Origin of the sequence: Actinomycetospora lutea, assembly GCF_028737205.1 — a bacterium.
Taxonomy (GTDB): Bacteria; Actinomycetota; Actinomycetes; order Mycobacteriales; family Pseudonocardiaceae; genus Actinomycetospora; species Actinomycetospora lutea.
In genome coordinates this window covers 115,344-170,509 of sequence record NZ_JAQZAL010000013.1, presented here as the reverse complement: position 1 = coordinate 170,509, position 55,166 = coordinate 115,344, and the positions used below count along the sequence as shown (strand labels likewise).

At 75.0% G+C, this 55,166-nt stretch carries 55 protein-coding genes (2 of these 55 cut by a window edge); 29 read left to right on the top strand and 26 right to left on the bottom strand.

What is annotated here, in order from left to right:
* Positions 1–2,072, top strand: the 3' portion of a protein-coding gene (locus PHK61_RS16250; RefSeq protein ID WP_274282036.1) for a helix-turn-helix transcriptional regulator. Its footprint begins 760 nt before the window's first position; the window shows 2,072 of its 2,832 coding nt (coding positions 761–2,832); its start codon lies beyond the left edge, outside the window; it ends in the stop codon at positions 2,070–2,072.
* On the opposite strand, the gene PHK61_RS16245 is transcribed toward PHK61_RS16250, so the two are convergent.
* The 3 genes from PHK61_RS16245 to PHK61_RS16235 form a co-directional block, all read right to left on the bottom strand.
* On the bottom strand, positions 2,035–2,238 hold the full coding sequence (locus tag PHK61_RS16245) for a hypothetical protein (protein WP_274282035.1): 204 nt from the start codon (positions 2,236–2,238) through the stop codon (positions 2,035–2,037). The two genes, PHK61_RS16250 and PHK61_RS16245, sit on opposite strands and share 38 nt — an antisense overlap.
* Before the next feature lie 147 nt (positions 2,239–2,385).
* On the bottom strand, positions 2,386–3,402 hold the full coding sequence (locus PHK61_RS16240; RefSeq protein WP_274282034.1) for a phosphotransferase family protein: 1,017 nt from the start codon (positions 3,400–3,402) through the stop codon (positions 2,386–2,388).
* Positions 3,399–4,397 (bottom strand): zinc-dependent alcohol dehydrogenase family protein, encoded by a 999-nt coding sequence (locus PHK61_RS16235; RefSeq protein ID WP_274282033.1) that lies wholly within the window; start codon positions 4,395–4,397, stop codon positions 3,399–3,401. Before PHK61_RS16235 ends, PHK61_RS16240 begins: the two co-directional genes overlap by 4 nt.
* A gap of 117 nt (positions 4,398–4,514) precedes the next feature.
* Between PHK61_RS16235 and PHK61_RS16230 the strand changes: the two genes are divergently transcribed.
* The 3 genes from PHK61_RS16230 to PHK61_RS16220 all read left to right on the top strand — a co-directional run bounded on the left by PHK61_RS16230 (position 4,515) and on the right by PHK61_RS16220 (position 7,159).
* Entirely contained in the window at positions 4,515–5,198 is a 684-nt protein-coding gene (locus tag PHK61_RS16230; protein ID WP_274282032.1) for a TetR/AcrR family transcriptional regulator, read from the top strand.
* Entirely contained in the window at positions 5,195–6,430 is a 1,236-nt protein-coding gene (locus tag PHK61_RS16225; protein WP_274282031.1) for a cytochrome P450, read from the top strand. The genes PHK61_RS16230 and PHK61_RS16225 overlap by 4 nt, the downstream gene beginning before the upstream one ends.
* A 66-nt stretch (positions 6,431–6,496) precedes the next feature.
* On the top strand, positions 6,497–7,159 hold the full coding sequence (locus PHK61_RS16220; RefSeq protein ID WP_274282030.1) for a thermonuclease family protein: 663 nt from the start codon (positions 6,497–6,499) through the stop codon (positions 7,157–7,159).
* A 96-nt stretch (positions 7,160–7,255) separates the two neighbouring features.
* On the opposite strand, the gene PHK61_RS16215 is transcribed toward PHK61_RS16220, so the two are convergent.
* The gene (locus tag PHK61_RS16215) at positions 7,256–8,647 is read right to left on the bottom strand and encodes an FAD-binding oxidoreductase (protein WP_274282029.1); all 1,392 of its coding nucleotides are present in this window, start codon (positions 8,645–8,647) and stop codon (positions 7,256–7,258) included.
* Positions 8,648–8,754: 107 nt separating this feature from the next.
* Between PHK61_RS16215 and PHK61_RS16210 the strand changes: the two genes are divergently transcribed.
* From PHK61_RS16210 to PHK61_RS16200, 3 genes are read left to right on the top strand one after another with little or no spacing between them, the layout of a single operon-like run.
* Positions 8,755–9,327: a superoxide dismutase family protein gene (locus PHK61_RS16210; RefSeq protein ID WP_274282028.1), complete on the top strand. Its 573-nt coding sequence runs from the start codon at positions 8,755–8,757 to the stop codon at positions 9,325–9,327.
* A 25-nt stretch (positions 9,328–9,352) separates the two neighbouring features.
* On the top strand, positions 9,353–9,712 hold the full coding sequence (locus tag PHK61_RS16205) for a hypothetical protein (protein ID WP_274282027.1): 360 nt from the start codon (positions 9,353–9,355) through the stop codon (positions 9,710–9,712).
* Between the two features lie 22 nt (positions 9,713–9,734).
* Complete coding sequence (locus tag PHK61_RS16200) at positions 9,735–10,748, top strand: alcohol dehydrogenase catalytic domain-containing protein (protein ID WP_274282026.1); 1,014 nt, start codon at positions 9,735–9,737, stop codon at positions 10,746–10,748.
* Between the two features lie 63 nt (positions 10,749–10,811).
* On the opposite strand, the gene PHK61_RS16195 is transcribed toward PHK61_RS16200, so the two are convergent.
* The gene (locus tag PHK61_RS16195; protein WP_274282025.1) at positions 10,812–11,501 is read right to left on the bottom strand and encodes a hypothetical protein; all 690 of its coding nucleotides are present in this window, start codon (positions 11,499–11,501) and stop codon (positions 10,812–10,814) included.
* Positions 11,502–11,730: 229 nt separating this feature from the next.
* On the opposite strand from PHK61_RS16195, the gene PHK61_RS16190 reads away from it, so the two are divergent.
* Positions 11,731–12,732, top strand: coding sequence for an SDR family NAD(P)-dependent oxidoreductase (locus PHK61_RS16190; protein ID WP_274282024.1), 1,002 nt, complete (start codon positions 11,731–11,733; stop codon positions 12,730–12,732).
* Positions 12,733–12,769: 37 nt separating this feature from the next.
* Here the strand turns inward: PHK61_RS16190 and PHK61_RS16185 are convergent, their stop codons facing one another.
* Positions 12,770–13,105, bottom strand: a complete 336-nt coding sequence (locus PHK61_RS16185; RefSeq protein ID WP_274282023.1) for a YrhK family protein — start codon at positions 13,103–13,105, stop codon at positions 12,770–12,772.
* A gap of 179 nt (positions 13,106–13,284) precedes the next feature.
* Between PHK61_RS16185 and fdh the strand changes: the two genes are divergently transcribed.
* Complete coding sequence (fdh, locus tag PHK61_RS16180) at positions 13,285–16,542, top strand: formate dehydrogenase (RefSeq protein ID WP_274282049.1); 3,258 nt, start codon at positions 13,285–13,287, stop codon at positions 16,540–16,542.
* On the opposite strand, the gene PHK61_RS16175 is transcribed toward fdh, so the two are convergent.
* Positions 16,539–17,183 carry an OmpA family protein gene (locus PHK61_RS16175; protein ID WP_274282022.1) on the bottom strand — a complete coding sequence of 215 codons (645 nt, stop codon included), beginning with the start codon at positions 17,181–17,183 and terminating at the stop codon, positions 16,539–16,541. The genes fdh and PHK61_RS16175 overlap by 4 nt on opposite strands.
* 178 nt (positions 17,184–17,361) lie before the next feature.
* Here PHK61_RS16175 and PHK61_RS16170 point away from each other — a divergent pair, with 178 nt between their 5' ends.
* On the top strand, positions 17,362–18,378 hold the full coding sequence (locus PHK61_RS16170) for an ornithine cyclodeaminase (RefSeq protein WP_274282021.1): 1,017 nt from the start codon (positions 17,362–17,364) through the stop codon (positions 18,376–18,378).
* 50 nt (positions 18,379–18,428) lie between these two features.
* Here the strand turns inward: PHK61_RS16170 and PHK61_RS16165 are convergent, their stop codons facing one another.
* Complete coding sequence (locus tag PHK61_RS16165) at positions 18,429–18,863, bottom strand: GlcG/HbpS family heme-binding protein (protein ID WP_274282020.1); 435 nt, start codon at positions 18,861–18,863, stop codon at positions 18,429–18,431.
* 190 nt (positions 18,864–19,053) lie between these two features.
* Between PHK61_RS16165 and PHK61_RS16160 the strand changes: the two genes are divergently transcribed.
* The 3 genes from PHK61_RS16160 to PHK61_RS16150 are packed head-to-tail and all read left to right on the top strand — an operon-like array spanning position 19,054 to position 22,117.
* The gene (locus tag PHK61_RS16160) at positions 19,054–20,742 is read left to right on the top strand and encodes a PP2C family protein-serine/threonine phosphatase (RefSeq protein WP_274282019.1); all 1,689 of its coding nucleotides are present in this window, start codon (positions 19,054–19,056) and stop codon (positions 20,740–20,742) included.
* Positions 20,739–21,800 (top strand): cobalamin B12-binding domain-containing protein, encoded by a 1,062-nt coding sequence (locus PHK61_RS16155; RefSeq protein WP_274282018.1) that lies wholly within the window; start codon positions 20,739–20,741, stop codon positions 21,798–21,800. Before PHK61_RS16160 ends, PHK61_RS16155 begins: the two co-directional genes overlap by 4 nt.
* Before the next feature lie 11 nt (positions 21,801–21,811).
* Entirely contained in the window at positions 21,812–22,117 is a 306-nt protein-coding gene (locus PHK61_RS16150) for an STAS domain-containing protein (RefSeq protein WP_274282017.1), read from the top strand.
* Between the two features lie 41 nt (positions 22,118–22,158).
* Here PHK61_RS16150 and PHK61_RS16145 read toward each other — a convergent pair whose 3' ends face one another.
* The 3 genes from PHK61_RS16145 to PHK61_RS16135 are packed head-to-tail and all read right to left on the bottom strand — an operon-like array spanning position 22,159 to position 25,569.
* A complete protein-coding gene (locus tag PHK61_RS16145; protein WP_274282016.1) occupies positions 22,159–23,211 on the bottom strand; it encodes an alpha/beta fold hydrolase in 1,053 nt (350 codons plus the stop codon).
* Positions 23,211–24,839, bottom strand: coding sequence for an acyl-CoA dehydrogenase family protein (locus tag PHK61_RS16140; protein WP_274282015.1), 1,629 nt, complete (start codon positions 24,837–24,839; stop codon positions 23,211–23,213). Before PHK61_RS16140 ends, PHK61_RS16145 begins: the two co-directional genes overlap by 1 nt.
* Positions 24,823–25,569 (bottom strand): Crp/Fnr family transcriptional regulator, encoded by a 747-nt coding sequence (locus tag PHK61_RS16135; RefSeq protein ID WP_274282014.1) that lies wholly within the window; start codon positions 25,567–25,569, stop codon positions 24,823–24,825. The genes PHK61_RS16140 and PHK61_RS16135 overlap by 17 nt, the downstream gene beginning before the upstream one ends.
* 126 nt (positions 25,570–25,695) lie before the next feature.
* Between PHK61_RS16135 and PHK61_RS16130 the strand changes: the two genes are divergently transcribed.
* From PHK61_RS16130 to PHK61_RS16115, 4 genes are read left to right on the top strand one after another with little or no spacing between them, the layout of a single operon-like run.
* Positions 25,696–26,658, top strand: coding sequence for a cyclase family protein (locus PHK61_RS16130; RefSeq protein ID WP_274282013.1), 963 nt, complete (start codon positions 25,696–25,698; stop codon positions 26,656–26,658).
* Positions 26,658–28,334 carry a class I adenylate-forming enzyme family protein gene (locus PHK61_RS16125; RefSeq protein ID WP_274282012.1) on the top strand — a complete coding sequence of 559 codons (1,677 nt, stop codon included), beginning with the start codon at positions 26,658–26,660 and terminating at the stop codon, positions 28,332–28,334. The genes PHK61_RS16130 and PHK61_RS16125 overlap by 1 nt, the downstream gene beginning before the upstream one ends.
* Before the next feature lie 23 nt (positions 28,335–28,357).
* The gene (locus tag PHK61_RS16120) at positions 28,358–28,873 is read left to right on the top strand and encodes a DUF305 domain-containing protein (RefSeq protein ID WP_274282011.1); all 516 of its coding nucleotides are present in this window, start codon (positions 28,358–28,360) and stop codon (positions 28,871–28,873) included.
* 12 nt (positions 28,874–28,885) lie between these two features.
* On the top strand, positions 28,886–29,407 hold the full coding sequence (locus tag PHK61_RS16115; protein WP_274282010.1) for an HAD family hydrolase: 522 nt from the start codon (positions 28,886–28,888) through the stop codon (positions 29,405–29,407).
* A gap of 4 nt (positions 29,408–29,411) precedes the next feature.
* Here the strand turns inward: PHK61_RS16115 and PHK61_RS16110 are convergent, their stop codons facing one another.
* Positions 29,412–30,302: an isocitrate lyase/PEP mutase family protein gene (locus PHK61_RS16110; protein WP_274282009.1), complete on the bottom strand. Its 891-nt coding sequence runs from the start codon at positions 30,300–30,302 to the stop codon at positions 29,412–29,414.
* A gap of 99 nt (positions 30,303–30,401) precedes the next feature.
* Between PHK61_RS16110 and PHK61_RS16105 the strand changes: the two genes are divergently transcribed.
* The 4 genes from PHK61_RS16105 to PHK61_RS16090 all read left to right on the top strand — a co-directional run bounded on the left by PHK61_RS16105 (position 30,402) and on the right by PHK61_RS16090 (position 33,382).
* Positions 30,402–31,064, top strand: a complete 663-nt coding sequence (locus PHK61_RS16105; RefSeq protein ID WP_274282008.1) for a GntR family transcriptional regulator — start codon at positions 30,402–30,404, stop codon at positions 31,062–31,064.
* A complete protein-coding gene (locus tag PHK61_RS16100; protein ID WP_274282007.1) occupies positions 31,061–31,672 on the top strand; it encodes an isochorismatase family protein in 612 nt (203 codons plus the stop codon). The genes PHK61_RS16105 and PHK61_RS16100 overlap by 4 nt, the downstream gene beginning before the upstream one ends.
* On the top strand, positions 31,673–32,755 hold the full coding sequence (locus PHK61_RS16095; protein WP_274282006.1) for an LLM class flavin-dependent oxidoreductase: 1,083 nt from the start codon (positions 31,673–31,675) through the stop codon (positions 32,753–32,755). It begins immediately after the preceding gene.
* Positions 32,756–33,028: 273 nt separating this feature from the next.
* On the top strand, positions 33,029–33,382 hold the full coding sequence (locus PHK61_RS16090; protein ID WP_274282005.1) for a hypothetical protein: 354 nt from the start codon (positions 33,029–33,031) through the stop codon (positions 33,380–33,382).
* 3 nt (positions 33,383–33,385) lie between these two features.
* Here PHK61_RS16090 and PHK61_RS32060 read toward each other — a convergent pair whose 3' ends face one another.
* On the bottom strand, positions 33,386–33,943 hold the full coding sequence (locus PHK61_RS32060; RefSeq protein ID WP_420791398.1) for an oxygenase MpaB family protein: 558 nt from the start codon (positions 33,941–33,943) through the stop codon (positions 33,386–33,388).
* 333 nt (positions 33,944–34,276) lie between these two features.
* On the opposite strand from PHK61_RS32060, the gene PHK61_RS16080 reads away from it, so the two are divergent.
* A complete protein-coding gene (locus PHK61_RS16080) occupies positions 34,277–34,858 on the top strand; it encodes a TetR/AcrR family transcriptional regulator (RefSeq protein ID WP_274282003.1) in 582 nt (193 codons plus the stop codon).
* Here PHK61_RS16080 and PHK61_RS16075 read toward each other — a convergent pair.
* Both PHK61_RS16075 and PHK61_RS16070 read right to left on the bottom strand, forming a co-directional pair.
* Positions 34,797–35,273: a protein-tyrosine phosphatase family protein gene (locus PHK61_RS16075; RefSeq protein ID WP_274282002.1), complete on the bottom strand. Its 477-nt coding sequence runs from the start codon at positions 35,271–35,273 to the stop codon at positions 34,797–34,799. The two genes, PHK61_RS16080 and PHK61_RS16075, sit on opposite strands and share 62 nt — an antisense overlap.
* A gap of 68 nt (positions 35,274–35,341) precedes the next feature.
* Positions 35,342–36,235, bottom strand: coding sequence for a LysR family transcriptional regulator (locus tag PHK61_RS16070; RefSeq protein ID WP_274282001.1), 894 nt, complete (start codon positions 36,233–36,235; stop codon positions 35,342–35,344).
* A gap of 57 nt (positions 36,236–36,292) precedes the next feature.
* On the opposite strand from PHK61_RS16070, the gene PHK61_RS16065 reads away from it, so the two are divergent.
* The 5 genes from PHK61_RS16065 (at position 36,293) to PHK61_RS16045 (ending at position 41,035) form a co-directional block, all read left to right on the top strand.
* Positions 36,293–36,703 (top strand): Rieske (2Fe-2S) protein, encoded by a 411-nt coding sequence (locus PHK61_RS16065; RefSeq protein ID WP_274282000.1) that lies wholly within the window; start codon positions 36,293–36,295, stop codon positions 36,701–36,703.
* Entirely contained in the window at positions 36,690–37,022 is a 333-nt protein-coding gene (locus PHK61_RS16060; protein WP_274281999.1) for a hypothetical protein, read from the top strand. Before PHK61_RS16065 ends, PHK61_RS16060 begins: the two co-directional genes overlap by 14 nt.
* 10 nt (positions 37,023–37,032) lie before the next feature.
* Complete coding sequence (locus tag PHK61_RS16055; RefSeq protein ID WP_274281998.1) at positions 37,033–38,241, top strand: amidohydrolase family protein; 1,209 nt, start codon at positions 37,033–37,035, stop codon at positions 38,239–38,241.
* 245 nt (positions 38,242–38,486) lie between these two features.
* Positions 38,487–39,341: a siderophore-interacting protein gene (locus PHK61_RS16050; protein ID WP_274282048.1), complete on the top strand. Its 855-nt coding sequence runs from the start codon at positions 38,487–38,489 to the stop codon at positions 39,339–39,341.
* 77 nt (positions 39,342–39,418) lie between these two features.
* Positions 39,419–41,035, top strand: coding sequence for a serine/threonine-protein kinase (locus tag PHK61_RS16045; RefSeq protein ID WP_274281997.1), 1,617 nt, complete (start codon positions 39,419–39,421; stop codon positions 41,033–41,035).
* Here the strand turns inward: PHK61_RS16045 and PHK61_RS16040 are convergent.
* The 3 genes from PHK61_RS16040 to PHK61_RS16030 all read right to left on the bottom strand — a co-directional run bounded on the left by PHK61_RS16040 (position 41,032) and on the right by PHK61_RS16030 (position 43,973).
* Positions 41,032–42,951 (bottom strand): aldolase/citrate lyase family protein, encoded by a 1,920-nt coding sequence (locus PHK61_RS16040; protein ID WP_274281996.1) that lies wholly within the window; start codon positions 42,949–42,951, stop codon positions 41,032–41,034. The genes PHK61_RS16045 and PHK61_RS16040 overlap by 4 nt on opposite strands.
* A 68-nt stretch (positions 42,952–43,019) precedes the next feature.
* Positions 43,020–43,469 carry a response regulator transcription factor gene (locus tag PHK61_RS16035; protein ID WP_274281995.1) on the bottom strand — a complete coding sequence of 150 codons (450 nt, stop codon included), beginning with the start codon at positions 43,467–43,469 and terminating at the stop codon, positions 43,020–43,022.
* Positions 43,470–43,973: a hypothetical protein gene (locus tag PHK61_RS16030; RefSeq protein WP_274281994.1), complete on the bottom strand. Its 504-nt coding sequence runs from the start codon at positions 43,971–43,973 to the stop codon at positions 43,470–43,472.
* Between the two features lie 42 nt (positions 43,974–44,015).
* Between PHK61_RS16030 and PHK61_RS16025 the strand changes: the two genes are divergently transcribed.
* Positions 44,016–45,356, top strand: coding sequence for an FAD-binding oxidoreductase (locus PHK61_RS16025; protein ID WP_274281993.1), 1,341 nt, complete (start codon positions 44,016–44,018; stop codon positions 45,354–45,356).
* Between the two features lie 45 nt (positions 45,357–45,401).
* Here the strand turns inward: PHK61_RS16025 and PHK61_RS16020 are convergent, their stop codons facing one another.
* From PHK61_RS16020 to PHK61_RS15990, 7 genes are all read right to left on the bottom strand, one after another.
* Positions 45,402–47,009 (bottom strand): IucA/IucC family protein, encoded by a 1,608-nt coding sequence (locus PHK61_RS16020; RefSeq protein WP_274281992.1) that lies wholly within the window; start codon positions 47,007–47,009, stop codon positions 45,402–45,404.
* Positions 47,006–48,628, bottom strand: a complete 1,623-nt coding sequence (locus PHK61_RS16015; RefSeq protein WP_274281991.1) for an IucA/IucC family protein — start codon at positions 48,626–48,628, stop codon at positions 47,006–47,008. The genes PHK61_RS16020 and PHK61_RS16015 overlap by 4 nt, the downstream gene beginning before the upstream one ends.
* Positions 48,592–49,617 (bottom strand): 2,3-diaminopropionate biosynthesis protein SbnA, encoded by a 1,026-nt coding sequence (gene sbnA, locus PHK61_RS16010; RefSeq protein ID WP_274281990.1) that lies wholly within the window; start codon positions 49,615–49,617, stop codon positions 48,592–48,594. The genes PHK61_RS16015 and sbnA overlap by 37 nt, the downstream gene beginning before the upstream one ends.
* Before the next feature lie 123 nt (positions 49,618–49,740).
* The gene (locus PHK61_RS16005) at positions 49,741–50,169 is read right to left on the bottom strand and encodes a TIGR03618 family F420-dependent PPOX class oxidoreductase (protein ID WP_274281989.1); all 429 of its coding nucleotides are present in this window, start codon (positions 50,167–50,169) and stop codon (positions 49,741–49,743) included.
* A 69-nt stretch (positions 50,170–50,238) separates the two neighbouring features.
* A complete protein-coding gene (locus PHK61_RS16000) occupies positions 50,239–51,459 on the bottom strand; it encodes an MFS transporter (RefSeq protein ID WP_274281988.1) in 1,221 nt (406 codons plus the stop codon).
* A gap of 29 nt (positions 51,460–51,488) precedes the next feature.
* Positions 51,489–52,667, bottom strand: coding sequence for an alkane 1-monooxygenase (locus tag PHK61_RS15995; RefSeq protein WP_274281987.1), 1,179 nt, complete (start codon positions 52,665–52,667; stop codon positions 51,489–51,491).
* A gap of 79 nt (positions 52,668–52,746) precedes the next feature.
* Complete coding sequence (locus PHK61_RS15990) at positions 52,747–53,340, bottom strand: TetR/AcrR family transcriptional regulator (protein WP_274281986.1); 594 nt, start codon at positions 53,338–53,340, stop codon at positions 52,747–52,749.
* A 648-nt stretch (positions 53,341–53,988) separates the two neighbouring features.
* Between PHK61_RS15990 and PHK61_RS15985 the strand changes: the two genes are divergently transcribed.
* Positions 53,989–54,339, top strand: coding sequence for a hypothetical protein (locus tag PHK61_RS15985; protein WP_274281985.1), 351 nt, complete (start codon positions 53,989–53,991; stop codon positions 54,337–54,339).
* Positions 54,340–54,591: 252 nt separating this feature from the next.
* Here PHK61_RS15985 and PHK61_RS15980 read toward each other — a convergent pair whose 3' ends face one another.
* A protein-coding gene (locus PHK61_RS15980; protein WP_274281984.1) for a cytochrome P450 crosses the window boundary here: on the bottom strand, positions 54,592–55,166 show its 3' end. It continues 700 nt past the right edge of the window; only the last 575 of its 1,275 coding nucleotides appear in the window; the start codon falls outside the window, past its right edge; it ends in the stop codon at positions 54,592–54,594.

Sequence of the window (55,166 nt, the reverse complement as noted above, 5' to 3'; positions counted from 1 at the left end):
CGCGGGAGGTGGAGCGCTCGGTCCGGACACGCCTGGCGACGCTCGGACCCGAGGCGGCGTCCCTGGCCCGCGCCGCGGCGGTGCTCGGCGACGGCGTCCACCCGCGCCGCGCCGCCGAGCTCGCCGGCCTGTCGCCCGTGCACGCGGGCACGGTCGGCGACGCGCTGGTGACGGCACGCGTCCTCGCCCCGCGCCGCGGGTCCACGGACCTGACGTTCCTGCACCCGCTCGTGCGCTCGGCGGTGGAGGCGGGCGTCGGGCCGTCCGAGTGGGCCGAGGCGCACCGGCGGGCGGTCGAGGTCCTCGTCGCGGCGGGGGTCGACGGTGACGGCCTCGTGCGGCACCTCCTCGCGGCCCGCCCGACCGGCGATCCCGTGGTCGTCGACGCCCTCCGGGCCGCCGCGCGGCGAGCGGCCGCCCGGGGCGTGCCCGAGAGCGCGGTCACCCTGCTGCGGCGCGCCCTCGACGAGCCGCCGGCGCCCGACGTCCGGCCGGCGATCCTCCTCGAGCTCGGCACGGCGGAGATGCGCGCGGGCGACCCGGCGGCCCTGGCCCACCTCGTGACGGCCGCCGACGAGGCCGGCGACGTCGACGCCCGCGCGATCGCGACCCTCCCGCTCGCCCGGGCACTCCTGCACGCGGGGCAGAGCGTGGAGGCCGTGCGCCGCATGGTGGCCGTCCTCGAGGAGCTCGAGGCCGGCGATCCGAGGGGCGAGGGGGAGCGGGCCCTCGAGCTGGAGGCCGAGCTCCTCACGGTCGCGACCCAGAACCCCGCCACCCGACCGGTGGTGGAGGCGCGCCTCGCGCGACGGTCGCGCGATCCGGAGCCCACCACGCGCGGCGGGTGCGTGCTCCTCGCCGCGCTCGCGGTGGAGGAGGTCATCGTCGAGGGCTCGCGCGCCCGGGCCCTGGCGCTCGCCGAGTCGGCGCTGTCCACCGGGATCCTGCTGCAGGAGCCGGTGATGGCGCGCCTGCCGGCGGTCGGCATCACGCTCACCTTCGCCGGACGCCCCGCGCAGGCCGTCGCCATGTGGGACGAGGCGCTCGAGCGGCTGCGCGGGCTCGGCGACGTCCGCAACACCGCGCTGGCCACGGCGTTCCGGGGCCAGGCCGCCACGTTCACCGGGGACCTGGCCGCGGCACTGGCCGACACCCGCCTCGCGGTCGAGCTGACCGAGGGCGATCCCTCCCAGGCGCTGACCCGCGGCTTCGCCGTCGCCTGGCTGGCCGACGTGCTGTCCGACCACGACGAGGCCGATGCCGCCGAGGACCTCCTGACCGCGCACGCGCCCCTGTTCGCCATGCCGTCAGCGGGCTCCTACCTGATGCTCGCCCGGGGGCGGCTGCGTCTCGCGCAGGGCCGGTTCGAGGAGGCCGAGCAGGACCTGCGGGAGAGCGGGCGGCGCGTGGGGGCCACGGGATCGCGGGGCGGTGCGGTGTTCCGGTGGCGCCCGCCGCTGGCGCTCGCGCTGGCGGGGCAGGGCGAGACCCGTGAGGCCCGCGACGTCGCCGAGCAGGCGCTCGCGGCCGCCGAGAGGTGGGGGGCACCGCTGCCGTGGGCGGAGGCCCTGTCGGTCGCCGGTCGGGTGGCGCCGGGCGCCGACGGCCTCCCGCGGCTGCGTCGTGCCGTCGAGGTCGCCGAGCCCGTCCCGGTGGAACGCGCGCGGGCGCTGCTGGCGCTGGGCGAGGCGCTGCGGCGTCGCGACGGCGGGGCGGGTGCGCGCGAGGTGCTGCGCGAGGCGCTGGACGTGGCCCTGGAGCGGAGCGTGCGGTCCGTGGCCCGCCGGGCGCACGACGAGCTCGTCGCCGCGGGTGCTCGGCCCCGGCGGCTCCGGAGCTCGGGTGCCGACGCGCTCACGCCGACCGAGCGGCGCGTGGCGACCGCGGCGGCCGGCGGCGCGACGAACCGGGCGGTGGCACAGGCCCTGTTCGTGTCCGAGAAGACGGTCGAGACGCACCTGGGGAGCGTCTACCGCAAGCTCGGCATCACCGCGCGCTCGCAGCTGGGCGACGCGCTGCGGGGCGCACCGGAGATCAGGCCGCCGTCGCCAGCTGCGGGTACCAGGCGCTGATCTCGAGGTCGAGATCCGCGAGGTCGGGGTGGGCGAACAGGGCGGCGTCGTCCGGGCTCAGGCGCTGCGGGCGTCGCCCGCCGGTCGGGCAGCCGTCCTCGTGGCGCAGGGGGTGGAGCTTCCACACGCGCACGGACTCGCAGTAGTGGCACTCGCCAGTGATCATCCGGACCTCGGGCACCTCGGCGCTGGGGGAGCGGTCCCCGCACGCCGACGCTGAGCACGGGGCCGCTCCCAGTGTGGTGCCCGGACGTGCCCCCGCGATCCCGTTCCGTGACCGCCCCCACCCTGTGACGTGGCCCCCGGGTCGGGGTCAGCGCTCCAGGTCCGCCAGGGCGGTCTCGGCCTGGATGTTGATCGCCTCGGGGCCCGTGACCTCGTCCGGGTCGGCGTCGGCGCCCATGTCGCCCGCGCGGTAGCGGGTCCACACGCCGGCGTGGATGCACGCGGCGCGCCAGCGGGCGAACGCCAGGTAGTAGGCGATGTCGACGTCGCCGAGGTCGCGGGCCTTCGTGTAGCGCGCGATGAGCTCCTCGCGGGTCGGGTAGCCGCCCGCCGGTGTGGGGCTCGACAGCGCCTCGGGCACGGTGTCGCCGGGCTCGCTCCACGACACGAGCAGGTGCCCGAGGTCGCAGAGCGGGTCGCCGATCGTGGCGAGCTCCCAGTCGAACACCGCGACGGCCTGCCCGTCGCCGTCGTAGGAGATGTTCCCGGGGCGGAAGTCGCCGTGCACGATCCCGACCTCGCCCTCGGGGATGCGCCGGGCGAGCGCGTCGTGGGTGGCGTCGATGGCCGAGAGGTCCTCCATCGCCGACGAGTGCGCCTGCCGGTGCCAGCGCTTGAGCTGGCGGGCGACGAAGTTGCCGGGACGGGCGAGGTCGTCGAGCCCGACCGCGGACGGCTCGACGCGGTGCAGCGCGGCGAGCACGTCGATGGTCGAGGTGCCGACGTTCTTGCGCGCCGCCTCGGGCACCGCCTCCCCGGAGGCGGTGTCGTTGAGGACCTTGCCGGGCGCGAAGTCCATGACGTAGAGGTCGGCGTCCCACACGTCGTGGTCGTCGCAGAACGCCCGCGGCGTCGGGACCGGCACCTCGGTGGGGTTGAGCGCCGAGAGGAACCGCCACTCGCGGCCCATGTCGTGCGCGGTCTCGAGCACACCGCCCAGCGGCGGGCGGCGCAGCGCCCACGCGTGCCCGCCCTCGTCGGTGACGCGGAACGTGAGGTTGGAGCGCCCGCCCGCGATGCGGGTGAAGTCCAGGGCGCCCTCGACCTCGTCGACGTTGGCCCGGAACCAGGCGGTGACGGCCTCGGGGATCTCCTCGCCGCTCACCGAGCACCCCCCGGGAGCAGGACGATCTTGCCGACCTGGGTGCCGGACTCGAGGTGACGGTGGGCGTCGACCACCTGGTCGAGCCCCTCGAACACCCGGTCCACCTGCGGGGTGAAGGCGCCGTCCCGCAGGCCCGCGCCCACGAAGGCGCCCGCGCGGCGCAGCCGCTGTGCGTCGTGTGTCATCGCGAACAACGTATAGGCCCGCATCCACAGATCGGGCAACGTCTCGGCCGGGAACGGTGTCGGCTGCCCCGAGAGCAGCCCGTGGATCGTCAGGATCCCGCCCTTCGCGGTGGCCCGGGCCAGGTCGGCGACGCCGGGCCCGGCGACGGCGTCGAAGACGTGCTCGCAGCCGCGCCCGTCGGTGATCTCCAGGACGCGCTCGACGAGGTCCTCCTCGCCGGTCGCGACCACGTGCGCGGCGCCCGCCCGCTCCAGCGCGGCGGCCTTGCTGCTCGACCGGCTGGTGGCGATCGGGATCGCGCCGACGCGCCGGGCCACCGCGAGCGAGGCCAGGCCGACGCTCGAGGTCGCCGCGGTGACCAGCACGTGGTCGCCCGCGCGCAGCCCGCCGGTCTCGACGAGCCCGCCGTAGGCGACGAGGAACGGCATCCACACCGCGGCGCCGTCCACCCAGCTCGTCCCCTCCGGCAGCGGCACGATCGCCCGCGCCGGGACGACGGCACGGTCGGCGTAGACGCCGTGGTCGTTCATCGAGAACGCCGGGACGACGCTGACGCGGTCGCCGACCGTCCACGACGTGACGCCCTCGCCGAGCGCGGCCACGGTGCCCGAGCACTCGTAGCCCAGCCGCGCGGGGAGCCGGGTCTCCTCGATGTAGGTGCCGCGCCGGAACATCGACTCCGCGCGGTTGAGCCCGATGGCGGCGACGTCCACGGCCACCTCGCCCGGCCCGGGCACCGGATCGGGTTCCTCGCAGATCCGCAGCACGTCGGGCTCGCCGAGCTCGGAGAACCGCACCGTCCTCGTCATGGGCGAGAGCTTGCCCTCCGGACGATCACGACGCAGCCCTTGACGGCGGTCGGTGCGGGGTCCACCGTGACTCGTGACCAGATAAGGATTCTGGTCACGGGTCAGGGGAGGTCGTCGGTGGGTCGGGTCGCGCAGATGCTGGACGCGGCGGGGGACCTCCTGCTCGCCCACGGGTACCGGCGCGTCACCGTCGACGACGTCGCGCGCCGCGCCGGCGTCGGCAAGGGCACCGTGTACCTGCACTTCACGAGCAAGCTCGAGCTCTTCGCCGGGGTGCTCGTGCGCGACTCGCTCGGGATCACCGAGGACCTGCTCGCCGCGCTGCGGGCCGACCCCGCGCAGGCCGCCCTCGACGCGACGCTGCGCAGCTCGTTCCTCGCGGTGCAGCGCCGTCCGCTGACCCGGGCGCTGTTCGCCGGCGACGTCGAGCTGCTCGGCGCGATCGCCACCGACACCAAGACCGGGCTCGAGATCGTCACCGACAAGACCGAGTTCGCCCGCGAGCACTTCGCGCTGCTCCACCGGCACGGCCTGCTCGCCGACGACCCGGCGACGACGCCCGACCTGCCGTACCGGCTCAGCGCCGCCTGCATCGGCTTCTTCCTCGACCACCTCGTCCCGGCCGGCGCCGGGATGGACGTGACGGCCCGGGCCGACGCCCTCGCCGCCGTCGTCCGGGCGGGCTTCACGCCGCCCGGCGAGCCCGACCCGGCCGCCCTCGCGGCGGCGGCCACCGGGCTCGCCGCGCTCTACGAGCGCACCCTCCACCACCTCACCGCGGCCCTCCCGGAGGAGCCATGACCACCGCTCTCGACCGCGACCTCCCGCCCGACGTCGCCGACCTGCCCGCCGTCCTCGACTGGCTCGCCCGCCTGCGCGCCGACGCCCCCGTCTGGCGTGATCGCTACGGCATGCACCACGTGACGCGCGCCGCCGACGTCGAGGTCGTGCTGCGCGACACCGCCACGTTCAGCTCGGACTTCTCGGCGGTGATGCCGGAGGCCCAGCAGATGAGCAAGGGCATGCTCACGCGCCTCGACCCGCCGGAGCACGGGGCGCTGCGCCACCTCGTCAGCAGGTCGTTCACCCCGAAGCGCGTCGCCGGGCTCGAGCCGCGCATCCGGGAGCTGACCCGCGAGATGCTGCCGGACGCCCCGGGAGACGTCGAGGGGAGCACGCCGATAGGGCAGCGGAGCTCGACCCACCGATCCGTGTCGTTCGACCTCGTGGACGCACTCGCGTTCCCGCTGCCCGTCACCGTCATCGCCGAGATGCTCGGGCTGCCCGCCGCCGACCGCGGCCGGTTCCGGCAGTGGGCCGACGGGCTGTTCTCGATGCAGGTCGAGGACCCCAAGGAGGCGGTCAACGACCCCGCGATCCGCGACGCGATGGGGGAGATCACCGGCTACCTCGGCGACTGGTGCCGCGCGCGGCGGGCCGCACCGACCGACGACCTCATCTCCGCGCTGGTCACCACCGAGGTCGACGGCCGGGTGCTCGACGACGAGGAGGCCGCCAACTTCTCGATGCTGCTGCTCTTCGCCGGGCACATCACGACGACGCTGCTGCTGGGCAACGCCGTGCGGGTGCTCGACGAGCACCCCGGCGCGTGGGACGCGCTGCGCGCCGACCCGTCGGCGATCCCGGCGACGGTCGAGGAGGTGCTGCGGCTGCGCCCGCCGTTCCCGATGACCGCGCGCGCCACGACGCGCGACGTCGAGATCGCCGGCGTCACCGTCCCGGCGCGCTCGATCGTCATGCCGTGGCTGCTCTCGGCCACCCACGACCCCGCGGCGCACCCGGACCCCGAGCGGTTCGACCCCACGCGCCGCGGGATCGGCGGCGGCGCCCAGACGGCCTTCGGCCACGGCATCCACTTCTGCCTCGGCGCCCCGCTGGCCCGTCTCGAGGCGCGCGTGGCGCTGGAGGAGATGACCGCTCGCTACGCTGGGCTGACCGTGGGCGAGGGGGAGCAACGGCCGTACACGGGTCGTGTGCTCGGCACCCGCCGTCTCCCGGTCGTCGCGACCTGATCGGGTGACCGCCGGTCCTGGTGACCGAGCGTCGACTACACATCACGATCAGTCACGATGTGGGGCGTGTCCCGCGTCGCGATCGCCCGCCTCGTCCTCGGTGTCGCCGTCGCCGTCTGCGCGACGGGTGCCGTGCTGACGCTCGCGAGCGGACCCGTGCCCGCCGGCGCCCCGGCGGCAGCACCCGTGCCCGACCCGGCCGCCGCCCTCGCGGGTCTCGACGCGCGCCCCGAGGGTGAGCGGGTGGTCGTGGAGCGGGTGGTCGACGCGGTCACCCTCGACGTCCGCCTGCCCGACGGCGGCCCGATCGTGCGCGTGCGCGCGCTGGGCGTGCAGCCTCCCGGCGCGTGCTACGGCGAGCAGGCGACGTCCTTCGCCTCGCGGGTGCTCGACCGCCGCGCCGTGCGCCTCGTCGGCGGGTCCGGCCCGGCGACCGACCGCTTCGACCGCCGCCTCGCCACGGTCACCCTCGACGGCGGCGGCGACTACGGCGTCCTCGCGGCCGAGGCGGGCATCGCCCGCGCCTATGCCGCCGACGCCGACCCGGCCGCCATGCCGCCGATCCGCGCCGCCCAGGACCGCGCCCGCCTCGCCGAGCGCGGCGTCTGGGGCGCGCCGTGCCGCGGCGCCACGACCCCGGACACCTCGGACACCTCGGGCACCCCGGCGACGGAGTCGGCGAGCTCCGCGCGCACCACGACCGCCGCCAGCACGACCGGCGGCTCCTAGCGAGGTCCGGGGTGTGCGCAGCGAGGGTCACCCTCGCTGCCTGCCACGCAGCCAGGGAGTCCCTCGCTGCGCACGACGGTGCCCCGAGCAGGCGCCTCAGACCACCTTGCCGGGGTTCAGGATCCCGTGCGGGTCGAGCGCCGCCTTGACCGCGCGCTGCATCGCCAGCACCTCGGGCGCTTGCTCGCGCTCCAGGCCGTGGCGCTTGAGCAGGCCGACGCCGTGCTCGCCGGTGACGGTGCCGCCGAGCGCGAGGGCGTCGCTGAGGATCTCCTCGAACGCCTCCTGTGCGCGGCGCCGGGCCGGCTCGTCGCCGATCGGCGTGATCAGCAGCGGGTGCAGGTTGCCGTCGCCGGCGTGGGCGATGTTGGCGATCGTGACCTCGTGCCGCCGGCCGATCTCCTGGATGCGGCCCAGCATCGCGGGCACCGCCGCGCGCGGGACGCACACGTCCTCGGTGAGCACCGGCCCGAGCCGTTCCAGCGCCGGGTAGGCCAAGCGGCGGGCGGCGAACAGCGCCTCGGCCTCCTCGGCGTCGGCGGCCTGCGCGGCGAACGTCGCCCCCGCCGCCTCGAAGTGGCGCAGCATCTCCGCCGCCTCCGCGTCGCCCGCGGCCCCGGGCGCGTCCGACCGCCCCAGCAGCACCACGTCGGCCTCGGCGGCCAGCCCCATGTTCTTCCACGCGTCGACGGCCTCGAGGCACGTGCGGTCGACCAGCTCGAGCGCCGACGGCGTCAGCCCGGCGGCGGTGATCGCGGCGACCGCGCGCCCGGCGTCGACGACGGAGTCGAAGTAGCCGGCCACCGTGTGCTCGGGCGCGCGGGCGGGCCGCAGCTTCACGGTGACCTCGGCGATCACCCCGAGCGTGCCCTCGGAACCGACCATCAGCCCCGCCAGGTCGAGCCCGGCGACGCCCTTGGCGGTGCGCCGCCCGAGCCGCACCAGCTCACCGAGCCCGTTGACCACCTGCATCCCGAGCACGTAGTCGCGGGTGACGCCGTACTTGACGCAGCACACCCCGCCGGCGTTGGTGGCGACGTTGCCGCCGATCGTCGACCAGGGCGAGCTCGCCGGGTCCGGCGGGTACCAGAGGCCCTGCTCGGCACAGACCGCGCGCAGGTCGTCGTTGACCACGCCGGGCTGCACCACCGCGAGCCGCTCGGCGCCGTCGATCTCGAGCACCTCGGTCATGTGCTCGGTGGACAGGACGACGCAGCCCGGGATCGCGTTCGCCCCGCCGGAGAGCCCGGTGCCCGCCCCGCGCGGCACGACCGGCGTCCGGTGCTCGAGGCACGCGCGCACCACCGCCTGGATCTCCGCCGCCGTGCGCGGGCGCACCACGGCCAGCGGCAGCGCGTGCGGGGCCCACTCGGCGTCGTCGTGGGCGTAGCTCGCCAGCACGTCCGGGTCGTCGATCACCCGCCCGGCGGGCAGGGTCGTGACCAGCTCGCTCACGACGGCGGTGGACGGTGCGGCGGCGGTGCTCATCGGTGCGCATCCCCCTCGTCTCGGCGGGTCCACGGTAACCCGGACGGGACGACACGCCGCGTCGTCGATCGACGACCGAACGTCTCCGGACTGCCAGGATCGCCGCCGTGCCGCGCCCGTTCGTCCGCCTCGCGCTCCTCGTCGGCGGGGCCGCCCTCGTCGCCTCCTGCTCCGGTCCGCCCGCGGCCGCCGCGAGCCCGCTGGTCACCCAGGGCGTGCTCGCCCCGTCCGGACCGGCCGTGACCTACGACCCGGTCGCCGCCCCCGAGGGCGCCCGCGTCGCGGTCGAGGTGACCGCCCACCGCGGCGCCACCACGGCGACGTTCCGCGTCGAGGGGATGGTCCCGGGCCGCGGCTACGCCGTGCACGCGCACGTCCGGCCGTGCGGCCCCTCCGGCGCCGACGCCGGCCCGCACTACCAGGACCGCATCGACCCGGCCGCCACGCCGGCGAAGCCGTCGTCCGACCCCGCATACGCCAACCCGCGCAACGAGATCTGGCTCGACCTGCGCACCGACGCGGCGGGCGACGGGACGGCGACGACCACCGTGCCGTTCGTGTTCACCGACCGGGCGCCCGGCTCGGTGGTGGTGCACGAGAAGGAGATGACCGCGACGGCGCACGGCCAGGCCGGCACCGCGGGGGGACGTCTCGCCTGTCTCACCTCGGTGTGGCGCTGACGCGCGCGGGATAGCGTCACCGGCGATGAGCGCTGCGGCGAAAGGTCCCACCCTCACCGTCTGCCGCGACTGCTGCTGCGGCACCACGCGCAAGCATCCCGGCGTCGACCACGCCGCCCAGCTCGCGCGGTTCCGGGCGGCGGCGCCGGTGCGCGTCAGCGACTGCCTCGACGCGTGCGCCTACTCGAACGTCGTGGTCGTCTCGCCCTCGCGGGCCGGGCGCGCCGCCGGGGCGCGGCCGGTGTGGCTGTTCGGGGTGCTCGACGCCGACACCGAGGGCGAGCTGACCGCCTGGATCGCGGCAGGCGGCCCGGGATCGCCGACCCGCCGGGGATGCTCGACCTGCGCATCTTCACGCCGGCGCGGAGGATCCGGTCGGCAGTGACGTAGGACGGAGGGAGAGCGCCGTGAGCACCGAGCAACGGGTGGCCGTGCTCCACGAGCCCGAGCGCATGACCGTCGAGACGCGGCCGGTGCCGGCGCCCGGGCCGGGCGACGTGCAGGTCGCGGTGCGGGCGGTCAGCGTGTGCGGCTCGGACGTGCACTACTACGACCACGGGCGCATCGGCGGCTTCGTCATGCACGGCCCGCTGGTGCTCGGGCACGAGACGTCCGGGGTGGTCAGCGCGGTCGGCGAGGGTGTCGAGGCGCCGGCGGCGGGCACGCGCGTCGCGGTCGAGCCGCAGCGCAACTGCGGACGCTGCGACCAGTGCGCACAGGGCCGCTACCACCTGTGCCCGTGGATCTCGTTCTTCGCGACGCCGCCGGTGGACGGGTCGTTCGCGCAGTACGTGACGGTGCCCGCGGGCCGCGCGCACCCGGTGCCCGACGCGCTCTCCGAGGACGCGGCGGCGATGATCGAGCCGCTGGCGGTGGCCGTGCACGCGGCGGGCAAGGCCGACATCGGGCCGGGCACGCGGGTGTTCGTCAGCGGCGGCGGGCCGGTCGGGCTGCTGTGCCTGCAGGTCGCGCGGGCCCGGGGCGCGGCGCGCGTGGTCCTGTCCGACCCGGTGGCCCGGCGCCGTGAGGTGGCGCTGCGCTTCGGGGCGGACGCGGTGATCGACCCGGGCGCCGCCGACGTCGACGTCGAGCCGGTGGACGTCGTGCTGGAGTGCACGGGCGTCCAGCCCGCGGTCGACCTCGCGATCGCGGCGACCGCGCCGGCCGCGACCGTCGTCCTCGTCGGCACCGGGGCGACGCTGACGCTGCCGCTCGACGTCGTCCAGGCCCGCGAGCTCGTGATCAAGGGGACGTTCCGCTACGCCCACGTCTATCCGGCCGCGATCGCCCTGGCGGCCTCCGGAGCGGTGCGGCTCGACGAGATGGTGACCTCGCACCACGATCTCGACGGGGCGGTCGACGCCCTGCTGGCGGCGCGCCGCGACCCGGACGCCATCAAGGCCGTGGTGCGCCCGGGCTGAGACACACGTCGGCCGGCACCGCTGCCACCGCGGTGCCGGCCGGGACGTGCGAGCGTGCGGGCCTCAGGCCGCCGCGGAGGCGATCGAGGAGACCGCGGAGCCGGCGCGGCGGGCGATGCCCCGGAGCTGGTCGCCCGGACGCTGCTGCTCGGCCGCCTGGGCGGAGAGCACGACGATCGCGCCGGTCAGCGCCGGGATCGCGTACTGCAGCGCGTGGAGCTGGCGGTTGGCGCGGGCCGCGTCGACCGGCAGCTGCTCGGCGACGTCGCTCGCCGCCTGACCGATGCGCTTGTCGGCCTCGCGCACGGTCTCGCCGGTCGCGGTGGCGCCGCCCTGCTTGGTGGTGGCGTCCGACATCAGCGTCGTGGTCGACGAGGAGACGCCGCTCTGCTGGTGGATCACGGCGTCCTCGACCTTCTTGCCGACGAGGCGGGTGTAGGCCGACGCGGCGAGGGCGGCGACGGTCAGCGCGAGCTTGGCGTTGACGGTGCCGGTGTGGCCCTTCTGGGCCAGTGCCCGCTTGCGGTTCTCGGCGAGCAGCCCGGCACCGCCGACGACGTGAGCGCCGATCGCGAGCGTGTTCACCGGGCTCCACTTGGCCCAGCCGATGCTCGAGACACGGTCGGCCGTGCGCCGGTCACCGGCCTCCTCGGCCGCGGCGTTGAGGCCCGCGAGGCCGAACAGCGAACCGCCGAACCAGGCGGCGAGGCCGACGTCGTGCAGGGCGTGCAGAACGGTGTTGCGCGTGCTCAAGGTGACTCCCTGATGGATCGGGGGCGCGTCGGGACGTCGCGGACCGGCCGCGGTGTCGTGACGGGGGGGCGGCCGGTGGACGGCCGGGGGTGAAGGGGCTGAGCGCTCAACCCGACCCGGCAGGCATAACCGGTGGCGCCCCGGCGAAACCGTCGGCGATCGCACCGATGGCCGTCCCGGTGCCCGGGTAGCCGCCGACGGACCGCACCCGATCCGCGAGGGAGGCGACGTGCCGGACGACGGGACGCGCAGGAACGGCCACGGCGCAGGACGCGACCGTCCGGTGGCGCTGGTGCTCGGCGCGAGCCGCGGGCTGGGGTTCCTGCTGGCGCAGGAACTGGGTCGCCGGGGCCACGACCTCGCCGTCGTGGCGCGCTCGGCCGACGGGCTCGAGGCGGCGCGCGGTGATCTGGAGGCGACCGGCGCGACGGTGCTCACCCTGCCCGCCGACCTCACGTCTCGCCCCGGCGCCGAGGCGGTGGTCGAGGCCGCCGACCGGCACTTCGGGCGCCTCGACGTGGTGGTCGCCAACGCCGGCATCATCCAGGTCGCACCGCTGTCGGCCCTCGACGCGCAGGACCTCGCCGACGCCCACGACGCGATCTTCTGGAGCGCCGTGCACCCCGTGCTCGCGGCGCTGCCGATCCTGCGCCGGGGTGGCGGCGGGCGCGTCGTGGTGATCACCTCGATCGGCGGCAAGGTCCCGACGCCGCGCCTGCTGCCCTACACGGCGGCGAAGTTCGCGACGGTCGGGTTCGCCGAGTCGCTGCGCACCGAGGCCGGTCGCGACGGGATCACCGTGACCACCGTGGTGCCCGGGCTCATGCGCACCGGGTCGACGCGCAACGCGCTCGTCGGCGGCGACCGCGAGGCCGAGCTGCGCTGGTTCACCGCGCTCGCGTCGCTGCCGCTGCTGTCGATGGACGCCGGCGCCGCGGCGCGCCGCATCATCGCGGCAGGGCTCGCCGGCCGCCCGGAGGTCGTGCTGACGCCGGCGGCGAAGGTCGGCCTGCGCGTGCACGGGCTCGCGCCGGGGCTCACGCAGCGGGCGCTGACCCTGCTCGACCGGCTGCTCCCGGCGCCGGGCGGCGACCCGCCGCAGCCGGGTCACACGCTGCCCGAGCAGCCGTGGTGGCAGCGCCTGCTCACCACGCTCGACCGCCGTGCCGCCGTCCGGCACCACGAGCTCGACGACGAGACGCCGCGCCGCTCCGCCGACCGGCGTCCGTGAGCGAAGTCTGGGGCTATCGCCCCGAACGTCGCTCACATCAGAAGTCCCGGGCCACCTCGTGCGGCATGCCCCTGGTGATGCTGCGCAGCTGCACCCGCCGGAAGAAGCGGATCAGCGGCCGGAAGCCGAGCTGGACGCTGCCGATGACGAACAGCGTCACCCCGACGTTGAACAGCTCGTGCCAGTAGAAGGCGATGCTGCCGATGGTGAAGAACAGGAAGATCCCGATGTCGTTGATGATGCTGAGCAGCTCGTAGCGCTGGCGCAGCACGATCTCCTGGTTGCCGAGCGAGATGGTGATGGACTGACCCTCGTGGCCGGCGTCGGGGTCCTGGCCCTGGTCCTCGGTCTCGCTGCTCGTGTCCTGGCTCATCGACCCTCCACGGTGTCGGGATGTGTTCTCGATGGGGAGGGAAGTGGGGATTCCGGGCGTGTCACAAACCCCGGTTTGCGCGAGCGCCGAGCCGGTGACTCCGTTCTCCGACGCCGGTTCACCTCGGGAGCCGGGCGCCCACCACCACCCGGATCCCGACGGAGGCGCCCCCCGTGAGCCTGCCCCGTCGTGCCGCGGACCTCGTCCGCTCCTGGCCGTTGTTCCGCCAGCTCACCGGCCCCGACCCGTTGGGTCGCGGGGCGGCGGTCGAGTCGAACGGCCCGCGCGACCACGCCCGGACCGCCGACGCCGACACGGTGACCCGGTCGGTCTGTCCGTTCTGCGCCGTCGGCTGCGGACAGAAGATCTACAGCCGCGAGGGTCGGGTGACCCACATCGAGGGCGATCCCGATTCGCCGATCAGCCGCGGCCGGCTCTGCCCGCGCGGGTCGTCGAGCCTGTCGCTGGTGACCTCCCCGTCCCGGCTCACCAGGGTGCGCTACCGGCGTCCGGGCGGCACCGACTGGGAGGACCTCGAGCTCGGCACGGCGATGGACATGATCGCCGACCGCATCATCGAGTCCCGCGCGCGGACCTGGGAGGACACCGACGGCGAGGGGCGGGTGCTGCGCCGCACGCTCGGCTTCGCGCACCTCGGCGGGGCGACGCTGGACAACGAGGAGAACTACCTCCTCAAGAAGCTCTACACCGCGCTCGGCGCCGTCCAGGTGGAGAACCAGGCGCGCATTTGACACAGCTCCACCGTCCCCGGTCTGGGGACCAGCTTCGGGCGCGGCGGCGCCACCAACACCCAGCAGGACATCGCGCAGGCCGACTGCGTCGTCCTCGAGGGGTCGAACATGGCCGAGGCGCACCCGGTCGGCTTCCAGTGGGTGATGGAGGCGAAGGCCCGCGGCGCCCGGATCATCCACGTCGACCCGCGGTTCACCCGCACCAGCGCCGTCGCCGACGCGCACGTCCCGATCCGCCCGGGCACCGACATCGCGTTCCTCGGCGGGTTGATCAACTACGTGCTGGAGAACGAGCGCGACTTCCGGGAGTACGTCGTCGCCTACACGAACGCGCCGATGCTGGTCCGCGAGGACTTCGTCGACGCGGGTGACGACGACGGCCTGTTCTCCGGCTGGGACCCCGAGACGTGCAGCTACGACACCACGACGTGGCAGTACGAGGGCGCCGACGTCGCCGCCGCGTCCGGCGACCGGGACGCCTGGGACTCCGACACCCACCAGCCCGAGATGCGCCGCGAGTCGCACCGCCTCACGCACCTGCTCGGCCAGTCCGAGAGCGCGGGATCGGGCGGGGCCACCGTCACCGGCGAGCCGGTCCGCGACGACACCCTGCAGCACCCGCGCTGCGTCTACCAGGTGCTGCGGCGGCACTTCGCCCGCTACACCCCGGAGACGGTGTCGCGGGTCTGCGGGATGTCGCCCGACCAGTTCCGCACGGTCGCCGAGGCGATCTGCGCGAACTCCGGGCGCGAGCGCACCACGATGTGGATCTACTCGGTCGGCTGGACCCAGCACACGGTCGGCGTGCAGTACATCCGTTGCGCCTCGATCCTGCAGGGGCTGCTCGGCAACATCGGCCGGCCCGGCGGCGGCATCATGGCGCTGCGCGGGCACGCGACCATCCAGGGCTCGACCGACATCCCCACGCTCTACGACCTGCTGCCGGGCTACATCCCGATGCCGCACGCCCACAAGAAGATGACACTGGCCGACTTCGTCGAGGCCGACGCCGCGTCCAAGGGCTTCTGGGGCAACATGCCCGCCTACATGGTCAGCCTGCTCAAGGCGTGGTTCGGGGACGCGGCGACGGCGGAGAACGACTACTGCTTCGACCTCGTGCCCCGCATCACCGGCGACCACAGCACGTTCACCACGGTGCTGAACATGATCGACCAGAAGTGCGAGGGCTACCTCGTCCTCGGGGAGAACCCCGCGGTCGGCACGACCAACTCGAAGCAGCAGCGCCTCGGGCTCGCCGCGCTGAAGTGGCTCGTCGTGCGCGACCTGCAGGAGATCGAGACCGCGACGTTCTGGCGCGACGGCCCGGAGATCGAGACCGGGGAGATGCGCACCGAGGACATCGGCACCGAGGTCTTCCTGCTGCCCGCGGCCACGCACGTCGAGAAGGCCGGGTCGTTCACCAACACCCAGCGGCTGCTGCAGTGGCGCCACCAGGCGGTCGAGCCGCCGGGCGACGCCCGCAGCGACCTGTGGTTCGCCCACGAGCTGGGCTTGCGGATCCGGGCGAAGCTGGCCGGGTCCGGGCTGTCCCGGGACGCGGCGATCCAGGCGCTGACCTGGGACTACCCGACCGAGGGCGTCCACGGCGACCCGGACGCCCACGCGATCCTCAAGGAGATCAGCGGCGTCGACGCCGACGGGACGCCGGTGTCGGGCTACACGGCGCTGCGTGACGACGGGTCGACGGCCTGCGGCTGCTGGATCTACTCCGGGGTCTACGCCGACGGGGTCAACCAGGCGGCGCGCCGCGTGCCCGCGGGCGGGGAGAGCCCGGCGGCGCTGGAGTGGGGCTGGGCGTGGCCGATGAACCGCCGCGTGCTCTACAACCGCGCCTCGGCCGACCCCGAGGGCAGGCCGTGGAGCGAGCGCAAGGCCTACGTCTGGTGGGACCCCGACGAGCAGCGCTGGACCGGCCACGACGTGCCGGACTTCGAGGCCGACAAGCCACCGTCGTACCGGCCTCCGGACGGTGCGGTCGCGCAGGACGCGATCGCCGGCGACGAGCCGTTCATCATGCAGGCCGACGGGCGGGTGTGGCTCTACGCGCCGACTGGGCTCGCCGACGGGCCGATGCCGGTGCACTACGAGCCCGAAGAGGCGCCGACCCGCAACGCGCTGCACCCGCTGACCCGGGCCAACCCGGCGCGGGAGCGCTTCGTCCGCGACGACAACCCCTACAACCCGTCGGACCACCAGCCCGGCTCCGAGGTGTTCCCGTACGCGTTCACGACGTTCCGCATCGCCGAGCACCACACCGCGGGCGGGATGAGCCGCTGGACGCCCTACCTCGCGGAGCTGGCGCCGGAGATGTTCGTCGAGGTCTCCCCGGCGCTGGCCGCCGAGCGGGGTCTCGAGCACACCGGGTGGGCGACGATCGTGACCGCACGGTCGGCGATCGAGGCGCGGGTCGTGGTCACCGAGCGGATGAAGCCGCTGCGGATCGCCGGCGAGACCGTGCACCAGGTGGGCCTGCCGTGGCACTGGGGGCCGAACGGGCTGGTCACCGGCGACGCCGCGAACGAGCTCATCGGCATCTCGCTGGACCCGAACGTCCACATCATGGACACCAAGACCGGGACCTGCGACGTCGTCGCCGGGCGCCGGCCGCGGGGCCCGGAGCTGCCGACGTTCGTGGAGGGCTACCGGAAGCGGGCGGGCATCTAGCCCACCCGGATCTCCACCCGCCGGCTCGCGTCGAGCGACGCGAGCGGGCGGGCGGCTCCGACGCCGACGGCGGTGAGGCTGCCGGCGGGCACCCCGGCCGCCTCCAGCCGGCGCACGACCTCCTCGGCGCGCTGCTGCGAGAGCGCCTGCGCGTCGCCGGTGTCGTCGCCCGCGGGGGCGGTGTGGCCCTCGACGGTGACCGGCGGACCCGGCGACGCCCGCAGGACGGCGGCGAGGCGTGACACCGACGCGCCCGCCTCCGGGGCGGGCGTGGCGCTGTCGGCGGGGAAGCGCAGCGGGGCCGTGGCAAGGAGCTCGTCGACCGTGCCCTGCAGGACGGCGGTGTCGGGGCCGCTCCGGCCGGCGGGGCGCGGGGTGGCGTCGGGCGTGTCCGGGGCCGCGGGGGCGACCGACGCGGCGGGGGCGGGCGGGGTCGACGAGCCGCCCTGCGTCAGCGCGACGGTCACGGCCGCGCCACCCAGCAGCAGCACGGCGAGCGCGACGAGCACGAACGGTGTCCGGCGCCGGCGTCCGCCGGGCGCGGCGTGGGTGCCGCCGCCGGAGGGACCCCGGCCGCCCCACCAGTGCGCCCCGCCGGGCACGCCGGTGATGCGGCCGCGATGGTGCCCACCCCCCGTCACCCGCCACCTCCTCCTGGTCGTGACGCACTGTGCCCGTTCGGCACGGCGACGCGCCCGGGAACCGGAAGAAAGCGCCCGGACGGCCGCGTGCACGCTGCGTCGACCGGCCCATGTGAGCGAACTCCGGGCCCAGAACACCGATGTCTCGCTCGCCTCGGGGGTGGAAGGATTGCGTGCCGTGACGACCCCGAGTGCCGAGCCGGCCCTACGCGTGCTGCGCCGCGACGACGTGCTGGCCGCGTCCGCCGCCGTCGACCCCGTCGCGAGCGTGCAGGCCACGCTGCTCGCCCACGCCCGCGGCGCGACGACCCTGCCCGACGAGGCCTACCTGCCCTGGCACACGCCGTCGTCGGGAGTGTTCGCGCGCAGCCTCGCGCTGCCCGGGGCGGTGTGGGGCGACCGGCCGGCGGTCGGCCTCAAGGTGATCAACTCGAGCCTCGACAACCCCTCGCGGGGCATGCCGCGCGCCCAGGGCTGGACGTTCCTGTTCGACCCCGACACCGCGCGCCCGGTCGCCATGCTCGAGGCCGCCTGGATCTCGGCCACCCGGACCGCGGCGTACACCGTGCTGTCGGCGCGCCTGCTCGCCGCGCCGGGGCTCGACCGGATCGCGGTGCTCGGGTGCGGGGCGCTCGCCGAGTCGCACCTGGACCTGCTGGGCGCCGAGTACCCGGACGCCTCGGTGGTCGTCCACGACCTGGATCCCGCCCGTGCCCGCGCATTCGCCGCCCTGCGCCGCGCCGACGTGGCCGACGACCCGCGCGCCGCCGTCGAGGGCGCCGGCCTGGTCGTCTGCACCACGACGACGACCACCGGCTACATCGCCCTCGACTGGCTCGCCCCGGGCGCGCTGGTCGCGCACGTGTCCCTGGACGACGTGCTGCCCGAGGTCGTGGCGGGCGCGGACCTGGTCGTCATCGACGACTGGGACCTCATCGCCGCCGACGACCGGCGCCTGCTGGGACGGATGCTGCGCGAGGGCACGCTCGCCGCGCCGGGGGAGAGCAAGGACGGGGCGCGCACGGTCGACGCGACGCTGGCCGACGTCGTCGCCGGCACGCACCCGGGGCGCGCCCGGGACACCGACGTCGTCCTGTCCAACCCGTTCGGCATGGGCGTGCTCGACGTGGCCCTCGCCGCCGACGTCCACGACGCCGCCCTCGCCCGCGACCTCGGCACCATCATCCAGCCCTGACCCCTCGTGAGCGAACTTCGGTGCTATCGCCCCGAAGTTCGCTCACGTCCCTACTCCGCGCCCGTGCGCGGGGTGAGGCCCGCGGCGCGGATGCCGGCGACGACGACCTCCTCGTCGGCCAGCGATGCGTCACCGCTGGCACCGACCGCGCCCAGCAGCGTCCCCGCGTCGTCGTGGACGAAGACCCCGCCGGGCACCGAGAACACCTTCCCGCCGGCCAGCGAGGCGACCGAGGTGAAGAACTCCGCGGAGTCGGCGGCCCGCGCCGCGATGGCCCGGCTGTCCATGCCGAGCGCGAGCACGCCGTACGCCTTGGCCGTCGCGACATCCGGGCGCAGGAACCCCGACCCGTCCTCGCGGCCCAGCGCCACGAGCGCGCCGCCGGGGTCGAGCACCGCCACGGTCAGCGGCTTGTACCCCTGCGCGCGGGCGTGCGCGAGGGCGGCGGACACGATGCTCTGGGCCTGCTCGAGGGTGATGCTCATGGCGGGCCGGTACCCGCCCGGGGCGCTCGTGTCACCCGGGCCCGTCCGGGGGACGGCGACGGCGACACCGCCACGCCCACCGCTCGTCCGCGACCACCGACGGCTCATCGTGCGGGGCGCGGCGCGTCGGCCTGGTGATGTCGTCGGTCGACTAGGGTGACGCCGACCGTCACGAAGGGAGGGGACGGCCATGGAGGGACGCCGCGGCGCCCCGACCCGTGACGCGACCCGTGTCCCCGGGCCCCCGTCGCCGGCCGCCCCGGTCACCCCCGCGCCGCCCGACGGCCCCGCGCTGCTCGAGGGCTTCGAGGAGGGCGTGGTCGTCTGCGACCGCGCCGGCGTCGTCCGGGCCGCCAACCCCGCCGCCCGCACCCTGCTGCCCGGCCTGCGCGTCGGCGAGGTCGTCGACGTCGCCCACTGCGAGGTCCTCGCCCGCGCGGTGCGCGACGGCGTCCCGGAGGGGTTCGAGGCGGTCGTCGAGCACCCCGGCGGCGAGCGCCACGTCCGGGGTCGCCGCGGTCCCGGTCTCGGCACGTCCCCGCCGCCGCCGGAGCCCCAGGACGGCGACAGCACCTGGTACCTGCGCGACGTCACCGGCGAGCACGCGCGCACCGACACCCTGCTCGCCGCCCAGGAGCGCGCCGCCTTCCTCGCCGAGGCCGGGCGCGCGCTGCACGGCGTGCTGCACCTCGACCGCACCGCCCGCCGCGTCGTCGCCCTCGCCGTGCCCCGCCTCGCCGCGGGCGCGACGCTCGTCCTGCGCCACGACGACACCGTCACCTGGGCCCGCGCCGAGCTGGGCGGCGGACGCCCGCGGCTGGGTCGCGTGGGCGCCGCCGACCTCGCCCGCGTCCCCGCGCTGACCGCGGCCCTCACCGGTGACGAGTCTCTCGGCCCGTGGCTCGCCGACGAGCTGGCCACCCTCACCGGCCTCGGCGCCCGCCCCGGCCCCGTCCGGGCCTGCCCGGTGCCGATCACCGGCGTGGTCGAGGCCGTCGTCGTGCTCGCCGACCCGCGCAGCGCCGACGCCCCGGCCCGGGACGACCCGCTGGCCGCCGCCGAGGAGGACCTGCTCACCTCCTACGTCGCCCGCGCCGGCACCGCGCTGGCCGCGGCCGCCCTGCACGAGGAGCAGGCCCACCTCGGCGCCGTCCTCCAGGAGAGCCTCGCCGCGCCGCGCCTCCCGGCCACCCCGGGCATCGCCTGGGGCGCCGCCTACCGCCCGGCCCGCGAGACGATGCGCGTCGGCGGCGACTTCTACGAGGTGGCGCAGGGCGCGGAGCGCTCCGCGTTCCTCCTCGGCGACGTCTGCGGCAAGGGCATCGAGGCCGCCGTGCTCTCCGGACGCGTGCGCCAGTCGTGGCACGCCCTGCGCCTGCTCGAGGACCGGCCCGGCCGGCTGCTGCCGCTGCTCAACACCGCGCTGCTCGACGCCGTCGCCACCCGCGACGAGAGCCCGCGCTTCGCGACGATGGTGCTCGGCGACGCCCGCCCGGTCGGCGACGGCACCGTCGAACTGCGCCTGGCCACGGGCGGGCACCCACCGCCGCTGGTCCTGCGCACCACCGGCGAGGTCGAGACCGTCGCCGTGTCGGGGATGCTCGTCGGCGGGATCCGCGAGGCCCGCTTCGGCGAGGCCGAGGTGCTGCTGCGCCCCGGCGACGTCTGCCTGCTCTACAGCGACGGCGTGGTCGAGGCCCGCGGTCCCGGCGACTTCTTCGGCGAGGAGCGGCTCGCGGCGGCCCTCCCGCGCTGCGCGGGCGCGCCGGCCGCCGTGCTCTGCGAGCAGCTCGAGCAGACCGTCGTCTCCTGGCTCGACGGGCACGACCACGACGACGTCGCGATGCTGGCCATCCAGGCACCGAGGAGTGAGGCGTGACGACCGCGTCCCCGCCCACCGACGCCATCTCCCTGCGCGCCTCCTATCTCGACCGGCTCGCCGACGCCGACGAGCGGGGGGCGGTCGCCGTTGCGCTCGACGCCCTCGACGCCGGCGTCGACCCGGAGACCGTGCTGCTCGACGTCGTCGCCGGTGCCCAGCGCGAGGTCGGCGACCGCTGGGCGGCGGGGGAGTGGACGGTCGTGCAGGAGCACGTCGCCACCCACATCAGCGAGCGCGTCGTCGCCGCCGTCGCCGTCCACGCGCCGGCCCCGGCGCCCACCGGCGTCGGCACGGTCGCGGTCGCGTGCCTCGACGGCGAGTGGCACGGGCTGCCCGCGCGCCTGCTCGCCGAGGTCCTCGCCCGCCACGGCTGGGCGGTCGAGTTCCTCGGCGCCTCGGTGCCCGCCGCGCAGCTCGCCACCCACGTGCACCGCGTCGGCCCCGACCTCGTCGCGATCTCCAGCTCGCTGCCCTCGCGGCTGCCTGCGGCCCGGCGCATGGTCGAGGCGTGCCGGGCGACGGGCACCCCGGTGCTCGCCGGCGGGCCCGCCTTCGGCACCGACGGCCGCTGGGCCCGCGCGGTCGGCGCCGACGGCTGGGCCCCCGACGCCCGCGCGGCGGCGGCCGTGCTCGCCGCCTCCCCGGACGGGCCGTGGTTCGCCGACGGGCACGACCCCGCCGGGACCCGGGGGACGCCGGGGGACCGGTCCGGGCGCGAGGAGCAGGCGGTGCTGCACGCCCGCCGCGGCGAGCTCGTGGCGCTCGCGGCCGCGGCCGTCCGCCCCGACGCCGGGGAGGTGTCCGAGGAGCTCGCCGACGACCTCGGCCACCTCGTCGACTTCCTCGCGGCCGCGGTGTTCGTCGACGACCCGACGCTGTTCGACGGCTTCGTGCACTGGGTCGGCACCGTGACCATCCCCGCCGGGCTGCGGACCACCGAGGTCGCGCCCGCCCTCGACGCGCTGTCCGCGGCCTTGGCAGACTCGCCGCGCACGGCCCGGTTCCTCCGCGGTGCCCACGGCGCCCACGGAGGCCTGCCCGCCGCGGTGGGATGAGAGGTGGCGTCATGACCGAGCTGATCATCCGTACCGAGCGCACCGACGGGCACGCCGTCGTGACGGTCGGTGGGGACCTCGACTACGACAGCCACGGCCGTCTCGACGACGCCGTCGGGGCCGCCCTCGACGACCCGCCGGCCGGTCTCGTCGTCGACCTCGCCGCCGTCACCTACTGCGACTCGTGCGGTCTGCGCGTGCTGCTCGGCGCCCACCGCCGCGCCACGGAGGCCGGCGCGACGTTCCTGCTCCGGGGCGCACAGGGCCAGCCCGCCCGCGCGCTGAAGCTGACGGGGCTCGACGAGGTCTTCGGTTAGGTGCCCGCCGGGGTCGCCGTCACGTCTTCCTCACATGCGGGTCAGCGCACCGACTCCAGGAACGCGAAGAAGGTCGCCGACCAGCGGTCCGCCGCGTCGACGTGGGGCCCGTGGCCGGACCCGGTGAACATCTCCATCTCGGCGCGCCCGCCCGCCGCGCGGTAGGCCTCGAGGACGTCGCGGATCTGGGCGACCATCGGCTGCGGCGGGAACACGTCCGGGCCCGGCCAGCCCGGCACGGTCCCGGCCGCGCCGAGCGTGCCGAGCTCCAGGGCCGACCCGTCGGCGACGACGACGTCGGCGCTGCCGTGGGTCCACAGCACCGGGGGCTTCGGGTCGAGCGTGGGCAGCCACGACCAGTCGCAGTACTTCGGCGACAGCGCGTTGAGCAGCCCGCGCGTGCCCGGCGCCGCGCCCGGCCAGTTCTCCGAGGGCGCGGCGTCGCCCGGGTAACCGTCGTCGGAGATGTTGGTCAGCAGGATCTCGTCGACGAGGATGTCCTCGCGCTCGGGCGGCTCGCGGTGGCCCGCCGCCCAGTAGGTCGCGTTCATGACGTTGCGCGGCGAGAGCGGGCTGTCGGCGCCGCGGTCGCGGTCGCGCAGGCGCTGCACGAACTCGGGGTTGGCCACCCCCGCGCCCGAGCCCGCGACGTCGGGCCAGCACGGCGAGCCGTCGCGGAACACGCCGCCGAAGCCGTACGGCGACACCGGGTCGAGGAACGTCAGCGAGGCCACCGTGCGCGCGCGGGCCGCCAGCGCGATCGCGGCGCCCGCCGTGGACCAGCCCACGAGGTGGGCGGGCCGGTCGACGCCCAGCGCGTCGAGGAAGCCGACGAGGTCGTCGGCCCAGTCGCCGAGGCCCCGGGTGGCGTCGATCGGGGCCTGCTCCGAGCGCCCGAAGCCGCGCATGTCGGGGGCGAGGATGCGCCAGCGCTCGGGCGCCCCGGGCATGAGGTGCTCGAAGAACCGGCCGGTGGAGAGGTTGCCGTGCACGAACACCACGGGCTCGCCGTCGGACGGGCCGGACTCGAGGTAGTGGGTGCGGATGCGCCCGTCGACCTCGCCGGCGCGCACGCCGGGCATCAGGGAATCCATCAGGCGCTCCGCTCGGTCGAGGGCAGCCGCGAGATCACCGCGTCCGTGTCGACGCCGCGCGGGAGCGTGCCGAAGGCGTGGCCGCCCTCGCCGGCGACGCGGGAGGAGACGTAGGCGTCGGCGACGGCGCTCGGGGCGTGGCGGACCAGCAGCGCCCCGGTCAACAGCACCGCCATGCGCTCGGCGAGGCGCCGGGCGCCGCGCTCGTCGGGCGCCGCCAGCTCGGCCTCGACGTCCTTGAACCCGCCGTCGACGCGATCGTCGACGCCGAGCACCTCGGCGCGGTAGGCCTCCAGCGTGGCGGGCTCGCGGGCGAGCAGGCGCAGCAGGTCGAGGGCGTTGACGTTGCCCGAGCCCTCCCAGATCGAGTTCAGCGGCGCCTCGCGGAACAGCCGCGGCATCCCCGACTCCTCGACGTAGCCGTTGCCGCCGAGACACTCGAGCGCCTCGCCGACCACCGCGGTCTGGCGCTTGCAGATCCAGTACTTGCCCAGCGTCACCCCGATCCGCCGGAACGCCGCCTCGTGCGCGTCCCCGGCGCTGCGGTCCTGCGCCCCGGCGAGCCGCATCGCCAGGGCGATCGCGCCCTCCGACTCGCAGGCGAGGTCGGCGAGCACCTCGCGCATCAGCGGCTGGTCGATCAGGGTGCGGCCGAAGGCGGAGCGGTGCCGGGCGTGGTGCGCCGCCCGCGACACCGCGGCGCGCATCCCGGCCGTCGACCCCAGGGCGGTGTCGAGCCGGGTGCAGGCGACCATCTCGATGATCGTGCGGACTCCGCGGCCCTCGTCGCCGACCCGCCAGGCCACGGTCTCGTCGAACTCGGGCTCGCTCGACGCGTTGGAGCGGTTGCCCAGCTTGTCCTTGAGCCGCTGGATGCGGAACGTGTTGCGGGTGCCGTCGGGCAGCACGCGCGGCACGAGGAAGCACGTCAGGCCGCCGGGGGCCTGGGCGAGCACCAGGAACACGTCGCACATCGGCGCGCTGGTGAACCACTTGTGGCCGGTGAGCCGGTAGACGGTGTCGTCGGACCCGTCGGGACGCGCGACGGTGGTGTTCGCGCGGACGTCGGAGCCGCCCTGCTTCTCGGTCATCCCCATGCCCGCGAGCAGGCCGCGCTTCGTCTCCGGGGTGCGCAGGCCGGGGTCGTGGACGCGGCTCGTGAGCCCGGGGCCGAACCGTTCGAGCAGCTCGGGCGCGGCGCGCAGCGCGGGCAGGACGGCGTAGGTCATCGAGATCGGGCAGCCGTGGCCCGCCTCGAGCTGCGACCACGTCAGGAACCCCGCGGCGCGGGCCACGTGGGCGCCGGGCCGGTCGTCGGCCCAGGGGGCGCCCGCGAAGCCGCGGCCCACGGCCTCGGTCAGCAGCGCGTGGTAGCCCGGGTCGTAGTCGACCTCGTCGATCCGGTGCCCGACGCGGTCGTGGGTGCGCAGCCGGGGCTCGTTGCGGTGCGCGGCGTCCGCCCACTCCTGCGCGCCGGCCGACCCGGCGAGCCGGCCGACGGCGTGCAGCTCGTCGCGGTACCACCCGGCGCCCTCGCGCTCGAGCGCCTCGAGCAGCGGGGGATCGGCGGCCACGTCGTGGCCGACGAGGTCGGGGACCTGGTTGGTGACCTCATGCGTCGCGGGCACCCGCGGATCCGACCACGCCGCGCGCCCGTGATCCAGGCCCGGGCGCCGCGCCGCCCCGCGCCATCGCGACGAGGCCGCTGTGATCGCGGATCTGGTAGACGCCGCGGCCGACCGTCGCGATGATGCCGCGCTGCACGAGCGTCGCGAGCGCCTGGTTGACCGACTGCCGCGCGGGCCCCAGCCGGCTCGCGAGCTCCGCCTGCCGCAGGGTGACGACGACGAGGTCGGAACCGTGCTGCCGGCCGGCCAGCAGGAACTTCGCGACGCGGCGCACCACGGGCAGCGACCCGAGGTCGGTCATCTGCTCGGTGAAGGACTGCAGGCGCTCGGCGATGTGGCGGGCGATCGCGATGCCGAGGTCGCGGTCCGCGTCGAGCATGGAGGGCAGGAGCGTCGCCGGGACGCGCAGGACCCGGGTGTCGTCGAGCAGCCCGCGCATCGTGGCGAAGTACGGGATGTCGGCGACCACGTTCTCCATGCACAGGCTCTCGTGGCGGCGGTCGGTGACGAAGTAGAGCATCGACTCGGGCCCGGTCGGGTCGCCGCGCCACGCCCCGACCCGCCCGCGCAGCAGCACGAAGAACGCGTCGGCGGCCCCGCCCGAGCGGTAGAGCACGGCGTCGCGGGCGAGCGTCACGACCGTGCACTCCTGGGTCGCCCGCGCCACCATCCCGGGCGGCAGCCGGCGGAACCACTCGATCTCCACGAGATCCTGGACCGTCGGCCGCATGGTCGAACCGTAGCGTCAGTTCCGATCAGGGGTCAGGGCGTGCGGCGGAACTGCGGGCGCGCCCTTGTCGCCCGCGGGGCGAGGGGGCACCGTGGGCGACCTCACGGTGATCTCGAGGAGGAGCTCATGGGCGACGTCCCGTCGATGCGGGAACTGCTGGGCGACAACCCCCCGCAGAACTGGGGGAAGTGGGGGGACGACGACGAGGTCGGCGCCCTGAACTACCTCGACGCCGCCCAGGTCCTGCGGGGGGTGGGGAGCGTGAAGAGCGGGCAGGTGCTCACGCTCCAGTGCCCGATGGGCCACCCGCACGGCGATCCCGTCTTCCCGGGGCGCGAGGGCATCAAGCGCGAGATGGTCTGGGACCACGACGTCTTCGAGTCCGGCCAGGGGCCGAGCTTCCCCGGCGGGATCCGCGCCACCGACGACAAGGCCGAGATCTTCCTGCAGGGCTCCTCGCAGTACGACGCGCTCGGCCACGCCTGGTACGACGACACGCTCTGGAACGGGCGTCACGCCGACACCACCACCGGCGGCGGCATGAGCTGGGCATCGATCCTGCCGATCGCCGACCGCGGCGTCGTCGGGCGCGGCGTGCTGATCGACATGGCCCGCCACCGCGGCAAGGACTGGCTGGACAAGGGCGAGACCTTCACCCACCGCGACCTCGAGGACGCCGCCGCGAAGCAGGGCGTGACCATCGAGGACCGCGACATCCTGCTGGTCCGCACCGGCTTCCTGAAGTACTTCTACGCGACACCTGCGGAGGAGTTCTACGAGGGCTTCATCGAGCCCGGCCTGACCTACTCCCGCGAACTCGTCGAGTGGTTCCAGAACAAGGAGATCCCCAACCTCGTCACCGACACGATCGCCAACGAGGTCACCGCCGACCCGGAGAGCGGCGTGCTCCTGCCCCTGCACGCCTCGCTGCTGCGCAACCTCGGCGTCAGCCTCGCCGAGATCATCTGGCTGGACGACCTCGCCGACGCGTGCGCCGCCGACGGGCGCTGGGACTTCCTCTACACCGCCGCGCCGCTGAAGATCCACGAGGCGACCGGGTCGCCCGTGAACCCCGTGGTGATCCGCTGATGGGCACCGCTGAGAAGTCCGTCTACGACGAGCGTCCCTGGCTGCCGCGGTACCGCTCGGAGTACCCGCACGACGTCGAGCCCGAGTTCCCGAGCGCGCTGGCGATGTTCGAGGACTCGCTGCGCCGCGCGCCCGAGACCGAGATCGTCCGGTACTTCGACGGCACGCTCACCCTCGCCGAGCTCGACCGGCTCTCGGACCGGTTCGCCGTCGCGCTGGCCGACCGCGGCTTCGAGAAGGGCCAGCGGCTCGCGACCTACCTGCAGAACATCCCGCAGGTGCTCATCGCGACGATCGGCACGTGGAAGGCCGGCGGCATCGTCGTCTCGATCAACCCGATGAGCCGGGTGCGCGAGCTGACGACGCTGCTGGGCGACTGCGAGGCCACCGCGCTGCTCGCCGAGGAGGACCTGTTCGGCCAGGTCGCCGCGGAGGTCGTGCCGACGATCCCGTCGCTGCGGATCGCGTGGACGACCTCGCCGCTGGAGTTCCAGACCCGCCACGACCCGCGGCTCTTCGGCGGCATGGAGCGGGTGCGCCACGAGGGCACCGAGGACATGAGCGAGGTCCTGGCCGCGGTCGGCGACCGCGAGCCCGAGCCCGTCGAGCTCGAGCTCGACGACCCGGCCTTCCTGGGCTACACCTCGGGCACCACGGGGCCGCCGAAGGGCGCGATGAACACCCACCGCAACGTGGTGTTCAACGCCCGCGTCTACCGCGAGTGGTGCGGGCTGACCTCCGAGGACTCGGTGCTCGGCGTCGCCCCGCTGTTCCACATCACCGGCGTCGTGGCGCACACCGCGGTCTGCCTGCTCGTGCCGATGCCGCTCGTGCTGGCGTACCGCTTCGAGCCGAACGTCATGCTCGACGCGATCCGCGAGCACCGCCCGACGTTCACCGCGGGCTCGATCACCGTCTTCATCGCGCTGATGAACACCGAGGGCGCGGTGAAGGAGGACCTGTCGTCGCTGGAGAAGATCTACTCCGGTGGGGCGCCGATCCCGCCGTCGACCGTCAAGGCGTTCTCGGCGCACTTCGGGCACTACATCCACAACATCTACGGCCTCACCGAGACCACCTCGCCCTCGCACGGCACGCCGCGGGGCTCGGAGGCGCCGGTCGACGAGGCCTCCGGCGCGCTCTCGGTGGGCGTGCCGGTGTTCTCCACCGTTGTGCGGATCATGCGCGACGACGGCACCGACGCCGACGTGGGCGAGGTCGGCGAGATCGTCACCCGCGGGCCGCAGGTGGTGCCGGGGTACTGGAACAAGCCCGAGGAGACGCAGAACGCGCTGCGCGCCCCGGACGGGTCGGTCGAGCTCAAGACCGGCGACGTCGGCTACATGGACGCGCAGGGCTGGTTCTACGTCGTCGACCGCAAGAAGGACCAGATCAACGCCGGCGGCTACAAGGTCTGGCCCCGCGAGGTCGAGGACGTGCTCTACGAGCACCCGGCGGTCCGCGAGGCGGCGGTCGTCGGCGTGCCCGACGAGTACCGCGGCGAGACGGTGAAGGCGTTCGTGTCGGTACGACCCGGGCAGAGCGTCGAGCCCGACGAGCTCATCCAGTTCTGCAAGGAACGGATGTCGGCGTACAAGTATCCGCGCCAGGTCGAGCTCATGGACGAGATTCCGAAGACCGTCACGGGCAAGCTGCTGCGGCGCGCGCTGCGGTAGGTCACTGCGCGAGGATCGGCGGGATGCCCCGTGCTCTCGCCGTCCTCGCGCTGTGCCTCGCGGTCCTCGCGGGGTGCGCCGACGCACCGGTCGCCGGTCCGGGCGCGGACCCCGACGCGGCGTTCCTGTCCGCGATGATCCCGCACCACGAGCAGGCCCTCGCGCTCACGGCGATGGTCGGCGGGCGGGGCGCCTCGCCGGGCCTGGAGGCGATCGCGCTGCGCATCGACCGCGCGCAGGTCGAGGAGGTCGGTCAGATGCAGGGGCTGGCGCGCGCCCGCGGGCTCGCGGTGACGGCGCACCACGGGGCGCACGCCATGTCCGGCATGGCCGAGCCCGCCACGCTCGCGACGCTGCCGACCCTGTGCGGTCCGGCCTTCGAGCGGCTCTGGCTGGAGACGATGATCCGCCACCACGAGGGCGCCGTGGCGATGGCGCGCGGCTACACCGGCACCGACGACACCCTAGGTCGCTTCGCGCAGGTGACCGTCGCGGCGCAGTCGGCCGAGATCGACGCGATGGAGCGGCTGCTCCACTAGCATCGCCGGGTCATGACGCTGCCGTCGCGGCCCGCGGTGCCGCTGCTGTTCGTCGAGGTCGAGGGCGTGCTGCGCAAGACGCCCGAGGACCTCGGGCGCCCGTGGCGCGGTCCGTTCGACATCGAGGTCTTCCCGGACGCCGTCGAGCGCCTGCGCCTGTGGAAGGGCGCGGGCGGCCGGATCATCGGCTTCAGCCAGCAGGGCGGTGTCGCGCTGGGGGAGACCGACGAGCAGACCGCGGTCCGCACGCTGTGGACCGTCCGCGAGCGGGCCGCCAACCTGCTCGACCACGTCGTGCTCTGCCCGCACCACCCCGACGCGGAGATGCCCGACCACTCCCGCTGCTGGTGTCGCCTGCCCAAGCCGGGGATGCTCATCGCCGGCCAGCACGAGGTGTCCCTGCGCCAGCAGGAGCGGTACCCGCTCTGGATGGCCCTGCTCGTCGCCCGCTCGCCCGAGGCGCACCAGGCGGCCGAGGACCTGGACCTCGACCACCTCGACGGCGACCGCTGGCGGCGCGACGGAGGGTCGTGAGCGCTCAGGTCGTGAAGCGCTGCTCCAGGTCGCGGATCTCGTCGAGCCCCTCGCGGGCGGCGAAGGCGTCCAGCCCGCCGATCTCGTCGAGCACGGCGGCCGGGGTGCCGTCGGCGCGCAGGCGGGCGAGCACCGCGCGCATCGCGGTGTCCGCGGCGAGCAGGGTGGAGACCGGGAAGAGCACGAGCGAGAACCCGAGCTCGGCGAGCCGCTCCTGGGACAGCGGGGGCGTGCGCCCGCCCTCGGCCCAGTTGAACAGCAGGCGGTGCCCCTTGAGCGCGGTCGCGACCGTCTCGATGGCCTCCTCGGAGGTGGGCGCCTCGACGAAGAGGATGTCGGCGCCGGCGTCGGCGAACCGCTTCGCGCGCTCGATCGCGGCGTCGAGCCCCTCGACGGCGGCCACGTCGGTGCGGGCGATGAGCACCATGTCGGGGTCGCTGCGCGCCTGGACGGCCGCGCGGATCTTCGCCTCCATGTCCTCGCACGGGACGACGACCTTGCCCGCGAGGTGCCCGCAGCGCTTGGGCATCACCTGGTCCTCGATGTGCAGCCCGGCGACGCCGGCCTGCTCGTACTCGCGGACCGTGCGGATGACGTTGATCGGGTTGCCGTAGCCGGTGTCGGCGTCGGCGATCAGCGGGATGTCGATCGCGGCGGCCATCCGGCGCGCGTTGTCGACCATCTCGGCCTGGCCGAGCAGCCCGATGTCGGGGCGGCCGAGCAGCGAGGCGGTGGTGCCGAAGCCGGTCATGTAGGCGACGTCGAACCCGGCCTGCTCCACCAGCCGCGCGGAGTGGGCGTCGAACGCCCCGGGCGCGAGCACCGGGCGCCCGGCGTCGAGCAGCTCGCGCAGGCGGACACGACGGTTGCCCGGACGGCTCAGCAGATCTCCCACGGCGCGCTCCTTGTGCACAACGGCGGACGGCTGGGAGCGATCGTGCCTTGTCGCGCTCGCCGGCGCACCCTACGTTGCGTACAACATCGAGGAGGCACGGTGACGACCACAGCGGAGCGACGCGGGGGCCGGGCCTCCGAGCGTGCGCTCGCCGACCTGCGCGAGGCCATCCTCGAGGGGGAGCTCCCGGCCGGCGCGCACCTCGGCGAGGTCGAGATCGCCGAGCGCCTCGGCCTCTCGCGGACCCCCGTGCGCGAGGCGCTGACCCGGCTCGCCTCCGAGGGGCTCGTCGAGCTCGAGGCCCACCGCGGCGCCCGCGTCACGCGGTTCTCGCGCGAGGACCTCGACGGCATCTTCGACGTGCGCCTCGCCCTGGAACCGCAGGCCACCGCCCGTGCCGCCGACCACGCCACGCCGGCCGACCTCGACGAGCTCGAGGCCCTCGCCGGGGCCATGCTCGCGGTCGGTGCCCCCGGTCCCGAGCAGGACCTCGACGCGCTGGTCGACCTCAACCGCGACTTCCACGCCCGCCTGCTCGCCCTCGCGCACGCCCCCGCGCTCGCGGCGGCGCTGGCGAACGTCGTGCACACGCCCGTCGTGACGCGGACGTTCCGCACGTACGACCCGGACTCGCTGGCGCGCAGCCTCGCCCACCACGCGGAGATCGTGGCGGCCCTGCGGGCCGGCGACGGCGACTGGGCGGGCGCGGTGATGCGCTGCCACCTCGGCAACGCGCGCGCGGTGATGGTGGGGGAGCGATGAGCAATCCGCACGGGGCCCCGTTCGCCGGCCGCGTGGGGTGGGGCGCGCGGCCCGGGCTGGTCGTCGTCGACCTCGTCCGCGCCTACGTCGAGCCCGACGGCCCCTTCTGGCTGGGCTCCACCGACGTGCTGGGGCCGGCCGAGGAGCTGGTCGCGACGGCGCGCTCGGCCGACGTCCCGGTGGTCTGGACGATCGTGCGCTTCGCCGCGGACATGGGTGACGCCGGCTTCTTCGCCGCCAAGGTGCCCTCGCTGGCCTGCTTCGCCGAGGACGCGCCCGGCGGGTGGGGCGAGCTGGCCCTGGCGCCGCGCGCGGGGGAGCCGGTGGTCGCGAAGCAGCACGCGTCGTCGTTCGCCGGCACGTCGCTGGCCGCGACCCTGCGCGCCCGCGGCGTCGACACCGTCGTCGTCGCGGGGGTGTCGACCTCGGGGTGCGTGCGCGCCACCGCCACCGACGCGCTCGCGGCGGGCTTCCGCCCGATCGTCGTGCGCGACGCCTGCGCCGACCGCACCGCGGCGCTGCACGACCAGAACCTCGCCGATCTCGATGCCAAGTACGCCGACGTCGTCGACCTGGCTGACGCGCTGAGCAACCTCGGAGGTCCCTGAATGCAGTACGGCGTCTTCATCCCCAACGCCACCAACGGCTACATCCTGTCGACCGGCAGCCCGCAGTACCGACCGAGCTTCGCCCACAACGTCGCCATCGCCCAGGAGTCGGAGAAGCAGGGACTGGACTTCCTGCTCTCGATGATGAAGCACCGCGGCTCGGGCGGGCCCAGCGACTTCTGGGGCGAGTGTCTCGAGTCGTTCACGCTGTTCGGCGGGCTCGCGGCGGTGACCGAGAAGATCGGGCTCTACCCGTCGGTGACGACGCTGGCCACGCACCCGATCATGGCCGCGCGGATGGTCGCGACCCTCGACGAGATGTCCGGTGGGCGCTGCGGGCTCAACATCGTCACCGGGTGGAACAAGCCCGAGTACACGCAGATGGGCCTCTGGCCCGGCGACGACTACTACAACCGCCGCTACGAGTTCGCCGCCGAGTACGTCCAGGTGCTGCGCGCGCTGTGGAGCGAGGGTCCGACGACCTTCCACGGCGAGTTCTTCGACTTCGACGAGGCCGACATGCGCCCGAAGCCGGTGCACACGCCGACCGTGGTGTGCGCGGGGCAGTCGCCGGCGGGCCAGGCGTTCACCGCCCGCTACGGCGACCGGAACTTCATCATGGCCGAGCGCTCGAAGGTCGGGTCGATCGCCGCGGGCGTGAAGGACCTCGGTGCGGGGGAGGGCCGCGACGTCGGCACCTTCGCGCTGTACTGCGTGATCGCCGAGGAGACCGACGAGGAGGCCGACCGGCTCTGCGACCACATCGTCGCGAACGCCGACCTCGAGGCGATCAGCTACATGACCACCGGCGCCTCGCTCGACACCAACCCCGACGGCACCTCCGCCCAGCTGCTCGCCTCGCTCGAGCGTCCGGCGGCCGAGGGGAACATGGCGTTCCTCTCGCTGCCGGTGATCAAGGGGAGCTACGAGCGCGTGGCGGCCCAGTTCGACGAGATCGCCGTGACCACGGGCGTCGACGGCGCGCTGCTGACCTGGCCCGACTTCGTCGACGGCGTCACCAAGTTCGGTGAGCGCGTCAAGCCGTTGCTCACGGAGGCAGCCCAGCCGCTGGCGCCTGCCTGAGCCGTCCGACCGAGGGAGCGAACGCGCCGTTCGCTGCGCTGGGAGCAGCGAACGGCGCGTTCGTTTCGTTCGTGGGTGCGCCGGAGGTCACGGCTCGGTCACGATCGTCCGCGGTCCGTGCCTCGCCCTCCCGCGTCGACCGGAACGACCGGTTCGTCGGCTCGACGGAGGTGAACGACAGGTGTATGCCGGGCACTGACGACCTCGTCGCGCCGCACCCCTCGGGCGACCGGGCCGCCTTCGTCGCCGAGCTGCGCGAGGAGCGTGATCGTCATGGGTGAGCGTCCGCTGTCCGACCGTCGTCGCCATCAGCACGCCGAGCTCGAGTGGGAGGTCCGCGGCTGGTCCGACCCGCCGGGCCACCGACCCGACGAGGAGGGCTGGCGCAGCCTCGGGTGGAGCGAGAGCCACGACGACGCCGTCGTGCTCGCGCGGGCCCTCACCATGGCGGGCCAGGTCGAGTACGCCGAGGTCTGGGGGCCGTGCGAGGAGGCCACCCCGGGCCGCACGCGGGTCTGCGAGCGCTTCCCGGAGCCCGACGCCGAGGAGCGCCGGGCCCTGTGGCTGCGCGCGGCCGCCGAGCACTACACCGACGGGATCGACCTGCCGCGCCGCACCACGGTCTGAGCGCTACCCGAACGTCCCGAGCCGCGCGAGGTCGAACCCCTCGGGGTAGGAGCGGACCTCGCGCAGGTCGGCGACCGTGACCATCGCGCGCCGCGGGGGCAGGCGGCCCTCGACGAGCGCCCGCGCGCGCATCCCCGCGTGCGCGGCCGCCCGCTCGGCGCGCGTCGGCACGGGGTAGCGCAGCGCGCGCAGCAGGTGCGGGTCCATGAGGCACGTGGTCAGCCGGCGCGCCACCGCGCCGGGCAGGGCACGGAACGGCGGGAACGTCGAGAGCAGGCCCAGCGTCGCGTCGGCGACCTCGCGCCCGCCGTCGGTGTACGCGAAGCGGGCGGCCTCGTAGCCGTCGAGCAGCGCCGCGAAGCCGGCCTCGTCGTCGGGCACGTCGCGGATGCCCATGTGCCGGGCCAGCGTCCGGTAGTGGGCGACGGCCGCGGCACGCTCGTGCGGGTGCAGCGGGCGCCACCCGAAGGCGTCGAGCCAGCGCAGCGGGGTGACGAAGGTGGCGAGCACGTAGCGCATGTCGTCGTGGCCGATGCCCCAGCGGCGGTGCATCTGGTTCATCCGCCGGATCGCGGTGCGCGAGTCCGGGTCGTCGAAGCCGCGGTCGACGGTGGCGCCGAGCAGCAGGACGGTGTCGTCGTAGCCCGCCCACCGACGGCACCGCGTAGGTGCGGAACAGGGCGAGGCCCAGCGCCTGGCGCACGTCCCACGGGAACTCGATCCCGACCGTGATCCGGTGGATCTCCTCGGCCTCCTCCGGCGTGGCCGGGTCGAGCGCGGCGATGCGCCGCAGCCAGGCGTGACGGTCCACGGTCGCCCCCTCGGGAACGTAACAAATCCTATGTTCGCTGGAACATAGGAGCTGCTACGTTCGCTCGGCAAGGGGGTGGTGGCGTGACGGTGACCAACCGCGAGGGCTTCTTCGACGCCGCGATGACGCTGCTCGCGCGTCGGGGCCGCTCCGGGCTGCGACTGGCCGCGCTGTGCCGGGCCGTCGGGGTGACGAGCGGGTCGTTCTACCACCACTTCGGCGGGTGGGACGGCTTCGTCGACGCGCTGCTCGAGCACTGGGAGGCCGTCGACACGCACCGCCTCGCCGAGATCGCCGCCCGCGAGCCCGACCCCGAGGGCCGGCTCGACGTCCTCAAGCACCTCGCGCTGACCTTCCCGCACGAGGCCGAGACCGCGATCCGCTCGTGGGCGCACGGCGACCCGCGCGTGGCGGTCGTGCAGGAGCGGGTCGACGGGCAGCGCCGGCGCGTGGTCCTCGACGCCCTCGTCGCCGCCGACGTCGAGCAGGAGCGCGCCGGTCGCCTCGCCGACCTCGCCCTCGCGGTGCTCATTGGGCGTCAGCAGCGCCTGGGCACCACCGACGTCGGCGAGCTGCTGGCGCTGTTCGACGAGCTGACCGCGCTCACCGCGAGCGAGGCGTCCATCGCGGGTCGTGGAGCATCTCGACGAAGTTCGGGTTGTTGAGCGCGCCCTGGCGCGCCGTGCGGACGAGGGCGATGGCCTCGTGGGGATCCTGGCCACCGCGGATCAGGGCGGCCGCCGAGAGCAGGCCCGACCGGTTGATGCCCGCCGCGCAGTGGATGAGCACGCGCTTGCCGTCGTTGCGCATGTCGTCGACGAGGTCGGCGAGGCCGCGCAGCGTCGTGAAGTCGGGCGCCGGGCCGTCCTCGATGATCCAGTGGAGGTAGAACTCGACGTCCTCGAGCGGCGGGGCGGCGCCGTGCAGGTCGAACACGGCGTCCCAGTGCTCGCCCGGCTCCGGGCTCCCGGACTGCCAAATCCCCGGCACGATCTCGTGCGGCGGCCATGGGGGTGGCTCCTCGTCGAGATCGTCTCGCAGGTGTGCCGCGACGTACCCGTCGCCCCGCAGATCGTCCACCGGAGGTCCTCCCCGCCGTGCCCGTGTCCCTGTCCATCCTGGCGACCCGCCGGTCGGCCCGCAGCGCGTCACGCGGGCCGGACGGCCGCGGCGAACGCCCGCGCGGTCGCGGTCGGCGCCACCTGCGCCGACCACGCCAGGACGATCGGCAGCGGCGCGGGCTCCTCGGCGATCGCCACCGCGACCACCTCCTCGCGCCGCCCCGCCTCCGGATCGGCCTGGGCGAGCACGGTGAAACCCAGCCCCTGCCCGACGAGCGCCCGCGCGGTCTCGGCGTTCGCCGTGCGGTAGCGCACGCGGGGTGACAGGCCGGCGCCGAGGCAGACGCCGAGCGCGTGCTCGGAGCTCGGCGGCAGGTCGAGCAGCACCATCGGCTCGCCGGCCAGGTCGGCGAGCGCGACCGGCGCGGTGCCGTGCAGCAGCCGGTGCCCGCGGGGGAGCACGAGGTGGGGGGTGTTCGCCGAGAGCGGGGTGAGCTCCAGGGCCGGGTCGAGGCGGTGGTCGTAGAGCACGGCGACGTCCAGTTCGCCCTCGAGCAGGCCCCGGACCAGCAGGTCCTGCGAGCGCTCGAGGAACTCGACGCGCGCCCGCGGGTGGTCGGCGGTGAAGCGGCCGATCGCCGCGGGCAGCAGGCCGGGCGCGAGGGTCGTGTAGCAGCCGACGCGGACGGTGCCCGCGACCTCGCCGGGGTCGCCGGCCGCCGCGTCGGCGAGCTCGCCGGCCTCGCGCAGCAGCCGGCGCGCCCGGCGCAGCGTCTCCTGGCCCGCGGGCGTCAGGCGGATGCCGTGGGCGCGGCGCCGCACGGTGAGCTGCGCGCCGAGCGAGCGCTCGAGCTCGTCGAGGGCCAGCGAGAGCGCCGACGCCGACACGTGCAGCGTCGCCGACGCGCCGGCGAGCGTCCCCGCCTCGGCCACCGCGACGAAGTAGGTGAGCTGCCGGAGCGAATACGCAGGATTGCTCATGTATCAGCCCACATACCTGAACTTTACAAGGGTTGTGGCCTGGCGCACGGTGGTCGCATGACCACCACGCTCGACGGCTCGGCCCCGCCGCGCCGCACCTACGACGTCGGCGCGAGCGACGAGATCGCCGAGCGCGGCCGCCTCGTCGTCACCCTCGGGGAGGGGGCCGACGCCGTCACCGTCGGCGTCTTCCGCTTCCGCGGGCGCCTCCACGCCTACGAGAACCGGTGCGCGCACCAGGGCGGCCCGGCCTGCCAGGGCCGGATCGTCTCGCGGGTGCGCGAGCGCCTCGACGACGCACAGCGCAGCCTCGGCCTCGCGTTCGAGGACGACTCCATGCACATCGTCTGCCCCTGGCACGGCTTCGAGTACGACGTCACCACCGGCCGCCATCCCGGCCGGCCCGACTACGCGCTGCGCCCGGTGACGGTCGGCGAGGAGGGCGGGCGGATCCGTGTCTCGGTCTGAGCGCGCCACCCGCATCACCGCGCTGGTCGACGAGCTGACCACCGAGGTCGACGCCGGCCTCGGCGACGGGGCGATCGCGGCCCTCGACCCGGATGTCGCGCGGCGCCTCGTCGCGGTCGCCGCGCGCCTCTACGCCGTCGGCGTCGAGGAGGACGCGCAGCCGGTGCGCGGGACGGACATGACCCCCACCGAGTCGGTCGTCCTCGCCACCGCCGCGCTCAAGGCGCACGACCTCAACCCCTTCGACCTCGCCCTGTGGTTCTCGAGGACACGCAGCGATCAGGGGAGCACGCCGATAGGGGAGCTGGACCAGCGATGAGGAGCACGTCATGACCATCGACGACGGGGTGCGTCGCCTGCCCACGCAGGAGATCACCACCCACACCGACAGCCGCGAGATCCTCGCGAACGCCGCCCGCGACACCGAGCGCTACGGCCTCGACGAGTACTTCATCGTCGACGTCGACTCCCACCACGTGGAGCTCGACTCGTGGCCGGAGATCCTCGAGTACCTGGACTCCCCGGTGCTCAAGGACACCGCGCACCAGATGATGCGCAACTGGCCGCAGGCCTCCCACCTGGCCCTGCACAACCACCCGCCCGGGCTGACCATGCAGGACGTCTCCGGGCGCATCCCGCACCAGGCCTCACTGGCCGAGGAGACCCCCGGCGCCGCCTCGGGCGCCGAGCGCGACGTGACGCTGGTGCGCCGGGCGATGGACGCGATGAGCATCGACCTGCAGGTCGTCTTCCCGCAGCCGATGCTCGAGACGGGCCTGCACCCGCAGCCGCAGGTCGCGAGCGCGCTGCTGCAGGCCTACAACCGCTGGTTCACCAGCCAGATCCTGCCGCGCGAGCCGCGGGTCAGGACGATGCTCGGCCTGCCCTTCGAGGACCCCGACGCGTGCCTGGCCACCGTCGAGGAGTTCGCCGACCACCCCGGCGTGATCGGTTTCCTCGTCACCAGCCAGCGCCACGCGGGCGTGCACCGGAACGCCTACATGCCGCTCTACCGGATGCTCGAGGAGCGCGGGCTGCCGATCGGCTTCCACGCCGGGCCCAACCAGGCCGACTCGATGACGTCGACGATGAACCGCTTCCTCTCGGCGCACGCCATGAGCTTCGTGACCTGCAACATGACCCACATGACCAACTGGGTCATCAACGGGATCCCCGAGCGGTTCCCCGGGCTCAAGACGATCTGGATCGAGAGCGGGCTCGCGTGGGTGCCGTTCATGATGCAGCGGCTCGACCACGAGTACTACATGCGCCAGTCCGACGCCCCGCTGCTGACCAAGCCGCCGTCGCACTACATGCGCGAGATGTACTACACGTCGCAGCCGATGGAGTGGACCGACGACGCGCTGCTCGAGGCGACGCTGCGCGCGATCGATGCCCCGAACTCGTTGATGTACTCGTCGGACTGGCCGCACTGGGACTTCGACGTCCCCGGTCGCATCGCCTCGCTGCCGTTCCTCGACGACCACGCGAAACGCAACATTCTCGGCGAGACCGCGCGCAAGGTCTTCGGCCTCTGACGCACCACCGGTGCGAGCGATGCGGCATCGCTGGCATGTGACGCCAGGATCGCCACACGCTCGCGGACGCGACACGCCGGCTGCGTCCGAGTGCCCGGTTCGGTGTGTTCCCGGACGCCGTCGGCGTGTCGGCGTGCCCGGCCTCCCGTTCGGCGCCCCGGACAGGTCCCGGGGTGGCTCGATCGAGGTTGGTGAGGCTAGCCTTCCTCGCATTCGGGCGATCGGGAGGTGAGCGCGTGGCGAGGATGGCGGTGCTGCCGGGCCTGCGCGTGACCGGGTCGTCGCAGCTCACGCCCCGGATGCGACGCGTCACGCTGGGCGGCGACGCGCTGCACTCGGTCGAACCGATGGCTCCGGGCGCGCACGTCCGCCTGCTCTTCGGCGACCCCGGGGCGGACGTGACCCTGCCGGTCGCCGGGCCGTCGGGTCTCGTCTGGCCCGCGGACCGTCCGCGGCCCTACGCGCGCAGCATGACGCTGCGCCGCCTCGACACCGCCCGCGGCGAGATGACCATCGACATCGCGCTGCACGGCGACTCGGCGGCCGGCCGCTGGGCCTGCGCCGCCCGCCCCGGCGACCCCGTCGGCGTCGTTGGCCCCGGCGGCGGCTGGACACCTCCCGCCGACGCCCGCGCGGTCCTGATCGCCGGCGACGAGGCCGCGCTGCCGGCGATCGCCGCGCTGCACGAGGCCCTGCCGGCCGAGCTGGAGGTCCGCACGGTCGTCGAGGTCGCCGAGCCCGACGACGAGCTGGCCCTCGCGCGGCCCGTCACCTGGGTGCACCGGACGCTCGGCGGCACGCTCGAGGAGGCCGTGCGCGGATGCGCGGTCACCGCCGGCGTCGCCGCCTGGGTCGCGGGGGAGGGGCACGCGGTCAAGGCGATCCGCGAGCACCTGCGCCTCGACCGCGGCCTGGCCCGCAGCCACTGCCACGCGATCCGCTACTGGACGCGCGGCCGGTCGCACGAGGACTCCGACGCGACGTTCGGCGCCGCCCGCGCCGAGGCCGCCCGCCGGGGCATCGACCTCGTCACCACCCAGGACGTCCACGAGATGAGCTACGAGCTCATGACCGGCGGTTTCCGGCTCCCGGCGGTCTGACCCGACGTCGCCCACATGATCGCCGCCCGTCTCGGGCAGACTCCCGACACCGGGCGGGACGAGGCGAGGAGTGGCGGGTGGCCGACGAGGGCGAGCTGATCGCCGATCGCTACCGCGTCCTGGCGCGCGTCGGGCAGGGCGCGATGGGTGTCGTGTGGCGCGCCGAGGACGAGCGGCTGCGCCGGGAGGTCGCGCTCAAGCAGGTCTCGCTGCCGGCCGGCGCCGACGAGCAGGCCCGCGAGCAGGCCCACCGCCGCGTCTTCCGCGAGGGCCGGATGATCGCCCGCCTGCACCACCCGCACGCGATCGCCGTGTACGACGTCGTCGAGCACGCCGGCGGGCCGTGGCTCGTCATGGAGTACCTCGAGTCGCGCAGCCTCGCCGAGGTCCTCGCCGCCGAGGGGCCGCTGGCGCCCGACCGCGTGGCCCGCGTCGGCCGCCAGGTGGCCGACGCGCTCGCCGCCGCGCACGAGGCCGGGATCGTGCACCGCGACGTCAAGCCCGGCAACGTGCTGCTCGCCGCGGACGGGCGGGCGAAGGTCACCGACTTCGGCATCGCCCGCGCCGTCGACGACGTCACCCTCACCTCGACCGGGATGATGGCCGGCACCCCGGCCTACCTGGCCCCCGAGGTCGCGCGCGGCGGCACCGCCGACTTCCGCTCCGACGTCTACTCGCTCGGGTCGACGCTCTACGCCGCGCTCGAGGGCGCGCCGCCGTTCGGGTCCGGCGACAACCCCCTCGCCGTGCTGCACCGCGTCGCGTCCGGGGAGTACGCGCCGCCGGAGCGTCGCGGGCCGGTGTCCGGGCTGGTCGAGGCGCTGCTGCGGCCGCGGCCCGAGGAGCGCCCGACGATGGAGCGGCTCCGCGACGACCTCGCCGCCCTCGTGTCCGCGGAGGCCGGCACCGAGGAGGGGCCGGTGACGCCGATCCTGGCCCGCCCCGACGCGGCGCCGACCGCGCCAGCCGCGCCGTCACCTGCTCCCGCACCGGCTCCCGCACCGGCCCCGGCACCCGTCGCCGCGGCACCCCGCCCCGTCGCGGCCGTGGGGCCCGGGTCCGCCCCGGATCCGCCGCCGGCCGCCCCGGACACCCGTCCGGCCACGACGGCGCCGGTCGCCGAGAGCGCACCCGCCGCCGCGCCGGACGTCGAGGAGGCCCGCGGGCGGCGCTGGCCGTGGGTGGTGGCGGTGGCCGCGGTGCTCGCCGTGGTCGTGACGATCGCGGTGGTCGCCCTGCTCGGCACCCCGGGCGGGCGGCCGGGCGCCTCGGTGCCGGGGAGCACGGCGACGCCGCAGGCCGGGGACGAGGGCGCGCCGAGCGCGGGCGGGTCGACCGCGGGCGGGAGCGGCGGCGGATCGGGCACGCTGGCCGGCAGCCCCGAGGACCAGGCACGCCAGCAGGCCGTGATCGACTACTACGCCCTGATCCCGACCCGGCTCGACGAGGGCTGGCAGCGGCTCACGCCGTCGTTCCAGCAGGGCACCGCGGGCGGCTTCGACGGCTACCGCGGCTTCTGGAGCACGATCGAGCAGGTCACGGTGCGCGGGGTGTCGCCCGCCGGGGGCGACGAGGTCGACGCGACCGTGACCTACCGCTACGCCGACGGGCGCGAGGTCGACGAGCGCACCGTCTTCCGGCTGGTCGAGTCCGACGGCATCTGGAAGATCGACGGGCAGCGCCAGGGGAGCTAGCCGTCCTCCGGGGCGAGGAAGACGCGCTCCGGGTGCGGGTGGCGCAGGAAGTCGTGGTGGGAGATGTCCCAGCCGTAGGCGCCCGCCGCCTCGAACACGACGACGTCGCCGGCGCGCAGGCGCTCGACGGGCGCGCGGGCGAGCGTGTCCTTCGGCGTGCAGAGCTCCCCGCAGATCGTGACCTCCTCGCCGGCGACCTCCGGGCGCGGGCGGCCCGCCGGCCACGCGTCGGCGGGCACGACGTGGAACGGGTGGCTGTGCGCCCATGACGAGGGCAGCCGGAAGTGGTGGTTGCCGCCGCGCACCAGGGCGTGGGCCTGCCCGTGGATGTGCTTCACGTCGAGCACCTCGGCGGCGTAGACGCCGCAGCGCGCGACCAGGAATCGCCCGCACTCGAAGTCGACCTCGCGCCAATGGGTGGGGAAGGTGCTCAGCAGGTCGTGCAGGCCGCGGCAGAACGCCGGCCAGTCGAAGGGCGTGTCGAGCGCGGCGTAGTCGACGCCGATGCCGCCGCCGACGTTCACGACCTCCGCCCGCACCCCGAAGCGCTCCTCCCAGGCCAGCACGGCGTCGCGGTAGTGGCCGAGCATCGTCAGGTGGGTGGCGGGGTCGAGGTTGTTCGACAGCGAGTGCAGGTGGAAGCCGGCGAGGCGCACGCCCGGCAGGTCGGCGACGGCGGCGATCGCCTCGGGCAGGGCGGACTCGTCGATCCCGAACTGCGTCGGTCGCCCGGCCATCGCGATCGTGGCCGCCGGGAACGGGCCGGCGAGGTTGACGCGCAGGAGGACCTCGGCGGTCGTGCCCGCGGCCGTCGCGGCGTCGGACAGCCGGTGCAGCCCGAGCGCGCTCTCGACGTGGAAGCGCGTGACGCCGGCCGCGACGCCCGCGGCGAGCTCGGTGTCGGTGGGCACCGGGCCGCCCATGAGCACCGACGCGTCCGGGGCGGCGTCGCCGACCACCCGCAGCTCGCCGCCCGACGCGACCTCGAACCCGGCGACGATCCCGTCGAGCGCCGCGACCACACGCTCGTCGGAGTTCGCCTTGACCGCGTAGAACATGCGGCACCGGTCGGGCAGGGCGGCGACGACCGCCTTCGCGTGCTCCTGCAGCGCGCGCAGGTCGTAGGAGAACAGGCACACCGGCTCCGGACCGTCGACCGCGTCCGCGATCACCTGGGCATGTGAGCGAAATTCCCGGCAATAGCCGGGAATTTCGCTCACACGGGACCGGAAGGCGCGGACGGCCAGGGAGCGCTCCTCGCCGAGGACGACGTCGGTGACGCCGCGGGCCTGCCAGCGGGCGTGGTCGGCGGGGACGCGGGGGATCGCGCAGAACCGCACGCCGTGGCGCGCGCACGCGGCGTGCACCTGGTCGACGGCCGCGCGCACGTGAGGGTGCCGCGTCTGCCACGGGACCCCGAGCGACTGGGACAGGTCGGCGGCGCCCTCGAGCACCATGTCCAGCCCGGGCGTGGTGACGATCTCGTCGATGACCTCGAGCGCCTCGGCGTCCTCGATCATGGCGACGACGCTGACGCGCCGGTTGGCCTGCGCCACGTGCGTCGCGAGCTCCGTGCGGCCGTGGCCGACCATGCGCCCCGAGTTCAGCGACCGCAGACCCTCAGGGGCGTAGCGCGCGGCGCGCACGACGGCCTCGACGTCGGCGCGGCACCGCACGTGCGGGACGACGATCCCCGTCGCGCCGGCGTCGAGGACCCGCAGCACGAATCCCGGGTCGTGCTCGGGCACGCGCACCCACGGCGCCACCCCGGACACCTCGGCGGCGCGGATCATCTCCTGGAGGGTGTCCGGGGAGACCAGCGCGTGCTCGGCGTCGAGGATCGCCACGTCGTACCCGGCGGCGCCGACCATCTCGACCAGCGCGGGCGACGGCGTCGCCACGAAGAGCCCGTTCACGTGGCGGCAGTCTGCCCGACCCCACCTGTGTGCTCTTCTGGGCCGTCGCGCAGGAGATCACGCACGCATTAGGACGCGAACCACCCCGACGGGGCCAGGGCCCCGCCCTCGACGAGGTGCGGGACGTGGTGGTCGCTGTACACGCGCGCGATCAGCTCGCGGCGGCTGCGCACGCCGACCTTCGTGAAGATCTTCTTGAGGTGGTCCTGCACCGTGTAGGCCGAGAGGTGCAGGCGGGCCGCGACGTCCGCGGTGTCGACCCCGGCCAAGACCAGGGCGACGACGTCGCGCTCCCGTCCGGTCAGCCCGTAGGACGCGACGATCAGCGGGATCACCTCGGGCGGGCGGGCGTCCTCGAGGGTGACGACGACGTCGGTGCCGGAGCCGTCGCGGCGCAGCAGTGGCGAGGCGTGCGCGACCAGCCAGCGCCCCGTCCGCGAGCGCAGCCGGGCCCGGGGCACGGCGGCGGTGGGGTCGGACGCGCGCCGCCGGGCCGCGCCGACGATCGCGCACACCACCTAGGGCAGCGGGGAGTCGCCGAGCGGCCCGCCGCCGAGGTCGGCGATGCGCGCCTCGGCGCCGACGTTGGCCTGCACCACCTCGTCGTCGGCGCCCACCACGAGCACCGCGGGGCATCCGGCGTCGCCCGCGGCGGCGAGGTCCACCGCGCCCGCCACGAGCCCGCTGCGCATCCCGCGCCCGAACCCGGGCGCCACCGAGCTCACGAACTCCTGCTCGGCGAGCGTGAACGTCCGCCCGCCCTGGTGGAACAGCGCGAGCCCGCCCCAGGTCGCCCCGTCCGCGGCGAGGCCCGCGCGCAGCTCGTCGGAGTAGTCCCAGATCGGCGCGAACATCTCGGCGTAGCGCCGCGAGCGGATCGGGTCGCCGCCGGTCTCGGCGCCGAGCGTGGCCACCGCGCCCGGCCGGCGGGACACGGCGCGGAAGTCGTAGACGTCGTCGACCTCGTACTCGTGGTACGACCACTGCAGGTCGTGATCGTCGTCGACGTCGCCCCACTTCACGGTGGCCGTGACGCGACCCGCACCACCCCGAGAGGACGCACCATGACCACGTCGATCACCGCCCCCGCCCTCGTCCGCCCCGAGGACCCGGCCTACGCCGCCGCCGTCGCCCCGTTCGTCACCACGACGGCGCCACGCCCCGACCTGGTCGTGGAGGCCCGCAGTCCCGCCGACGTCGTCGCGGCGGTCGGATGGGCCCGCGAGGAGGGGCGCGCGGTGACCGTCCAGGCCACCGGGCACCAGCTCCTCGCCGACCTCGCCGGCTCCGTGCTGATCTCCACCCGTCACCTCGACGACGTCCGCGTCGACCCCCTCACCTGCACCGCCGTGGTCGGCGGCGGCGCCCGGTGGCAGCAGGTGATCGCCGCCGCGGTGCCGCACGGGCTCGCGCCGGTCTGCGGCTCGTCCTCGCACGTCGGCGTCGTCGGGTTCTGCCTCGGCGGCGGCCACGGCCCGCTCTCGCGCGCGTTCGGCGCGGGCGCCGACCAGGTCCGCCGCGTCCCCATCGTCACCGCCGACGGCGTCGAGCGCGACGTCGACGCCACCCACGAGCCCGACCTGTTCGACGCCCTGCGCGGCGGCAAGACCGGGTTCGGCGTGGTCACCGAGATGGAGATCGCCCTGCACCCCGTGGCCCGGCTCTACGGCGGCGGGATCTTCTTCCCGGGCGAGGCGTCGCCACAGCTGCTGCACGCCTGGCGGGAGTGGGTGGCCACCCTGCCCGACGACGCGACGAGCTCGGTCGCCCTGCTGCGCCTGCCGCCGGACCCCTCGCTGCCGCCGCCGTTGCAGGGCGCGTTCGTGACGCACCTGCGCTTCACCTTCCTGGGCACCGCCGCGGAGGGGGCCGCGCTGCTCGCCCCGATGCGGGCGGTGGCCACGCCGATCGCCGACATGGTCGACGAGATGCCGTTCGCGGCGATCGACGCGGTGCACGCCGACCCGACCGACCCGATGCCGATCTGGGACGACTCGGCGACGCTGGGCGCCCTGCCGGCCGAGGCCGTCGACGCGCTGCTCGCCGTCGCCGGGCCGGGCGTCGACACTTCGCTGGTCATGGCGGAGCTCCGCCATCTGGGCGGGGCGATCGCGCGCCGTCCCGGACGCGGGCACGACGCCGTGGCCGGCCGGGACGCGGCGTTCAACCTCTACGCCCTGGCGCCGATGGTCCCGCCGGTCGCGGCGATCGCCCCGGCGGCGGCGCGCGGTGCGGTCGACGCGGTGCGTCCGTGGGCGACCGGCGGCCTGCCGAACTTCCAGGGCCCGGCCGCCGGTGGACGCCTCGGCGCGCTCTGGGACGACGCGACGGCGGCCTTCCTGGCCGGCGTGCGCGAGCAGTACGACCCGGCCGGCATGTTCCGGACGGTAGGGCTCCTCGGCTGACCGTCGTACGTGAGTGAACTTCGGGGTTATAGCCCCGAACTTCGCTCACATGGCGAGGGGGTTCGAGAGGGCGTGCTCGCGGAGCTCGGTGTCGGGCCAGAGGCGGCGGGTCGTGAGCTTCTCGATCGCGACCGTCGGCGCGAAGACGTCGAACACCGCCAGCCGCGCCGCGAACCCCGGGTGCCGGGCGGCGTGGCCCCGGACCGCCCGCGCCGCGACCGCCCAGAACTCCTCCTCGGCGAACCCGTACTCGCCGGCCAGCAGGTACGCGATCTCGGCGAGGTTCACGAAGCACAGGCAGTCGAGCAGGAACCCCGTCACCTGCGCCGGGTCGGAGGTCTCCAGGAACGAGTTCGCGTTCGGGTGGTCGGCCGGCGGGGCCTCGAGCGCCGGCCCCGGCGCGGCGAGCAGGTCCCGGGAGAAGCGCACCCCGTCGTGGAAGTCCTTGAGCGCCACGCGCGTCGGCAGTCCGCCGGAGTGCACGAGCAGCATGTTCTGCGCGTGGGCCTCGAGCGCCACGCCGTGCACGACGAGCAGGTGCACCAGCGGCAGCACGGCGGCGGTGACCAGCCGCTCCGTCCACGCCCGCGCCCCCTGCGTCCGGATCCACGGGTCGACCAGGGGCACGCCGTCGGTGGAGCGCGAGGTCAGCCCCGGGAACGGCACCGCCCGCTCGGCCGGGTGCAGGTGCGGGTGCAGGCTCTCCCGCCAGATCGCGCCGAGCCCCGGTTCGACGCTGACGCCGAGGAGCTCGCGCAGGACGATCACGCGCGCCTTCTCCGCGAGGACGGGGTCGGAGGCCACGAGCCCGGCCAGCCAGTCGGAGATCGGGGCGGCGTTGCGCACGGTGTGCGGCGCGAGCCCCCGCGACGTCGACGTGTTCGTGATCGCCAGCGGCAGCTTCACCGACGGCGCCGCCGGGACGTCGACGCGCGCGAGCGTCCGGATCGACGCCTGGGGCCGGTACGCGGCGCCGGAGCCCGCCACCCGCAGCGCCCCGGACGCCAGCGCGTCCGCGTGCGTGACCGCCACGTGGTGGTCCCACTGCCACGGGTGCACGGGGACGCCGACGCGCCCCGCCGGCGCGCTCCACACCGACGCCGGGTCGAGCCCCGCCGACCCGACGACCCACACCAGCGCCGGGTCGGCGTCGAGCAGCACCGGGTGCACGGTCGGCGCGAACTCCGGGCTGTAGGCGAGCAGGTCGCCGACCCCGAACCCGATCCGCGACTTGTACGCCGGGTGGTAGCGGTGCCCGTCGGCGGTCAGCGCCTCGAGCACGTCGTGCCCGGCGTCCGGGTCGAGCGGACCCGCCGGACGTCCGTGCTGAGCCAGCGCGTCCCCGAGCACCGTCGCCGCGAGCTCCCGGCCCAGCCGCGCCCGGCACGCCGGATCGGCGCGCACCGGCGCCTCGGCGAGGAACTCCCCGGGCGTCACCGGCGCCCCCGACCGCGTCACCGGGGACGTCAGCCGCACCCGCCCGAACGACGGGGTGCGGACGAACGTCAGCGCGAACGGGCCCGCGCGCGTGCCGGGCCCGCCGTCGCCGTCGACCTCCACCGCGTCCTCGAGCACCAGTGACTCGACGAGCTGGGTCAGGACGCGCTCGCGGACCGGCCCGGCCGCCCTCAGCGCCGCGACGACGTCGCTCATCGCACCGCCCGCAACGGGTTCGGCACGCGCACGACCCCTGCGGGCATGCTCGTGCCCCGCGACGGCCCGCGCTCGAGCAGCGGGCGCAGCACGGAGCGGTAGGGCCAGGTCTCGGCGTCGAGCAGCACGGCCTGCAGTGTGCTGCGCACGACCGGCGTGCGCGTGGCGTCGACCGCGTCCTCCACCGCCCGGCGGATCCCCGCCCACCAGTGCGCCTCGGGGCGTCCCGTCGCCCGGACCTGCGCGTCGACCACCCCGCCGAGCCCCACCTCGAGCGCCAGCGTCGCGAAGAACCCGATCAGCGCGCCGGGGGTGTCGAGCCGCAACGACTGCGTGCCGCCGGGCGAGAGCCGGTACGCGGGGTCGGGCACCGAGAGCCAGCGCGGGTGCACGCGCACGGCGTCGTGGTCGCGCAGCACGACCCGCGCGACCCGCTCGCCGGACAGGTCCAGCAGCACGTTCTGCCCGTGCATCTCGGGCAGGACTCCGTGGCGCAGGAACCCGATCCCGGCCCCGACGACGGCCTCGACGACGGACCCGAACAGCTCCGCCGACGCGCCGCCCCACGCCAGGGCGCCCAGCGGCACCCGGCGCGTCCCGGCGGGCGGGGGCAGCCGGCGCAGGGCGGCGGCGAGGTGCCCGGGACGGTCGTGGAACTCGTCGCCGCCGTCGGGCGCCGCGAACCCCGACCACGACGTCTCGTCGGCGACGGCGACGCGCGCGGCCAGGTCGGGGTCGGCGGCGAGCACGCGCCGCAGGACCTGCTCGCCGCGCTGCCCGTGGTCCAGCGAGCGCGCCCCGAGCAGCCGCGCCGACCCGAGCGTCGTCACCCCCAGCGGCAGCTTGAGGTGCCGCCCGTCGCCGAGGTCGAGGGTGCGCAGCGACGCGGTCGCGACCCCCGCGCCGACCCCGCGCGCCAGCGGGACGACGACTCCCTCGGCGAGCTCGCGGGCGAACGCCGCGGGCAGCACGTGCTCGCGGTCGAACGGGTGCACGGGCAGCGCCTCGTAGCCTTCCGGGGCCTGCGGGGCCTCCGGGGCCTCACCGACACCGAGAGCGGAACGACCGTGCCGCAGGTGGTCCGACCGCACCGCCACCCAGTCCAGCGGGACCCGGCACCCCGGGCCCCATCGGTCGAGGTCAGCCCGCGTCCAGCCGCCGACGGCCCGCGCGGTGGGGTGGAACGGGCGCCCGCGGGCGGCGGCGCGCTCCTCGCCGGAGGCTCCGGGGTCGAGGACCGTGTGCTCGACGGCGGTCGTGAGGTCCCGGGCCACGGCGTCGAGGTGCGGCGCGCCCGGGGCGAGCAGCGCCACCACCTCGGCGGGGTCGGTGACCTCGCGCAGCGCCGTCCCGACCGACACCGGCCCCACGAGCACCGGCCCGTCGGCGTAGCGCGTGCGCTGCACGACCCCGCCCGGGCGCGCGCACCACGCGATGCAGCCGCCGTCGGCGAGCCGGTGCCGCACCCACGTGCCGGGGCGCCCCTCGGGCCCGGGGCCGAGCGAGGCCGACGCCAGGCCGGCGACGTCCTCGGCGACCGCGGCGTCGAGCAGGTCGCGCAGGACGAGCGTGCGGGCGTCGGTCACCGGACGCGCCGAGCCCGTGCCCGGTCGAGCCACGCGTCGTCCCACACGCGGTCGAGGTAGCGGTCCCCGCGGTCGGGGAAGATCGCGACGATCCGCGCCGGCGGGGTCACGTCGCGCACGACCCGGCGCACGGCGGTGACGACGGCGCCCGTCGAGCCGCCCGCGAAGATCGCCTCGCTGGCCAGCAGCTCGCGGCACGCCTCGGCGGCGGTGGCGTCGTCGACGGACTCGACGCGGTCGATCTCGGCGGGGGAGTGCAGCTCGGGGACCCGGCTCGACCCGAGACCGGGCAGCTCGCGCCGCCCGCCGGGGCCCCCGAAGATCACCGAGCCGACGGCGTCGGCGGCGACGACCTCGAGCGGGTCGCACACCTCCCGCAGCCGGCGCGCGCAGCCCAGCAGGCTGCCGGTGGTCGACACCGCGCCGACGAGGTGCGTCGGCGGGAGGACCACCGCGTCGGCGATCTCGGCGCCCGTGCCGTGGTAGTGCGCCAGCCAGTTGCGGTCGTTGGCGTACTGGTTGATCCACACGGTGTCGGGCGTCGTCGCGAGGATCTCGTGCACCCGCGCGAGCCGGGTGTGCAGGTAGCCGCCCGCCTCGTCGGGCTCGTCGACGGTCTCCACGTCGGCGCCGAGCCCTCGCATGATCGCCACGTTGGCGGGGCTCGCGTGCGGGTCGACGACGCACGTGAACGCCAGCCCGTGCAGCCGGGCGACCATCGCGACGGCGACCCCGAAGTTGCCGGAGCTCGACTCGACCAGGCGGCTGCCCGGCGGGATCGACCCGTCCGCGAGCCCGCTGCCCACGATGTAGCGCGCCGAGCGGTCCTTCATGCTGCCGCCCGGGTTCATCAGCTCGAGCTTGGCGAGCACCTCCACCCCGGGCTGGGGGAACAGCCGGCCGAGCTGCACCAGGGGCGTCGTCCCGACGGCGCCGAGCACCGAGTCGTGGACGGCGAGCCCGGCCCGGTCATCCGAGAAGTCACCGGCGGGGCCCGGACGGGGCCCACGGGCGAGGGTCACTCACACCTCCGTCGCGACGCGGCTGGGCCGGGGTGGGGACCTCGTGCGGCGGTCCCGCCCCGACCCAGGCAACCCTAACCACGCGGAGGGGCGTGCCGATCGGGTGATCGGGAGGGGCGGTGGTCAGCCCGCGTTGTCGGGGACGTCCGAGGCCTTGACCTGGCCCCATCCGTGCCAGCGGTCCACCTCGATCCACGCCGCGACGCGTGCGCGGTCACGGATGGGGTAGGGCTCGCCGGTGTAGTGCTTCGCGGCGCGGTCGATGATCGCGAGGTCGGTGTCGTCGGCCCACTCGACCACGCGGCCCTGGATGCTGACGTGGGTGTACCAGTCGTCCTCGGCGAGGATGGTGATCGAGGCCCGCGGGTCGTTGCGCAGGTACTCGACGCGCTTGCGCTGGGCGTCCATGTTCACCAGCACCCGGCCGTCGTCCCAGAGGTACCAGGTGGCGACCGAAACGGGCTGGCCGTCGCCGCGGACCGACGTGATGACGCTGGGGTTGGGGCGGGCCAGCAGCTGCTGGACCTCGTCGGGCAGCGGGGGCTTCGGCATGGCGTGGTCCTCTCGACGGGTGTCGTGCGCGGGGGGAGGGTGCTCGGTGGGCGCCCGTTCCACACCGGCTCAGGCCTCGACGCACTCCGGCGCCGCGTGGCGACGGGCGCGCAGGACGAGTGCCCGCGTCACGACCGCGATCACACCCAGGGCGACGACGACCAGCCCGTAGGCCTCGGCGACCGGCCGCAGGCCGACCCGGACCGTCGCCATCCCCGCGATCACCGCGGGCACGCTGAACGCGGTGTAGGCGATCGTGTAGGCGACGGCCATCAGCTCGCCGCGGTTCTCGGGTGCCGCGATGCGGGCGAGCGTGCCGAAGCAGGCGAGCGACGCCGACCCGAACCCGAGCCCGGCGACGACCGTGCCCACCACGCTCGTGAGGGGCGAGCCGAGCACCAGGCCGCTGAGCGTGATCAGCGTGCCCGCGGCGAGCAGCCCGCCCGCCGGCGCGAGCAGCGACTCGGGGGTGCGGCGGAACGCGACCACCGCGGTCGCGGCGCCCACCCCGCAGAGCAGGGTGACGACGACGCCACCGACGACGTGGCTGCGCAGCCCCAGGAGCTCTGCGGCCACCGACGGGCCCAGCGAGAGGTAGAGCCCGCCCAGCGCCCAGCTCGCCGCGAGGACGGGGGTGATGGCGAGGACGTCGGTCCGCAGGCCGGCGGGGATGCGCACGCGCGGGCGCAGCGAGGCGAGGGCGCCCGACCGTCGCGCCGCGGTCTCGGGCAGGACGGCGAGCACCACGGCGACGACGGCGAACCCGGCGAGCAGCACGATCCACACCAGGCGCGTCGGGGCCGGCGCGTACTCCACGAGCAGCCCGCAGCCCAGCGCGCCGAGCGCGAGGCCGATCAGCGGCGTCGCGGCGTTCGCGAGGCCCGCCCGGCGCGGGTGCAGGTCGACCAGGGTCGCGGCCATCGCGGTGATCGCCGCGCCGGTCGCCGCGCCCTGCACCGCCCGGGCCACGAGCAGCATCGTCACGCTCGTCGCGACGAGGAACAGGACCACTGCCGCCGTCTGCACCACCAGCGCGACGGCGAGCACGGGACGGCGTCCGACGTGGTCGGACAGCCCGCCGACCACCAGCAACGAGGCCAGCAGGAACAGCACGTAGACCGCGAAGACCACCGTCAGCGTCGCGGCCGAGAAGCCCCACTGCGCCTGGTAGACGACGTAGAGCGGGGACGGCACGCTCGAGGCGGCCAGGAAGAGCACGACGACCCCGGCCACCGCGGCGAACAGCCGGCCGCGGCGGACGGGGTCGAGGGCGTCGGCGGGTGCGCTCACTCCGGAGGTCAACGCCCGCCTCGTCGGTTCTATGTCCGGGCGTAGCGGGAGAGGTAGCGCTCACGCTTGCGCGGATGGATGTTCGCCAGCGTGACGTCGCCGTCGTAGTGGGCGAGCACCTTGCGGTCCATCATCGCGCGCCAGATCGGCGGGAAGAGCGCGACGACGATCATCGAGCCGTAGCCGCTGGGCAGCTGCGGCGACTCCTCGAAGTGCCGCAGCGTCTGGTAGCGGCGCAGCGGGTTCGCGTGGTGATCGCTGTGGCGCTGCAGCTGGTAGAGCAGCAGGTTCGACACGGTGTGGTCGGCGTTCCAGCTGTGCCGCGGGTCGGTGCGCTCGTAGCGCCCGTCGTCGCGCTTCGCCCGCTTCAGACCGTAGTGCTCCAGGTAGTTGACGACCTCGAGCAGCGAGAACCCGACGACCGCCTGCAGCACGAGCCACGGCAGGACGACCCAGCCGAACGCGGCGACCAGCGCCACGAACAGCGCGACCGTCATCGCCCAGGCCACGAGGATCTCGTGGTCGAGCGGGGTGTGACGGCCCTTCGAGCGGCGCTTGTTCTCCAGGTGCCACGACGAGCGCAGGCTGCCCCACACCGTGCGCGGCAGGAACGCCCAGAAGCCCTCGCCGAGCCGTGAGCTCGCCGGGTCCTCCGGGGTGGCGACGCGGACGTGGTGGCCGCGGTTGTGCTCGACGTAGAAGTGCCCGTACGCGGAGCTGGCGAGCGCGATCTTCGAGAGCCAGCGCTCGACGTCCTCGCGCTTGTGGCCCAGCTCGTGGGCGGTGTTGATGGCGACGCCGGAGACGACGCCCATCGTCAGGGCGAGGCCGAGGTCGGCGTGCCAGGCGAGGTCCCACGTGGCCCAGACCCAGCAGCAGAACACGAGGCTCGCGTACTGGATCGGCAGGAACAGGTAGGTGACCCAGCGGTAGTAGCGGTCGGCCTCGAGGCGCTCGCGCTCGGACTCCGGAGGGTTGTCGTCGGTGGCCCCGAAGACCAGGTCCAGGGCCGGGAGCACGATGAACAGGATCATCGGGCCGACCCACCACCAGCCGGCCCACCCCGTGGCGGACACGAGCCCGGCGCCCAGGAACGGCATCGCGGGCATCACGGTGGCCAGGGGCCAGAGGTAGCGCTTGCGGTCACGCCACGGGCGCTGCGATGCACCCTCGGCGTGCTCTTCGCTGGTGATTTCGGTCGTGCTCATGGGCCTGTCTCCCTCGACGCGACGGCTCGCGACCGAGTGTGGAGTGTGGCCCGTTCAGAAACAAGACCCTATTTTTGTCTCAGTTTGGCGTTCGGAGTAGTGCCGTGACGAGGTGGGAGACGCGCTGGCCGACGTCGACGGGGTCGAGGGAGGGGGCGACGACGTGGGAGATGACCAGGCGGACCACGGCGTCGACGGTCTCCTCGACCAGGGTCGGCAGGAGGTCGGGGCGCCGCTGCACCATCCACGTGGCGAGCAGCGAGCGGGCCGACTCCCGGATCGACTCCGAGCGCGAGGTGAGGAACGGCAGCAGCCCGGCGTCGCCCGACCGGCTCCCCGTGAGCACCGCGAGGAGCAGGGGGTTGTCGGCGGCCTCCTCGAGGGTCAGGCGCGTCGCGGCCGCCACGGCGTCGCCGATGTCCTCGTGCTCGGCGAGCGCGGCGCCGATCGCCGTGAAGAACCGCTCGGCCTCGCGCGTCATGAGGGCCTCGCCGAGGCCGTCCTTGTTGCCGAACTCGCGGTAGAGGGTCGGGCGCGAGACCCCGGAGTCGACGGCCACCTCGCCGACCCGCACCCGCTCCCAGCCGCGCTCGACGGTGTGTTCGTGGGCGGTCGTGAGCACGCGCTCGCGCACCTGGCGTCGGAACTCCAGACGCAACGACTCGCCGGTCATGCGATCAGTGTCACGCACTGCAACCGGCGGCGAGCGTGGAGCAGACCGCGGACACCCGGTCGGGCCCGAGGGTCGGCGCGTGGGGCCCAACCTCTTGGTGCTGGTGAAACCTCGCGAGCGGACCAACTGTCACGGCCATCTGATCCGCTGACGTTGCACTGGAGGGAGTCATTTCCTCAGGTGAGCCAACTGGCGAGTAACGACACTGACCGATTGCCGATGAGCGCGCAGACCATCCGGGGTGCGCCTGGTGGTCCACCATCCGGCCGAAGGGGTCCGTGCATGATCGTTCGTCGAGGTCGCCTGCTCCCCAGCGTGATCGTCGGTGCTCTCGTCGCCGGTGCCGTGACCCTCGGTACGGGGGTGGCGTCGGCGGAGCCAATTGGCGTCGACGACCTTCTCGACGGTCAGTGCATCGATCCGGTCACTCGTGAGCCGCGAACAGTCGTCGCCGGGGTGATCCGCGATCTTCTGACCGGGGTGTGCGAGGTCGCGGCCGGAGCGCGAGAGCCTGCGAGCGACGTACCCCCCGCATCGGTCGATCCCGCCCCGACACCGTCGAGCACGCCGACGACCTCCACGACCGCCGCGAGCCCGTCGACATCCGCAACTTCGCAGCCGGTCGCGGGGCCGAGAGCGGCAGCCCCCGTGGCGGCTGCCCGGGCCCCGGTCGCCGTCGTTCCGCCCGCCGCACTCGTCGCACCGGCAGCGGCGCCCGGCGGGCTCGCCGCCACGGTGCCGTTCCTGAGCTTCGGCACGCCGAACCCGGCCCTGCTCCTCGCGCCGCCGGGGAGCCCGCTGCGGACGCTCGCCGGCGCGGACACGGGCTCGCCGGTGACGACCACGAGCGACGTCCAGGCCATGGCGTTCGACAACATGCCCGGCGGGATGGGCACGCCCGCCGTCGTCGGCGTGCTGATCCTCTCGACCCTCGGGGCCTTCGCCCTGCGGTACCGGGTCCTCCGTCGCGCGCGCACGTCCGAGTCGCGGAACGGCTGACGCAAGATCGCGGGCGACCGTCACCGGAACAGCGCTCACGGGCGACGCACCCATGCCGCGTCCTCGGAGATCCACCGTTGTGGAGCGGACGCTCCGGTCAGCGGAACGAACGCTCCACGAACCCGGATCTCGCCGTCGTCGGCGTGTCGCTGCGGCGAGCATGTGGCGATCCTGGCGTCAGACGCCAGCGATGCCGCATCGCTCGCACGGCCGGGCCCCCCATCACCCCGTTCCGACCGAAGGGCCCTTCGCTCAAGCGCCCCGCGCCGCGTCCGTCCCCGCCAGTGCGACCGGCAGGTGCTTGATGCCGTTGACGAAGATGCTGCGCAGGCGGTCGGGCTCGCCGACGACGCGCAGGTCGCGCATGCCGGCGAAGAGCTCGCGGAACATCACCGCGATCTCGCGGCGGGCGAGGTGCGCGCCCAGGCAGAAGTGCGGGCCGTGCGCGCCGAAGCCCTGGTGCGGGTTGGGGGAGCGGCGCAGGTCGAGGGCCTCCGGGTCCGCGAACACGGAGGAGTCTCGGTTCGACGCGCCGTAGACCAGCAGCAGCTTGTCGCCCGCGGACACCGGCACGTCGCCGACGGTCGTGTCCGAGACCACCGTGCGCCGCATCCAGTTGATCGGCGAGGCCCAGCGCACGACCTCGTCCACGGCGGTCGGGGTGACGCCCTCGACGTCGCCCGACCACAGCTCCCACTGCGCGGGGTCGCGGTGCATGCCCCAGACGCCGTGGGTGATCGCGTTGCGCGTGGTCTCGTTGCCCGCGACGCAGAGCAGGATGAAGAACGACGCGATCTCCTGGTGCGTCAGTCGCTCGCCGTCGACGG

Bases quoted from the DNA above. Each gene is read 5' to 3' on its own strand.
- PHK61_RS16245 (WP_274282035.1), bottom strand. From the start codon at position 2,238: ATGATCACTGGCGAGTGCCACTACTGCGAGTCCGTGCGCGTGTGGAAG.
- PHK61_RS16235 (WP_274282033.1), bottom strand. From the start codon at position 4,397: ATGACGAGGACGGTGCGGTTCTCCGAGCTCGGCGAGCCCGACGTGCTG.
- PHK61_RS16225 (WP_274282031.1), top strand. From the start codon at position 5,195: ATGACCACCGCTCTCGACCGCGACCTCCCGCCCGACGTCGCCGACCTG.
- PHK61_RS16215 (WP_274282029.1), bottom strand. From the start codon at position 8,647: ATGAGCACCGCCGCCGCACCGTCCACCGCCGTCGTGAGCGAGCTGGTC.
- PHK61_RS16205 (WP_274282027.1), top strand. From the start codon at position 9,353: ATGAGCGCTGCGGCGAAAGGTCCCACCCTCACCGTCTGCCGCGACTGC.
- PHK61_RS16185 (WP_274282023.1), bottom strand. From the start codon at position 13,105: ATGAGCCAGGACACGAGCAGCGAGACCGAGGACCAGGGCCAGGACCCC.
- PHK61_RS16165 (WP_274282020.1), bottom strand. From the start codon at position 18,863: ATGAGCATCACCCTCGAGCAGGCCCAGAGCATCGTGTCCGCCGCCCTC.
- PHK61_RS16160 (WP_274282019.1), top strand. From the start codon at position 19,054: ATGGAGGGACGCCGCGGCGCCCCGACCCGTGACGCGACCCGTGTCCCC.
- PHK61_RS16150 (WP_274282017.1), top strand. From the start codon at position 21,812: ATGACCGAGCTGATCATCCGTACCGAGCGCACCGACGGGCACGCCGTC.
- PHK61_RS16145 (WP_274282016.1), bottom strand. From the start codon at position 23,211: ATGGATTCCCTGATGCCCGGCGTGCGCGCCGGCGAGGTCGACGGGCGC.
- PHK61_RS16135 (WP_274282014.1), bottom strand. From the start codon at position 25,569: ATGCGGCCGACGGTCCAGGATCTCGTGGAGATCGAGTGGTTCCGCCGG.
- PHK61_RS16130 (WP_274282013.1), top strand. From the start codon at position 25,696: ATGGGCGACGTCCCGTCGATGCGGGAACTGCTGGGCGACAACCCCCCG.
- PHK61_RS16125 (WP_274282012.1), top strand. From the start codon at position 26,658: ATGGGCACCGCTGAGAAGTCCGTCTACGACGAGCGTCCCTGGCTGCCG.
- PHK61_RS16120 (WP_274282011.1), top strand. From the start codon at position 28,358: ATGCCCCGTGCTCTCGCCGTCCTCGCGCTGTGCCTCGCGGTCCTCGCG.
- PHK61_RS16115 (WP_274282010.1), top strand. From the start codon at position 28,886: ATGACGCTGCCGTCGCGGCCCGCGGTGCCGCTGCTGTTCGTCGAGGTC.
- PHK61_RS16100 (WP_274282007.1), top strand. From the start codon at position 31,061: ATGAGCAATCCGCACGGGGCCCCGTTCGCCGGCCGCGTGGGGTGGGGC.
- PHK61_RS16095 (WP_274282006.1), top strand. From the start codon at position 31,673: ATGCAGTACGGCGTCTTCATCCCCAACGCCACCAACGGCTACATCCTG.
- PHK61_RS16090 (WP_274282005.1), top strand. From the start codon at position 33,029: ATGGGTGAGCGTCCGCTGTCCGACCGTCGTCGCCATCAGCACGCCGAG.
- PHK61_RS32060 (WP_420791398.1), bottom strand. From the start codon at position 33,943: ATGAACCAGATGCACCGCCGCTGGGGCATCGGCCACGACGACATGCGC.
- PHK61_RS16070 (WP_274282001.1), bottom strand. From the start codon at position 36,235: ATGAGCAATCCTGCGTATTCGCTCCGGCAGCTCACCTACTTCGTCGCG.
- PHK61_RS16065 (WP_274282000.1), top strand. From the start codon at position 36,293: ATGACCACCACGCTCGACGGCTCGGCCCCGCCGCGCCGCACCTACGAC.
- PHK61_RS16055 (WP_274281998.1), top strand. From the start codon at position 37,033: ATGACCATCGACGACGGGGTGCGTCGCCTGCCCACGCAGGAGATCACC.
- PHK61_RS16050 (WP_274282048.1), top strand. From the start codon at position 38,487: ATGGCGGTGCTGCCGGGCCTGCGCGTGACCGGGTCGTCGCAGCTCACG.
- PHK61_RS16025 (WP_274281993.1), top strand. From the start codon at position 44,016: ATGACCACGTCGATCACCGCCCCCGCCCTCGTCCGCCCCGAGGACCCG.
- PHK61_RS16020 (WP_274281992.1), bottom strand. From the start codon at position 47,009: ATGAGCGACGTCGTCGCGGCGCTGAGGGCGGCCGGGCCGGTCCGCGAG.
- PHK61_RS16005 (WP_274281989.1), bottom strand. From the start codon at position 50,169: ATGCCGAAGCCCCCGCTGCCCGACGAGGTCCAGCAGCTGCTGGCCCGC.
- PHK61_RS15995 (WP_274281987.1), bottom strand. From the start codon at position 52,667: ATGAGCACGACCGAAATCACCAGCGAAGAGCACGCCGAGGGTGCATCG.
- PHK61_RS15990 (WP_274281986.1), bottom strand. From the start codon at position 53,340: ATGACCGGCGAGTCGTTGCGTCTGGAGTTCCGACGCCAGGTGCGCGAG.